A 57,671-nucleotide genomic window follows, 5' to 3' on the forward strand; every position below is an offset into this window, starting at 1 on the left:
TCCTTTTTTTGTTTTATCAATTTTTTAATTAGTCTTTAAATTGCTTGTGGCAATCTTTACAACCTTTCGCCCAAGCACCAAAGGCTTTACCAATAACCGCTTTGTCGCCAGATTGGGCAGCTAGAGCAAGTTTGTCTGCGTTTGCAGCAAACGCATTGGCTTTTTCAACAAATACCGTATTTTCAGACCAAACAGCAGCTAGTGCCGATGTATCGCCTTTGTCTGTTCCTGCGTAAAACGCTTCCCAAGGCATTTTTGAGAGCGCTGCTGCGTTATTTGCACGCATTTTGAATTGTTCTGCATCAAATGGAACTTTGCCCTTAAGCATTGCGCCCATATCGCCAATTTGAACTGATAGCATAGAAAAAGCACTTTGACGGTATTCAATAGCGTCGCTTGGCTCTTTAAACGCAGAGTTTGCAGATACACTTAGCGCGCATGTTGTTAGTAATGCACCCGCTAGAATCTTTTTAAATTTCATATTATTGCCCCTGTTAACTATTTTTTGACTATTGCTTTGTATCTTAGCTATTGGTTTTATTCAAGCTAATACAGAAAAATTAACTAAAAGTTAATCGTTCATATCAATATCAGCAAATATCATCCCTCGTCGCATACTGCGAGTTGCTAAGAAAACTTCACCTAATAACGACATAAACGCACATATTAACAACGCCATAGCGGCCACAAAACAGCTGGCGATAGTAACGCCTAAGTTTATTGATTGAATGTGAGATAAAAATAATAGCATAACCACTGCGCATACAAGCAAAGCGCTCAAAACACTTAAACTAAAGGCTATGTGTATACAACGGGAGCGTTTTAATAGAGCGCGAAGCTCAGTTGCAAGCGATTTATTAAAATCTTCATCGGTGCTTACTTTTAGTTTGCGCTCCAATTGCCTTGCACGGTCTGTAATACGAGCCAAGCGGTTTGATAAAACGCCAAGTGTAGCTGCAATACCGGTTATTAAAAACACTGGTGCAACAGCTGTTTGTATTACTTTAGCCATAGTTAAAATGTTGATCACATCATTATTCATAAAGTACCTAGTTATTATGCAGTTTTTGTTTACAAATATTCACAAAAGTGAAATGTGGTTTTATTTATTTATATCAGTTGCTTGGTGCTTGTTTGATTGTTTTTTTTATGTGCTTAATGCTTATTTGTAACCAAAGTGTTGCTTGGTGGGGGGTGAACGTTTTATATTCGTCCATACATTGTAATTTGCTTTATTAATGTGACTACAATAATACATAAAATATCCTAGGGGAACTCATGAGTAACAATATAATAAAAAAGACAGCGATAGCGACGGCTGTTTCTAGCGCATTTGTGGCAACACTTGCAAGTGCCGCTGAATTACCAAAAGCAAATATTAACTACAAACAAGTAGAACAAGTAGTTGAAGTTGCAGCAGACAAAAAAGAGCCTTCAGCTCATATGATCGTTCTTAAAGCAACAACATCTGTGGATGCAGTATCAGCTGGAACTTATCAGGCTTCAAGTAGCCGTGAAATAACAGCTCAGGTTGAGCAGCTTCAAGACATAATGACTGCAGAGTTGAGTAACTTAGATTTTGATGCAAAAGTAATTGGCAAAACAAAGATTCTTGCTCCAACGTTAATAGTTCAAGCAACACCTGAAGCTTTAAAGCAGATTGCAAAAGATGATCGCGTTGCAAAAGTATTACCAATGTTTGACCGTGAACTTCACGTTGCTGCAAGCTCTGATTATATTAACGCTAAACCATTAATTACTGATGGTATTGTAAGTGGTAAAGGTCAGCGCGTTGCAGTACTAGATACAGGTATTGACTATACTCACGCAGCATTTGGCGGTGCAGGTACTGTTGAAGCATACCTAGCGGCACAAGAAGATCCTACAACAGTTACATGGCCGCAAGGCATTGTACAAGGTGGCTATGACTTTATTCGTGATGATGCAGATCCAATTGAAAATGATGCTGCAAATTCACCGTCAACAGGTGATCCAACAAATCATGGTACATCATCTGCAAACTCTGTAAACGGTATTGCTCCAGAGGTTGAGCTATACGCATATTCTGTATGTGGCGGTGGTTGTCCAAGTGCAGCACAAGCAGCTGCATTAGAGGCTGCAATGGATCCTAACGGTGATGGCGATATTTCAGATCGTGTTGACGTGATGAACATGTCTCTTGGTGGTGAATTTGGTGATACTTACACTGGTGGTGGTACACAATACCTAGTTCAACGTGCTGTTGAATTAGGTGTTAACATGGTAATTTCTGCCGGTAACGATGGTGATAACCCATTCCGTGTTGGTGGCCCAAGTACAACTCCTAATGCCTTATCTGTTGGTGCAATGACACATCCAACAACAGAAGTTGGTATTGCAAGTGGAACAGTTGCAGGCGTTGAAGGCGATATTCAAGCGTCAGGTTTTGGCCCACAAGATGGCTTTACCCTATCAGGTGCTGATATTGATTTAGTATACCCTACAGCAAATCAAAACGGCTGTGACGCTTTTGCAGACGATGTTGACTTTACAGGTAAAGCGGTACTAATAGATCGTGGTGCCTGTGCATTTACACAAAAAGTACTAAACGCACAAGCTAAAGGTGCAGAGTTTGTATTTATTGCAAATAACGTTGACGATGGCACACCAGCCCCAATGGGTGGTTTTGATGCTGACGTAACTATTAAAAACGTTGGGATTAATTTTGCAGCGGGTGCTGCACTAAAAGCACAGCTAGAAGCTGGCGGCCCTGCAACATTTGATATTAGTGTTGAGATTAAAACAACAGCGGGTGCTGTGGCAACATTCTCATCACGCGGCCCTTCAATGGATGGCTTACTTAAACCAGAAATTACAGCGCCAGGTACAAGTATTGACGTAGCAGCAGCAGGAACTCAAACTGGCACTAATCCTGTGTCGGGTACCTCGTTCTCAGGTCCAATTACAGCCGGTGCGGTTGCTATGATCCGTGAAGCTCATCCAAATCGTAATGCGTTTGAAATTAAAGCAACGATTATGAACGCGGCAAACCTTGAAGTAACTAACGAACCTCTTGCTATTAATCCTGATTCAGAGCTTGCGCCTATTAGTATGATAGGTGCTGGTTTAGTTGATGTAACTAAGGCTGTTAACTTACCTGTTGCAGCATGGGTACACAATGCTGAGTTTGATACAAAACAAGCTGCCCTTTCTTATGGTTTAGTGAGCCTTGCAGAAGCCGGTTCTATCACTAAAACGGTCACTGTTAAAAACTTCTCTGCTGAAGCGAAAACATATAACCTTCGTACTGAAGCACGTTACGAAAGCGACGAAAAAACTGAAGCTGTTAGCTGGGATTTCCCAGAATCAGTAACAATTCCAGCTGGGCAAGCAGTAAACTTTGATATCACAATGATGGTTGACCCAAGTAAACTACCTGCATGGGAATTAGAGAATCCATTTAGTGCTGATGACATTGCTGCTCGCAGTGCTGCACTAACATCGATTGAGTTTGATGGTGCGTTAGTATTTGATGATGCGTCAACAGATACAACTCACGATCTACACGTTGTGTATCATGCAATGCCGAAAGCAGCGACAGAGCTAAGTTATACTGCCGAGCTAATTGACAATAAAGTTGCACTAGTACTTGAAAATACAGGTCAGACTGAAATCACTCCTCAAGCCGAAAGCATCATTGCAGTAGGCACAGAGAAAACAATGGAAGAGGCTGAGTATAATATTCTGTCGAGCACATTCTCTGCATTTGGTGCAGACTTCTGTGATTCAGGTATTTACATCACTTCATCAATTCAATTACGTGATCCGCTAACGCACACTTTCCAGGCTGGTTACAGAGTTGAAATTGATACAGATAATGATGGTGTTGCTGATCAGTTCTTACAAAACTTAAATGACCGTGGCCGTACAACGGCTTCACCAGGCCGTAGCCGTACATTAATTGGTACTACTGACGGTGCTGGTAATGATGGTTGGGCATGGGGTACACCACTTCTTCATTCAGCAGGTGAGGATACAATCACATTTACTGGTTGTTCTGAGCTAATGAACATTGATGGGTCGTTACTTGGTCAGCCAATGAACTTTAGAGTATCTGTTGGTTACCCAAGCTACCAGTCAGGTGTTTTCTCTGAGACAGACAGTGTAACTGGCTCTGTGGTATTTGGTGTTCAGCCTGAAGTTCAAATGACTTCGCTTGAAACTGGCGAAGCCGTTGCATCACTTCTACCTGGTGAAAAAGCAATGGTATCTGCAAGTGGTCCATTTGTTTTATCTCAAGGTGCTGGCACTAACATCATTAAAGCAATGACAAGTGAAGAGCTTACATTACCAGCTATTGAGGCGCCTATCTTAGTAGGTGGTGAATTCTCAGTTTCTGAAGATGCGGCTGATGGTACAGTAGTTGGAGCGCTTACAATTGAAGAAGCCGATTTTGACTTAGCGGTTTCTGAGTACTACGTTCAATCAAACACAAATATTGGGTTAGGTGTTGATGAGCAAGGTCAAATTGTGGTTGCTGACACCAACATGCTAGCAGGTGATACTACTGCTGAAATGGAAGTTGTTGCGATTGATATTCGAGGCAATGTTTCTGAGCCTGTAACTGTAACTGTTAATGTAACTGCAGTAGTACCTCCGGCAGTTGTTATTCCAGAGCCAGAGAAGAAAAGTTCGTCAGGTTCATTAGCTTGGTTAACGCTTCTAGTAGCACCGTTCGCATTCATGCGTCGTCGTAAGCAAAAGTAAGCTTAAAAATGATTAAGTACTAAATTAAAGGGAGCTTCGGCTCCCTTTTTACATAGCTTCACAAACTAAATCACAAAAGGTATTAATTTTAGGTATATTTAGGTAACAAAAATAATAAGGACTTTGCCTGATGACACGTACTCCCTTTGCACTTGCTGCACTCTCGCTTGCTATTTTAAGCGGGTGTAATAAAGCCCCCGAAGAAACTCAAAAAAATACGGTTCAAGTTGAGTCAGCTCAAACTGTAACAGCGGTTGCACCAATTGCTAAAAAAGTACCCCATGAAATGACCATTCATGGCGATACACGTATCGATAATTACTACTGGCTCAGAGATGACGAGCGAAAAGCACCTGAGATCATTAACTATTTAGAAGCCGAAAATGCGTATTCTGACGCTATGCTTGCGCATACTAAAAAATTACAAAGTAGTTTATTTGAAGAGCTTAAAGGGCGAATCCAAAAAGATGATGACTCTGTTCCGGTAAAAGACGGCCAGTACTATTACTCGTCGCAAACTCGCGGCGATAATGAGTACGCCACTTACTTACGCAGTAGTGATTTTGCAGGCACCGATCAGGAAGTTATTTTAGACGTAAATGAATTGGCTAAAGGTCATGACTATTTTGCGGTTAGTGGCCTAAATGTCAGCCCAAATGACAACTTAATGGCGTATGGTGAAGATACGGTAAGTCGCCGTGTTTACAACATAAAAATTAAGGATTTAAGCACTGGTAAATTATTAGACGACACGCTTGAAGGCACCAGTGGTTATGTTGTGTGGGCGAACGACAATAAAACAGTCTATTACATCAAAAAAGACGCGCAAACCTTACTCGGGTATCAGGTTTATCGTCATACGCTTGGTACACCACAAAGCGATGACGAGCTTGTTTACGAAGAAACAGACACAAGCTATTACACAGGTATGAGCAAGAGCAAAGACGGCTCAGAAATTTATATTTGGCATAGCAGTACTGATGCATCGGGTTTGTCAGTACTTAATGCAAATGATGTAAACGCTAAGCCTAAGCGCTTAATTGAACGTGAAGCCAACCTTGAATACAGCATTTCCAAATTAGGCAATACTTATTACATTGTTACTAATTTAAATGCCGTTAACTTTCAGCTTATGAAAGTAGATATTGATAAAGCCGGTGATAAAGCAAATTGGCAAAGCGTGATCCCTGCGCGCGAGGGTATTAAACTCGAAGGTGTTGAGTTGTTTGATGACTACTTAGTATACCAACAACGCGAAATGGGCCAATCAACACTGATTGCGCGTAATTTAACATCGGGCAAAGAGTTACCACTAAGCTTTAACGACAGTGCATATACAATTAATGCGTACGGTAATAACGAATTAGACAGCGATACGCTGCGTGTTTACTACACCAGTATGACGACGCCGGGTTCATCTTATGATGTTAATTTGGCCACTGGCGAAAAAACATTATTAAAACAACAAACAGTATTAGGTGACTTTAACGCGGACAACTATGCCTCAGAACGTATTTTTGTAACAGCACGCGATGGCGTAAAAGTACCGGTGAGTTTGGTGTATCGAAAAGAGTTATTTAAAAAAGATGGCACTAACCCATTATTGCAATACGGCTATGGTTCGTATGGCGCAACAATGGATCCGAGCTTTTCGTCTGCACGATTAACGTTGCTTGACCGCGGTTTTGTATTTGCAATTGCCCATGTACGTGGTTCGCAAATGTTAGGTCGCCCGTGGTACGAAGCGGGTAAGCTACTTACCAAAAAGAACACGTTTAACGACTTTGTAGATGTAACTAAGTCATTAGTTGAGCAAAAGTATGGTGCAAAAGACAACATATTTGCACAAGGCGGCAGTGCGGGTGGACTATTAATGGGTGCAGTGGCAAACCAAGCGCCTGAGCTTTATAAAGGCATGGTTGCACAGGTTGCGTTTGTTGATGTGGTTACTACTATGCTAGATGAAACGATTCCGCTTACAACTAACGAGTATGGCGAGTGGGGTAACCCTAACGAGAAAGAATATTACGATTATATGTTGTCTTATTCACCGTACGATCAGGTCAGTAAGCAAGACTACCCTAATATGTTAGTTACTACAGGTTTACACGATTCACAGGTTCAATATTTTGAGCCAGCAAAATGGGTTGCTAAGCTGCGTGACTACAAAACAGATGATAATAAACTATTATTTAAAATAGATATGGAAGCCGGACATGGCGGTGCTTCTGGCCGTTTTAAACGCCTAGAAGATGCCGCGTTAAATTATGCATTTATGCTTGATTTAGCGGGTATAAAAAAATAACAAACCCTAGGGGCTGTTGATTTAATTTGCAAAGGTCAGCGGTCCCACAATTCAACTAAGTAATGAGCTAAGGCGTAACGTTAAGTTACGCCTTTTTTTGTGGCAAATTAAAGCTAAACATAGTGCCTTTGCCTAGTTCACTTTGTACATTTATTTCACTGTCCATGAGTTTTAATAGCCCGCGGCAAATAGCAAGGCCCAAACCACCTTGTTGTCGGCCGGCTTTGTTAGAATTACTAGCTTGGTAATGAGGATCAAAAATGGCATTTAACTCTTCGTGTTTAATACCCACGCCGGTATCAGAAACCTGCACAAATAATTGATTGTCATTACCGCGTTTTACACGCACAGCAATACTGCCGTCACGCGGGGTATGCCTAATGGCGTTATCGATTAAGTTACTTAAAACACGCTCAAGTTTGGCTATGTCGGCAATGACAGGAAAGTCACAAATTTCTGGATCAACCGATAAATTAATGCCTTTTTTCTCTACGGCCAAACTAAACTTAGCAATACAATCGTAAATAAGTTCACCTAGGTTAAATGTTTCTTTGTTGATGCTTATTTCGCCATTTTCGAGGTGTGCGAGTTCAAAAATTTGCTCTATTAGTTGCTTAAGTTGACCACAGTTATTTAGTGATACTTGCAAGTACTCTTGCTGCTCTTGCGCACTTAGTTTGTCACCTGACTGATTTAACACCTCTAAAAAACCTTGTAACGAAGCCAGTGGCGTACGTAAGTCATGAGATAAGTGAGTAAGTAGCTCTTTGCGTTGTTTATCGCCTTGCTCTAGTGCTTTAAATTGCTCATTTATACGTGTGAGCATTGCTTGAATAGTTCGGCTTAAGCTATGGACTTCATTACTTTTTTGAGTTGAATAAATACTCAGTTTTGTGTCGTTTAGGCTGTAGTTTGCAGCCTCAATTTTGCTTACATCTTTTGCAAGGCGTTGAATAGGGTTTGTAAAAAATCGCAGTAAAATAAGCATCGCAATAAATAAAAAAACGAGTGCTGAGCCTAGCCATATGGCAGCCAATAATAACGAGTCGTTACTTTTTATATGATTAAGAGAGGTGTCGTATGCCTCACCACCAATAATCACATATAAATACCCTTGCAATGTGTTGTTATTAAAAACAGGCGCCACAGAAAATATTTTTTGTTGCTCAGGGTTTCTTGGGTTGTCGCCATAAACTGGTGTAGCACTTGGGTTAGCTATAAGGTGCTTTAATGGCGTTAAATTAATATGTGTACGCTTCACTTTTCCGGGTTCTGCGGAGTAAGTTAATATTTTTCCGTTTTCGTCTACAAAGTAAAATTCAAAGGCGGGGCCGAGTAACATTAAGGTATGAAATAGGTTTTCAAGGGCTTCGTAATCGTATACGCCTTCTTTTATCAATGGGTTATCTTGTACTAAATGCTCAGCTAGCGCTAAATGTAAATTTTGTTCTCCATGGTGTTTAGAGTTGAGTTCTAGTTGTTTACTCCAGCTATAAACCAGCGCGCAAATAAAACAAAAAATAACGGCTAACGACACTGCTAATTTTTGGTACAAAGAAAGTCTCATAATAAAAATCTTAATTAAGTTGGCTTGGATTGAGTTTGTATCCCACACCCCAAACGGTTTCTATAATAGGTGTCGATTGGTGCAATTCAAGCTTTGCGCGCAACCGATTAATATGTGAATTAACAGTATGTTCGTAACCGCTATGTTGGTAGCCCCAGACTTTATCAAGTAGTTGCTGGCGACTAAATACATGGTTAGGGTGGCGTGCAAAATACACCAGCAAATCAAACTCGGTGGCAGTTAGGTTAATTGCCTGTTCGGCCAAATACACTTGATGAGAGTCAAACTCAATGTTTAATGAGCCAACTTTAAGGGTTTGTTCACTTGCAACAGAGGGTTCATCGGTATTTTGGCTGGCGAGTAACTGTGCTCTGTGTCGAAGTTGGGTTTTTACTCTAGCTTGAAGTTCACGTGCAAAAAAGGGTTTACAAATATAGTCGTCTGCGCCCATTTCTAGGCCAATAACCCTATCCATGTCGCTACTTAGTGCGGTGAGTAAAATAACGGAGGTCGTTGGATAGTGCTCTTTTATTTTACGACATAAACTTAATCCATCCATTTGCGGTAGGTTTATATCCAGTAAAATAAGCCCGTAGGGGTGCTTGGCAATTTTTCTTAGAGCCAGCTCAGCACTTATAACATGATCCACATGTAAATTTAGCGATGTAAGCTGTGTGGTAATTAATTTACCAATTTCTCTGTCGTCTTCAACTATGAGTAATTTTTCATGACGCATTGTTTATCCTCGTAAAAAAGGGGGCTTCCGTGCGCCCCTACTTCCCCATTACAAGCTGGTATATCAAGGTTAATACTGATAAACGAATTACTGAGTGCGGGTAATAACCACTTTTGCTAATGGGTTATCAAACTTATGTTCAGGGCTAAGTACTGAACTAGATAAGCCATCTTCATTTGTAACTACACCTGGGTGTCTTGCTACAAAATTAACATCATCACGGGCTTCATTAAAACCTTCTCCGCCATCAGCAGGACCGGGTATCGTACCAGCTGCTTCTGTATTTGCTTCAGTACCTGCATCATAAGCAACAGTGGTGCGAATTAAAGAGTCACCCACGGCTAATGAAGATACGTCTAAAGCACTAAGACCGGTAAATCCATCATTTGTGTTCACCATCATAGTGGCAAGTGAAAGCTTGAGTGCTTCAAGTGAGTCTGTTGTTAATGTAATCGTAGTATTTGCGCCAGGTCCAACAGGGCCTTCGCTTGATGCATTTGCAATGGCGTTTTCTAATGCAAGTAGTTGGCTGTTGTCGCCTCCTTCAGCCATTGTTTCTAATGCAACCGATGCAGGACTACCTATTTGCCAAAGTGTGCCTTCTGTATGTGCAATAATGGCAATAGGCGATAGTGGCTGCCCTGCGGTTAAATTACTGACGGTTACATCAAATGTATAGCTTACAGGCTCAGGAGTCGGCGGTGTGACAACTTGAACAGGATCGTTACTGTCGTTGTCGCCACAGGCTGCAAGTGAAGCTGCAAGTGCAACAACCACGATGCTTTTTTTAAAGTTATTTAAAGATGCCATGATTACGCTCCTACTTAACCGTAACGGTTAGTTTAGCTACAGGGTTTAACCATCTGTGAACCGTGTTGCTTAAATCACTATTACCAGCGGTTAAGTCGTCGTCACCTAGTGTACCAGGGTGAATATGCACATTAATGTTGCTATCGGTGCTTGTTAAGCCTGCGCCACCTGTACCCGCATCACCACCTGGTGCTGCAGGAATACCTGGCGTACCAGGTGCTCCAGAACCTTCAACCACTAGCTCATTATTTTGCTCAGTGCCCGCATCGTATGCATTTAAGTAAACTGTGTAGGTACCGGCTTCGGTTGGTATTTTCCAGCTATCAAGGCCAACAAAGCCATCGTTTGTAGGTAGTAACATAGCGGTCACTGATAAGTAATCGTTACCGTCTGTCGTCATTAGTGTTGTCATGGTTGATGACGATGGTGCTAATAGACCTTCTGCTGGGTTTGCAGCCATATCGCTACCTGCTGCAGTGGCTTGTGCCATTAGCTCAGCAATGTTGCCACCTTCAGCCATTGTTTGTAATGCGGTAGAAGCTTCAGTTGCAACTTCAAAAAGCTTATCTTCACTGTTGTGTGCTGTAACTAGTAGCGGAGTGAAGTGAATGCCTTGGGTTAGGTTGGTTATTGTTAAGTCTAACTCTGCAGCCATGGTTGACTGGCTAGCTACCGCTAAAAGAGTTGCAAGTGTAAAAGTTGAAGCTTTCATTTTTTATTTCCTGTAAGTGATGATTCGAGATAAGTATTGAACAATCGTCTCCAGAAACTCTCACAAACTTATCACTTTTTTATCACAGGAATGTAGGTTGTGATTTTTGTAAATAAATACGCCAGAAAACTTATAGACCTGTGTATAATTAAACCGCATTATAAAAATTAAAGGATTGTGTTATGGAAGAAAATCAACAGGTTAAAGTAGTAAATAAAGATGAGCGCACATGGGCAATGTTGTGCCATTTAAGCGCGTTTGCTGGATTTATTGTGCCGTTTGGTTCAATCATAGGACCATTAATTATTTGGTTAATTAAAAAAAGATGAAATGCAAATGGTCAATGAGCACGGTAAAAAAGCGCTTAATTTTCAGATAACCATGGCAATTGCCTATATTATTTGTTTTGTATTGATGTTTGTTGTGATCGGTGTAATTTTATTACCTATTGTGGCTATCTTTTCTTTTATTATGGTGGTTTTAGCGAGTATTAAAGCCAATGAAGGTAAAGAGTTTAATTATCCACTGAGTTTAAATTTGATAAAATAAGCGCTCAATTATTTGTATAAACAGACCTTAGCCTTAGGCTGGGGTTTTACCTTTTCCCGCAAGGTTATTATGCTTTATCTAACGCTGTTTTTAAGCGCATTTATTTCAGCTACGCTATTGCCGAGTTCTTCAGAGGTGATCATGGTGGGAATGATCACACAAAGCCAAGTTAACCTTTGGCTTTTATGGTTGGTAGCAACACTAGGTAATGTATTGGGAAGCTGTGTTAACTATTGGTTAGGCACGCAAGTTTTACGTTTTAAACATAAAAAGTGGTTTCCGGTATCAGAACAAGGGCTTGAAAAGGCACAAAATCAGTTTAATAAATATGGCGTATATAGCCTATTGTTTGCATGGCTGCCTGTTGTTGGCGACCCATTAACAGTTATTGGCGGTATTTTTAAAGTGAGGTTTAGCGTGTTTTTACTTTTAGTAACACTTGGCAAAGGCGCACGCTATTTAGCGGTTATTGCCCTTGCCGTGGGAGTCGAAGCTCTTATTTAAGCTATACGCACACTACTTTGTCCAATCAAGTGTTAACGATACAGAGTCAGCAAAGCGAAGCGCATGCGGTTTATCTACACGGGCTTTGGCATAATTTACACTCGGGTGTGAATGACAAACAGCAAGAATTTCAGCGACTAGCTTTTCTAGTAATAAAAAGTGTCCTTGCTCAACTAAACTAATCACCTCTTTGGTGATCACTTTATAGTTAAGTGCTTGGTCTACTTCATCGGTTTTACATGCGTTGTCGGCAGGGTAGTGAATCTCAAGGTTGATCACTACGTCTTGCTTTTTTTCACGTTCTTCAGGATTAAAACCAATAAATGTACGTAAGCGTAAGTTAGTAACATTAATAATTGCGTTGGCCATAGATTACCCTTTAATAAGCTGCAAAAATTCGTTGCGTGTTTTAGGGTCGCTTCTAAAGTTACCCAGCATTACTGATGTACGCATACTTGAATTTTGCTTTTCTACACCGCGCATCATCATGCACATGTGCTTAGCTTCAACAATAACGCCTACACCTTTTGCGCCAGTCACTTCTTCAACGGCTTTGGCAATTTGATGTGTTAACTGTTCTTGTATTTGAAAACGACGCGAAAACATATCAACAATACGCGCAAATTTAGATAACCCCAGCACCTTGCCGTTTGGAATATAAGCAATATGGCAGCGGCCAATAAATGGTAGCAAGTGGTGCTCACACATAGAGTAAAGTTCTATATTTTGCACAAGTACCATGTCATCTGCATCAGAGGTAAATACGGCATTATTAGTAATTTCATCAAGCGTTTGGCGATACCCTTGTGTCAGGTATTCCATTGCTTTTGCAGCACGTTTTGGTGTGTCTAATAAACCTTCGCGTTCAGCGTCTTCGCCTACGGCGGTTATAATTTTTTGGTAGCTGTCTTTTAATTCGTTATGCATAGGTGTCTCAGTGTTTTTTACTTTAAATGACGTCCGCCATCAACAGGGATAGAGCGCCCTGTTATGTACTGACTTTGTAATAGTAAATCAATGCTGTTTATAATTTCTTGGCACCCAGGTTCGATGCCCATCAATGATTTTTTGAGTGTTTTAGCGCGGTATTGTTCGTCGTCGTGCTCGTTAAAAATAATAAGCGAAGGCGCAACCGCATTTACTTTTATATTTGGTGCGTATTTAGCACTAAACGATTTTGTTAGATTATCAAGTGCGCCCTTGCTTGCCGCATATGCCAAATGCTTAGGGCTTCCTGTTTCAACCACATAGTCAGTAAGGTGCACAATATCAGCCGCAGCACCGCTAGCTTGCTGGTGCGCTAAAAGTAAGTCAGCGCACTGCATATTAATTAAGTAGGGTGTTTTGGCATGAATGCGCATCATGTTATCAAAAAGCTTAGCGTGGTCTGGATTATTTGCTTCACAGTCCCAGCTAGATGCATTGTGTATAACAGCCTTTAAGGATTGGGTATGGGCTTTCAATGTATTAATAAACTCATTAATTCCCGCATCAGTACTGAAATCGGCATGGATACAAGTCACTCCCTGCTGCGCTAGTTTTTCTACGGCATCATGGCGAGTACGATAAGTAATAATCACTTTTTGCCCTTGGGTTAAGTAATGCTGAGCAAGGGCTAGGCCGATTCGTTGGCCTGCGCCAGTAATTAAAATAGGCGATGTCATATAATGCAGTGTTCTCTTTGGCAAGTTTTTAATAAATATTAGTACGTTAAGTGCAATGTGTACGTAATATTTGAGTAGGGCGATCAAAAAAGCAATTAAACTAGATGCTGTTAATTGCTTTTTATATCACTCATATCAATCGTAAATTGTTGGTATTGGCTGGCGTTTATGTTGCGTGCGCAGATATATACCGATTAACTTTTGCTCCACCTCTTCAGAGACAGGTTTGCCCTCTAAAAAATCATCAATTTGATTGTAACTTAAACCGAGCGCTTCTTCGTCGGTGAGGCCCGGTCGGTCGCTTTCTAAATCGGCTGTAGGGGCTTTTTCAACAAGCACTGCTGGCGCACCTAGGGCAGTCGCTAGTGCGCGAACTTGGCGCTTAGATAAACCAAAAAGAGGCGCTAAATCACATGCACCATCGCCAAATTTAGTGTAAAAGCCTGTAATGTTTTCTGCGCTATGATCGGTACCTACAACCAAGCCTTGGCTAAAACCAGCAATTTCGTATTGAGAAACCATACGTTGGCGTGCTTTAACGTTACCTTTAATAAAATCTATTTGAGCTTGCTCTGGTAATGCGTCACCGCTGCTAGTCATTGCGATTAACACTTGCTCATGTAAAGCATCAGCAGCAGGCTGAATATTAACGGTCATACGCTTACTTGGCTGAATAAAATCTACCGCCATTTGTGCTTCGTCTTCATCAGCTTGCACGCCGTAAGGTAGGCGCACAGCAATAAATTGATATTTGTTGGTGCTGTGTTCTTCATTTAATTCGTTAACAGCTAATTGGCATAAACGGCCGCAAGTTGAAGAATCAACCCCGCCACTAATACCAAGCACAAGCGAGCGTGAGTGGGCCGCAACTAAACGTGCTTTTATAAAGTTAACTCGACGAGAGATCTCAGCGTTTACATCAATGGTTGGCTGAACTTTCATTTCAGCCATTATTTCGGCGCGCATTGCCGGCTCCTTGTAAGATTTTAAATGTGATACGCAATAAACTTATTATGTGATTTAGTTTTACTTATTTAAAGCCCTAAATGTGCTTTTATCTGGTCAAGTTCTGCTTTTAACTCTTCTACTTCGCGTAATAAATCGTTTAGCTCTTTATCTTTAATGGCTTCGCTGGGTAAATTAATGGTATCGCTATCAGGCGTAATTGGTTGCTCACCAAATAAATGAATATATCGGCTTTCACGTTTACCTGCTTCGCGCGGTAACTTGGCAACTTGCTCATTTTCAATTAATTTATTTAGCGCATTTTCAACTTCATCTACATTATTAAAATCAGCGAGACGAGCGCTGCGTGTTCTTAATTCACCGGGTGTTTGGGCGCCGCGTAACAGCAATAGGCAAATAATGGCACGTTGTTGTGCTGAAAACTGTAAGCTACTAAATTCGGTATTACAAAAGCGGTGGTCGTATTTATTTACTCGCCCCGAAAGTGCTTCATCAACAGTAACTAGGCGCATGTCACTAAGTTCATCTAGCGCAACTTGCACATCACTTTCGGTTAAATTAAGAACAGGATCGCGATTCGATTTTTGATTACATGCATTGGTTAACCCATTCAGTGACAAAGGATAATGCTCTGGTGTAGTGCTTTGTTTTTCTAGGAGACAACCAATAACACGTTGTTGGTGTGGTGATAACTGCATAAGTACCCTTAAAAATATTAATTGTTAATGCTAATTAGTGGTAAGCCTTATTTAACTGCCAAGCCAGTGCTGCAACTTGGGTTTTAAGGCGGCCATATCAAGCGGCTTAGTTAAGTAATCGTCCATGCCCGCAGCAATACATTTTTCTCTATCGCCTTGCATGGCATTAGCCGTTAAAGCAATAATTGATACAGCATTATATTTTTCACCTGCTCCGCCTTGTCTGATTGCCTGCGTGGCTTGATAACCATCCATTATTGGCATTTGGCAATCCATTAAAATAAGTTTATACGGGTTATTTTGTTTGGCGTTTAGTTTGCTAATTGCTTGCTCACCATTTTCAGCAATATCAAAGATCACCCCGGCCTCTTTTAACAATGCAGAGGCCACAACTTGATTTATCTTATTGTCTTCTACTAACAATAAAACGGGCTCTGATGAATCTTTAATAGGTGCTTTTGTAAGTGTATTAGTGAGTTGCGCCTGATTTAATTGCTGCTCTAAAAATTTTTCATTAGTGAGTGAATCAAACAGATCTGATGGCGTAAGAGGTTTAAAAATCATGCAGTCGACATTCATTTTAAGCATTGATTCTTTTTGTGAATAACTCATTGGCGCCATAATTACTGATTTACATTTAAACTTTTTAATAAAGTTTTGTAAGGCGGTTGTTTGCGTTTTTGCAGCAACAGAAAAAAAGTGATAATCAACTAAAATTGCATCGTATGAACGAGCCATCTCTTCTAAGTGTATCAGCACCTCATTATAGTCATTAATAAACTCCACATGGGCCCCCCAAATTTTCAGCTGTTTAGTGGCTATACTGGTATTTAAGTGGCACTTATCAATAATTAAAATACGTTTGTTGTTTATTAGATGGCTTGGTAAATCTTGCTCTTTACTTAATCTAGGCTGTATTTTTACACTAAATGAAAACGTACTGCCTTCGCCTTCAACACTGTTGACACTGACGCTTCCGTCCATTAATTCACATAGTTGTTTTACTATCGTTAGCCCAAGGCCTGTACCGCCAAATTGGCGCGTAGTTGAAGTGTCGGCCTGTGTAAATGAATTAAATAATGATGTTTGCTGGTTTTTATTAATACCAATACCAGTGTCAATTACTGAGCACTACTAAAAAGGCTTCATCGGTGGAGTCGTCCACTCTGGCTATAATAATAACGTCACCATTTTTAGTAAATTTAACAGCATTACCAATCAAGTTATTAAGAATTTGCCTAAGCCTATTCGGGTCACTAATTATTTCACTTACTGTAATTTGGGTTGCGTCTAAAATTAGTTTTGTATTGTTTTGCTCTACTTTTAGTGCAAATGATTCAACCACTTCACCTAATAATTTTGGGAGATTAAATTGAATACTATCAATATTAAGTTTACCCGCTTCCATTTTAGAGAAGTCTAATATGTCATTAATAATATTAAGCAATGATTCGGCAGATGATTGCGCAAGCTCTATATGATGTGCTTGTTGTTGATCTAACTTTGTTTGCTTAATTATATTTAGCATGCCTAGCACCCCATTCATAGGAGTGCGAATTTCGTGGCTCATAGTTGCCAAAAATTCACTTTTTGCTGCCACCGCTTGCTCGGCTAATTCCTTAGCTTCTACTAATTCTTGTTCTGCTTCTATGCGTTGCTGGCTTGAATGTAAACTGCCTATAAGTGTAGCCACTGTGATTAAAAAACTTTCTTCGTTTTTGTCCACAAGCGTGTGGTTTTGCATTGCTCAGCACATATTATTCCTAATACCCCGTTGCCGGCAGGGATTGTTACGCACAGCATCGATTTTATTCCCAATGGCAATAAGTAATATGGCGACAAAGGAGATAGCGCTGAATTATGAATAACGTCAGGAATATTAAATACAGCTTGGTGATCAAGCATATTAAAAAAGTCAGGAAGGTGTTTTCTAAGCCAGGTTAGTTCAACGCTCTCGGCTTGTGTTAATTTATTATGCAGTGCAAACGGTATTAACTGTGTTTGGTCTTCGTTATAAAAACGAATGCTGGCACGCTCAATTTTTAAAGCATGGCAAATAGCCTCAGTGAGTATGTCTTTTGATTGGCTAAGTTTACCGTTTAAAATGAGCTTATTAACCGTTAATGAGGCTAACGTTTCATTGTGTAGTGCTGTAAAGCTGTTTTCTAATTCAATTTTTTTACGGGTATCAATATTTTGTAGCGAACCAAAAATACGCACACATCGACCATTTTTATGTTCAGCTTCTGCGTTAACAAGTACCCATACCGCTTCCCCTTCACCGTTTATTACCTCTAGTTCAACTTCATAACTATGGCCATATTTAATAGCACGTTCGAGTAGAGGTTTGATCGTTTCTCTGCTTTCGCCCTCTTTAAAATAGCTTAAATCTTCAGGCCATTGTGGCTGGGTATTGAGTGGGTATTTAAACAGTTTTTTAGTCATATCTGACCAATAAACTTGCTTAGTTTCTAAATTAAACGACCACGCACCTATTTGCGCCAAATCGCTCATGGTTTCTAGCATTCTTTCGTTTTTTTGCTGGCGGTCAAGCATTTTTAAAAAGAACAAAAATGCCCATGTAAGTAACGCACAAATAATAATTATTGCTAAACGTAATGGCCAAACTGCTGAGTTGGGTGGGCTCCAGCCCTGCTTGGGTGCAACGTATAACTGCCAGCTTCCGCCTTGAAAGTTTAACGAAAATGCGAGGGGATCTTGATTTAATATTGCGGCGTCACCAAAAAAAAACTCGCCTTTATCGCCCAGCCCATTTCTGCCTTGGAGTGCAACGTTATATTTTTCTTTAAGATCTAAAATTCCGGCGTTTTTATAAATTTTATTAATATCTAGAACAACAGAAAGTAATCCCCAAAAATTTTTATCAGGCGGGGTATAGACTGGCACACGCGCTATGAGTGCCTCACCTCCTTGCACTAGCGTTAACGGGCCAGCCATTATAATTGTGTTGGTGTCTCGCGCTTTAATAGCGTCAGCGCGTTGATTTTTATTCGCCAGCAAGTTGAGGCCCAGAGCCGCTTCATTTCCTTCAAGCGGGTAAGTCATTTTAATAATCATATTGGGTGCACCGCCAATATTTCTAAGCTCTTTTGATGTATTAAAAAGGGGGGCTGCAATTTGTGCAAAGCGTTCTTGATTTAAGTTAGGCTCTGCAGAAACAGCCACGCCTAAGCCGCGTACTAACTGAATGTTAGAAATTAAAATGGCTTCTAGTTGTGCTCTATAGGTGCTTACATCGGAGAGGATTTGAAGGCGATGAGCGTCTTTCACGCGAGTGTAATTAATGCGCTCTAGTACAACACTAATAAGCAGTAGTAGTGTCATCGATAACCAAAAAGTTCGGTTATAGTTGTGCGCACTTGCTTTTTTATTGTTAGTTGGTGGCATTAGCTACTATTGGCTTGAATTTAGGCTATTCCACTATAGCTATTTATTGTACAAATTAAAATGACGCTTATGCATAAGCGCCATTTTATTTTTATAGATAGCATTTTAAAACTATGAGTCGCTTACTTCACGCGCCCAATGATTTTGCTTAGCTACATGTAACTTACGGTAGCCATCAAGTAGCGCTGCATGCTTTTTAAAGCCTTCAAGCGATAAACCTGGGAAGGTTAAACCATTAAATAATGTACGGCCTTCAGCAATTTCAATTGCAAGCGCTACGTTGTCGCTACCAAACATTAAACCCAGTGCATCTTGGTAGTCGGCGTATTCACGCTCGTCATCGTATTTAATTTCAAGAATGGCTTTTAAGCAGCGGAAATGGCGCATTGCCTCTTCGTTTACTTGGCCTGTATGCAGTATCCAATCAACCCAATCAATTGCTTCTTCGCTGCCTGCGGCTAAACATAGGTGCGCTTTAAGCTCACCAATACGTAGCGTATGCCAAGGTGTATCGGCATCGGTTGCAAGGCCAATAAACTCTGCTGCGCGAATAATATCGCTGTGGCCGGCTTCCTCTAAGCTATCGTAAATGTCCATCCATTGCTCGGCATCGTACTTATCAAGCGATAGGAATGCTTCACGGAATTTAGCGCCTTCGTTGTTGTTACGCCAAATTAGTTCATCTACTGGGTAAATGTCTGACATGCCCGGTACTAAAATTCGACATGCATACACGTTTAAGTGCGTGTAATCCATAATGTAAATGTCGTGGTTCATGCTGTGGATTAAGTCAGTACAGAAGTTGTATTCTTGCTCTGTTGTGCCGCTAAAGTCCCAATGAACAAAGTCAAAATCAGGCGTTGCACGGAAAAAGTCATGCGATATTAAACCGCTAGAATCAATAAAGTGCAGTTCAATGTTTTCAGGCGTTGCTACTTCGTCGTTATCAAATGTAGCCGGTTGGAACACATCAAGCTGATCAAGGCGACGACCTTGTAAAAGTTCTGTAACGGTACGCTCAAGGGCTACTTCAAATGAAGGGTGAGCACCAAACGATGCAAATACAGAGCCATCTGTTGGGTTAATCAGCGTTACGCTCATTACTGGGTATTTACCGCCTAGTGATGCATCGGCAATACGTAAATGAAAACCATGGCTACGCAGTTCTTCACACGCTTCGTGAATTTGTGGGTACTGCTTAACAACCTCTTCAGGCACGATTGGTAAACAAATGCCTTCAGCAATAATACGGTTTTTAATAGCGCGTTCAAATACTTCAGACAAGCCCTGAACTCGCGCTTCAAACTTGGTGTTACCTGCGCTCATACCGTTAGATACAAAAATATTACCAATCACGTTTACTGGAATGTACACGTCTTGGTTATCGCGTTGGCGCGTGTATGGCAATGTACAAATGCCGCGCTCGTTATTACCAGAGTTAAAATCAAAAAGGTGTGATGCGTTAAGTTCGCGCTCTGGGTCAAAGTAATCCCACAGGCTTTCATCCATTATGCCCTCAGGCACTTCTTCACCTTCTACTTTAAACCATTTTTCGTTTGGGTAATGAGTAAACTCGCCGTTGGCAAATTCTTCACCTAGGTAAAAGTCAGCAAAAAAGTAGTTACAGCTTAAACGCTCAAAATATTCACCAAGTGCAGAAGCAATAGATGCTTTATCAGTTGCACCTTTACCATTAGTAAACATAACACCGCAGTCGCTATCTTTTATATGAACCGAATAACAGTTAGCTACAGGGTTAAGCCAAAGCGCCTCTTCAACATTAATGTTTAGGGCTTTTAGCTTGTTTTGCATGGTAGAGATTGACGATTCTAAATCGCGGTCTTTACCTTTGATAAACGTTTTTTCAGTCATATTGATCTCAACTAGTTCTGCACGATGTGTGGAAGTGACATTATCGTGGATTTTGATGTTTATTTCATCCTTTGCGAGCAAGATCATGATTATTTAATAAATCTGTGGTTATTATATAAGCAACGCAAAGGGTGAAAGGGCAACTCAATGTATAAACTAATCAAACGCTTGTTGTTATTAATTGTAATTTTAGGGCTGAGTGGCACCGCTGTTGTGTATGGGGTACTTAGCTTAAGTTTACCTGCACTTGATGGCAACGGGCGCAGCATGGCAGTGAATGACCCCGTTAAAATTTCCCGTGATACATTGGGCCAAGCTGTTATCAACGCTAAAAGCCGTAACGATGCCGCTTATGGCTTAGGGTATGCGCACGGACAGGACCGATTTTTTCAAATGGACCTACTTAGGCGTAATGCTGCAGGAGAGCTAAGTGAATTATTTGGTAAAGCCGCTGTTGAGCTTGATAAAAAAATGCGTTTTCATCAACTACGAAAACGTAGCCTCGCTATTTTAAATACCTTACCAGAGCGCGATAAACAGCTGTTAAAAAGTTATGCTCAAGGCGTAAACGAAGGTTTAGCCCAAGTAGGGTATGCAAGCTTTGAATATATACTTACCGGCGCAACTCAAAAACCGTGGCAAAGCGAAGACAGCTTATTAGTGATTTTTAGTATTTACTTAGATTTACAAAGCATGACATTTAATCGCGATCAAACTTTGATTCAATTAGAGCAAATATACAGTAAAAATATGGTTGATTTTTTAACGCAACCTAGCCAGTACCAAGCTGCGCTTGATGGTAGTAAATTAGCCCCATTTGCAGGTGAATTACCCATTCTTACATCGCAAACGACTCATGTTGCAAGCCACATTGAAGCCCCTCAAGAGCTTGGTAGTAATAATTGGGCCGTTACCGGAGAGCTTACAAAAACAGGAGCTGGTATGGTGTCTGACGATATGCACTTATCAATGGCGGTGCCCGTTATTTGGTACAGAGCGCAGCTTAATTACACGCAAAATGGTGAACAATCTCAAATAACAGGCGTATCACTTCCTGGCACTCCTGCCATTGTAGTGGGAACCAATAATAAAATTGCATGGGGTTTCACTAACGGTTATTTAGATACTGCCGATTGGATTGAGCTAAATAGCGATAGCAAAACATGGCTTGTTGATGAGCCTATTTTATTACCAGAAGGAGGCGTTGAGACTTACTCGCTAACAATGAGTAAATACGGCCCAGTAAAATACATTAACGATAAGCCTTATGCGCTTAGTTGGGCAGCGCATCAACCTTATGCGGTTAACATGCAGCTATTAAAGCTTGAGCAAGCAGATACTGTGGACGATGCGCTCGCCCTTGCAAGTAATGTGGGTATACCTGTACAGAATTTAATGGTTGTTGATGACCTAGGTAATGCGGCATGGAAAAATATAGGCGGTATTCCGGCGCGTACAAATGTCAGTGAGTTAAGTGTAAATGCACAGCACTACTCTGCACTCTTTGAGCAAAACGAAATTAATCGCCCATTTGTTAAAAACCCACCCAGCGGGCGATTATGGACAGGAAACTCTCGGGTTGTATCTGCCAGCGACAACGCACGTTTTGGTAATGGCGGCTACGCATTAGGTGCACGTTCAAGCCAAATTCGTGACCGTTTATTTGAAAAACAAACCTTTGCCGAGAGCGACTTTTACGCACTACAGCTTGATAACCAAGCCCGCTTTTTAATGCCATGGCATGAGTTGTTACTCAAGCAGTTAAAAACCAATGAGGTTAAAAATGCGAAGTACATCACAGAGCTTGAAAACTGGCAGCAATGCGCATGTGCTTCTTCGGTAGGCTATACCCTGGTTAAACGCTATCGCGACGAAGTTATTAACCTTGTGTTTAACCATATTGAAGTCACTCTTAATGAGTATGAGGGCACACTTAAGCCTATCAAACGTGGGTTAGAGCCTGCGCTGTGGCAACTTATTAATAATAAGCCTGCATCTTGGATTAACCCTCAATTTAATAGTTGGGACGAACAATTAGCGGGCGCTTTTGATCACACTGTAAATAAATTGAGTGAGCAATTTGGCACTAATATAAAACAGTGGCAGTGGGGTAAAGTAAATGAGCTGGTAATCGAACATCCTTTTGCAAAGCAAATCCCTTTATTGGCAAAGTTACTTAATATGCCAACCGCTGCAGGATTTGGTGACTCCTATATGCCTGCGGTGCAGGGGCGGAGTTTTGGTGCATCACAACGTTTTATTGCTCAGCCAGGGCATTTAGAACATGCTATTTTAAGCGTGCCAGGTGGCCAATCGGGTCACCCGCTATCAGAGTTTTATAGAGCTGGTTTTAGTGACTATATTGAAGGGAAGCAAACTGCGCTATTACCACAAACGCTAATGCATCAAATCGTTATCTCACCAAAGTAGTGTGAGCCAAAATGTAAGTAATCACGTTCTATATAACTCTAACAATGGAGAACTAAAATGAAAAAATTACTACCCGCGTTAATAACAGGTTTACTACTGAGCGCATCGGCTCATGCAGACGATAACCCCGTTACCGCAGAAAAATTAAGTGAAAGTGTATATGTACTATTTGGACAAGGTGGCAACATTGCTGCAAGTGTGGGTGATGACGGCATTTATATTATTGACGATCAGTTTGCCAAACTCTCAGACGATATTAAAAAAACCATCAGCGACTTAAAGCCTGGTAGCGCCGAATTTGTAATTAATACCCATCACCATGGCGACCATACCGGCGGCAATGAAAATTTTGCTAAAGCAGGTGCACATGTCATTGCGCACGACAATGTCCATAAGCGTTTGAAAGAAAAGCATGGTGAGGGTTCTAAATTTTTACCTCGTATTAGTTTTGGTCACGATTTAAAACTTCATTTTAATAACGAACACGCACACGTTGTGCATTACAAACATGCCCATACCGATGGTGACTCAGTTATCTTTTTTAGTAACGACAACATAGTTCACATGGGTGATATTTATTTTAATTTTGGTAGCTTACCGTTTGTTGATGTAGATAGTGGCGGCAGTGTTGATGGAGTATTAGCTGCGGTTGACGATGTTATTAACCAAATTGACGATAATACTCAAGTTATTCCGGGGCATGGTCCAGTAAGTGACCGTTCAGGGCTGATAACGTATCGTAAGCTGGTGCAAAAAGCCAAAGATGTTATGCTTAAGGCAATGCAAAACGATGCAAGTTTGCAGCAAGTACTTGACGCCGACCCATTATCAGAGCTGGGTCTTAAATATGCAAAATGGCTACCAAAAGAGCGAGTAACCACATTGTTTTATCGTAGCTTAAAGTAACTTGCAAAGTGAGTTAGCACGCATAATATAGTTTATTAAGCTGAGCATTTGTTCAGCTTTTTTGTTCCCATGCCCCAAGGAGTTGTGTATGTCGGCAGAAAAAACCCACCTAGAAATTTGTAACTTGACCAAAGAGCAGTACCCACAAATAAAAACGCTAATGGATCAAGCTTACCCAGACTTAGGTGGCGCATGGCCAAGCCATACCATTTTTAGATTAATCGATCAGTTTCCAGAAGGGCAAATAGGCATAGTAGATGACGGCGTGCTGGTGGGTTTAGCACTAAGCGTGCAAGTAGACTACGCCCGCTTTTCAAATCCGCATACCTACGAAGACATTGCTGACGGCCATGACCGTGTATTCAGCGATACCGATGGCGATGCGCTATACGGTTTGGATGTTGCCATTAGCGAAACTCACCGAGGTATGCGTTTAGGGCGTCGCCTTTATGATGCCCGTAAAGAATTGTGCCGCCAATATAACTTACGCGCTATTTTAGCGGGTGGCCGTATTCCGCGTTATTACAATCACAGCAGTGAAATGACGCCAATGGAATACATTGAAAAGGTTGACCAAAAAGAGCTTTATGACCCAATTTTAAGCTTTCAGCTTTCTAACGACTTTCAGGTAAAGCGATTACTAAAAAAGTACCTACCAGAGGATCAAGAGTCTGTAGGTTACGCCACCTTACTTGAGTGGAATAACATAATGTACGAGCCAACCGACACCGTACTCGAATCGACTAAATCGATAGTGCGAGTAGGCGCAGTGCAGTGGCAAATGCGTTGTGTTGAGTCGGTTGAAGAAATGCTCAAGCAGGTAGAGTACTTTGTAGATACGGTATCTGACTACAAAAGTGACTTTATTTTATTTCCTGAATTTTTTAACGCGCCGCTGATGGGGTTAACTGAGCAAAGCAATCAAACTGAAGCAATCCGCTATTTAGCCGAATACACCGAAACGTTTAAAAACGCCATGTCTCGTATGGCAATAGAATATAACGCCAACATTATTACTGGTTCTATGCCACTTGCCGAAGACGACAAAATTTATAACGTAAGTTATTTATGCCACCGTAGCGGTAAAATAGACGAGCAGCGCAAAATACATATAACCCCGCATGAACAAAATGATTGGGTTATTCAAGGCGGCGACAAAATTGCCGTGTTTGATACTGATGCTGGGCGCGTTGGTATTCAAATTTGTTACGATGTAGAGTTCCCAGAGCTTTCACGCATATTAGCTAAGCAAGGGCTTGATATACTGTTTGTGCCGTTTTGGACCGATACTAAAAATAGTTATTTACGGGTTCGCCATTGTGCACAAGCACGGGCAATCGAAAACGAATGTTATGTTGTTATTGCAGGTTCAGTGGGTAACTTACCGCAAGTAGAAAGCCTAGACGTACAGTACTCGCAATCGGCAGTACTGACGCCATCTGACTTTTCGTTCCCGCATGATGCAACATTAAATGAAGCCACACCTAATACTGAAATGTTACTATTTAGCGACCTCGATATGGATAAGCTAAAAATTCTTCATAGCGAAGGGACAGTGCGTAATTTAAAAGATCGCCGCGAAGATTTATACGACGTAATTTTGAAAAAGAGAGATGTTTAATGGCTTGGGTTTATTTAGTCATTGCCGGCTTGCTTGAAATAGGCTGGCCAATTGGTTTAAAAATTTCACAAAATCCCGACACACGCTGGCAGGGAATAGCAATGGCCATTGCATTTTTAACAGCCAGTGGTTTTATGTTGTGGCTTGCACAAAAGCAAATATCAATGGGGACTTCCTATGCCGTATGGACAGGTATAGGTGCTGCGGGTACGTTTTTAGTGGGTATATTACTTTACGGTGATGCAGCCACGTTTGGGCGTATTGCTGGTGTGCTTATGATCATTTGCGGTGTGATAACGCTAAAAATCAGCTCTTAAAAAAAGCGCTTAACATTCGCTTTAAACGTTATATGCAGCCTATAGTAGCGCAGGTAAAAGCCTGCGCTTTTTTATGTTCTCAATTTGGTAACATCACTAAAATAGCGGCAATGGCTATAAGTATTAAGCCTGCTGAGTCTTGCTTTTTAAGCGGTTGTTTTAACCAAAGTACAGCAATTAGCATAGTAAAAAATACTTCAATCTGCCCAAGCGTTTTAACATACGCCACATGCTGTAAACTCATTGCGCTAAACCAGCCAATAGAGCCTACACAGCTAAAAATACTAATTGCGGCAGTAGTGCCTTTATATTGCCAAAGTTTGCCAACAGTGTGTGGCTCTTTTAGTAATAAATAGCCAAGTAATATAAGCGTTTGTAGGCTTATTACAAACAGTAAAACCCATGCAGCCGAGTGCGGAAATAATAACCCTGAGTTTAAGCTCGCTTCACGTACCCACAGCGATGTAAGGGCAAAGCTGGTACCACAGGCAAGGCCCAGTAACGCTGTTTTAGCATCAAAGTGTTTTACGCTGGTTATACCGCTAAGTAAAAGCACCGCAATAGCGCCTAAAAATACACCCAGCCAACCAAGTAGGCTAAGCGCAGAGCCAAAAAACAATACCCCTAAAATAGCCGCTACTAAGGCTTCACTCTTGGCAAGGCCTGCACCTATGGCGTAATTATTCATTTTAAACAGTTTTACCATTAAGCCGGTGGCGAGTATTTGCATAATACTTGCGCCAATAATAAATCCCCAAAAGGCATTATTAAAGGTAGGCATGGCGGTATCTTGATATTGATACAAGCCGTACAAATACAAGGCAGCAATGGGGCCGGCTAAAATAAAGCGCGAAAGCGTTACGCCAGCCACACTTGCATGTGAGCTTAAATTACTTTGCAGGGCATTTCGCCATGCTTGCATAAAAGCGGCTAAAAAAGTGAAAAAGATCCAGGTCATGGTATTCGTCGATAAAAATAAGGTCTTTACGTTAGCAATCTTTGATTATTAAAGCGACGCATTAAAGGTGATAGTGAATATTCATCACCTGCGACATTATGCCGCACTGCTTTATGAGTAAACTTAGCTATAGTAAGTGTGATGTTATTGTTTAGCCGCCAGCGTTTGTCATAAAACGTATTGGCGGCTTTTTTTGTGCGTGTATGGTATATGTATTGCTCAAATTATCAGATTTTATAATAAGAGAATAAACTATGACGACATTAGTAGTATGCGCATTATTGGCTGTATTAATGCCTTATTTTGCAAAAGTGCCGGTTGCGATGGCAATGGCAAAATTAGGTCGATACGATAATAAACATCCTAGGGCGCAACAAGCAAAACTAACTGGCTTTGGTGCTCGGACGCTCGCTGCTCATCAAAATTGTTTTGAATCACTCGCTGTTTTTGCTGTTGCTATTGCAGTGGTATTTGGTACTAACTCGGTAAACGCAATAACCGAAACCTTGGCGGTTACTCATATAGTCTCACGCATTTTGTATTGTATTTTTTATTGGTTGAACTTAGATATTATACGTTCGCTTGTATGGTTTATTGGCTTAGGTACTGCCATTGCCATGATTGTAGTGAGTATTTAATTTTATTGTTAAAACCACAAAGCAAGCGGCCTAAAAGGGCGCTTGCTTTGTGTTCTTGTATCACCCAACAGCACTAATGCGATACTTTAATTCGCTCTATTAAATCGGTATGTGCAACCTCGCTGTTTATGGCAAAATCGAGCTGTACAAGTACGTCATTAAAGCCTGCCCTAGAGGTTTTATACTCCCACTTTGCCAAGGCTTCCTTGGCTGCTTTATCAAAAACGTCTGACGGCTTAGATTGAATGACACTAATGTTTTTTGTTCTGCCATTAGCTGCAATATCGTATTTTAACACCACAGATCCGCTAATGCCTTGCTTAGCGGCTTGGGCTGGGTAGTGAGGCTCAATGCGAATTATTGGTGAAATATGCTCTTCTTTAGCGCCCTCTGTTTGTGGTTGCTTTGCAATAGCGAGCGTGCTTAAAATACTTGCTGCAACTAGCAGTAAGCCACCTTTGGCAAAGCGAGAGCTACTGCCACTGTGCTTTATATTGGTAAGTCGTTGTAACATGGTTTTTTTATCTCCGTAGTGTGAATAAGCCATTAGTCCTGCGGGCGTTGCTGCCGCGCAGTTCACTAAGGCTTTGCTGTATAAAATGTGTTGCTGTGTGTTTTTATTGGCAAGTACCCGTTCATCACAAGTCAGCTCTTGTAGGCGGCGCATGCTTGCGTAACAAAACCAAGCGAGTGGGTTAAACCAAAGTAAAATAGTGGGTAGCAGCATGAATGCGTTTGTTAGGTTGTCTTTGCGTTTAATGTGTACGTTTTCGTGCTCTAAAATAAGCGCCAATGTGGCTTTATCAAACTGGGTATTATAATCACTGGGCAGTACTAGCTTGCTTTGAAAAATACCCACCACCATTGGTGTGGCTACATGTTGGCTGATATAAGTTTTAGCACTTGTGGTAAGTGTATGGTTAAAGTGTGTTAGCTCAGTTAACTGCAGGCTTTTAACAAAACGAGTATGTGTAATAAAACTAGCTATTAATAACCCCGCAGTAATAAGTACATACATAAGTGCCCAGCTAATACCCATTTCATGTGTAAAAGGCTGATTAGGGGTAATTAAGTAATGGCTAATATTGCTATTTTGCAGTGGTTTAATCGCATTGGGTAAATTAGCGATAACTAATGCCGCAGGCATTAACCACGCTAACTTGTATACAAACCGCACGCCAAGGGTTTTTAAACCAAATCGCTCGAGTAAAATAAATCCACAAAACAAAATACTCAATAGTAGTTGTTGCTCAATTAACCAATTAAACCCAGTTTGAATATCCATAGCTAATCCTTACTTTTGGTTTTTTTCCCAGTCATCAATGACTTTTTTAAGCTCATTTATATCTTGCTGCGAAAGCTGCTCTGATTTAGCAAACCCGCTTACCAGCGGCGCTATACGGCCACTAAAAAAGCGCTCAATAAAGTTTTCGCTCTCTTTGAGGGTGTAGTCGGCGCGCTCCATACAGGGAGTATAAATATATTGGCGGCCGTCTTTTTCAAAGGTCAGTGCGCCTTTTTTAACTAATCGACCCAGTAGGGTTTTAATGGTTTTTTCGTGCCATTGCTTATCATCGCTTAAGCGCTCAATAATTTGGCTCGCGGTGGCAGGGTAATTAATCCAAAGCGCATCAAGCACGTCGAACTCTGCTTTTGATAACTCAATCATTTTATTGCCTACAAATGTAATCTTTAATTGAAGACTACACCTGTAATCTATTTTTGCAAGGTTATTTTTTAACTTTTTGCGGTGTAATTAAGCGATTTGGTATTAGATTTTCGAAATATCAGCTTTATTAATTTGTATGGAGTGGTTTTCAGGTAGGTTTAGGTTTGAGAGAGCGAGTTCGCTAAATTGCACTCTAAATAAATCAATTACTTTAAAGCCGCAGTAATGCGCCATTTTACGTATTTGCCTGTTAAGCCCTTGTTTTAAAATAATACTAAATTGATTGTCAGCTATTTTAGTTACTTCACACGGTAAGGTTATTTGTTTATCAACGGGGATACCTGCAGCCATTTTTTCACAAAACGCGTTATTAATCGGTTTATTTACCGTGACTAAATAACGTTTAGGCTGGTGGAAGTCAGGGTGAATAAGTTGATTACAAAAGTCACCGTCGTTGGTCAAAATAAGCAAGCCTCGAGAGTCTTTATCTAATCGGCCAATGGGGTAAACCCGGGTGAGGGTAGGTAAGTGGTGAATAAGGCTGGCGGGGTCATTTTCATTTAATTTGCAGTCAATACCTACAGGCTTGTGGTACGCAAAATAAACTAAATCGGCTGCCCCTTTAACTACTTTGCCATTAACTATTATGTCGTCTTGCTCATCAACGTGATCAATATGATTGGCTGGGCGATTATTTACCGTTACTACCCCTTCATCTATTAAACGCGATGCCTGTTTACGCGAGCACACGCCTGCATGAGCAATGTATTTAGCAAGGCGGATTTTGGTGCTCATAAAGTGTTCTCGTTAGTTGGCAATAAAAAACTGATCGCGATTATAGCAAAGCTGCGTATCGATAGAGCGATATTTAATTAAGGTGAACAAAAATGGGTATGAAATTTTCTGAACTAAAAAATCATGAGCCGCTACAAAAAGTAGTTGTTCACTCACTTGAAATGGCGCTTTATCAGGTTTCTGTGATCATTAATAATGTTGAATATTATGTAACAGAGGAAGACGGCGAATTTGTAAGAGCTGTAAGCCCGCTGCATGTACAAAAGCGGTTTGAAAAAATAGCGTACGCACAAATGATGCTTCGCCACACAAGCGCATACGATGAAATGTGCGGGCAGCCCGAAAAAACTTCTAGCAACTTACTTGAAGTGCCTTTCGGTAAAAATAATCTTTTTTAATTAAGTGTGTTTGCTAATATCGCTTTTTTAGGAGCGGTATATGTATCAATTAAAATCTGATAACAGTGATGCGTTAAACTCAACTTTACGTAATAAAATAGTTGATTTTAATGCCAAGCATTTCGATGCGCAAAGAGTGCCACTCGGCTATAAATTTGTTGATAATAATAACGAACTAATGGCTGGTATTAGTGGTTGCGTATTTGGCAATTGGCTAATTATAAATTGGCTTTGGTGCAGTGAAATCGCTCGTAATGAAGGCCTTGCAGGGCAGTTGCTCACAGAATTAGAGCAAGCTGCAATATTGCTAGGCGCTAAAAAAGCCCAGCTAGACACTCTCGACTTTCAAGCAAAACCTTTTTATGAAAAACGCGGATACAGCGTAAAGTATCAACTTGATAACTACCCACTTTGCGGCACCCGCTATTTTATGGAAAAACCACTTTAATTTATAACATAACTCAAGTTTTTTAATCGGAGCCCAGTTACTTCGCTGTTAAAGGCTCGCCCTCAAACGTAACACCTAAAAATGGTGTCGCCTCTGGCGCTAACATAAACGTGCGAATGTTCATATGATCGTCGCCGTTAGGGTTTTTAAGCACCTCATCGCGGTAAAACTTACCAAAGCAATCAAGAGTGTTTTGCTTGCTAAGCCCATTGAGTTTTGCAAACGCAAAAATTTTACATGAACCGTTATTTTCACTCGCTGAGCTCAGCAACCCGTGGTTATTAAAGGCACAAGCAGTAAAATCGTAATTGGCTTCAATCACCGCCATTGTATCGGTAAATTGAATGTTTTTTGGGTTCTCAGCCAGCTGTTGTAAGAAGTCGAGTAATAACATAAGTATTCCTATTTAAAATTTAGTTATTGTTCATAAGTTCAGCACTAATTAACAGGCCATCATAAGTATGAAAATAACCATTCCATAGTTCAGAAGTAAACTCTGCTTTATCTAAAAACTCATCGTACTCACCTATGCTTGACAATGAATCTGTAAAACCTTCGTATTTAACGCCCGCAAATTGCCAAGCAGAACTTTTTTTAAAGTAATTAGCTAACGCTTTTAGCTTAATGTTTTTAGTTGAAAAAGGTTCGATTAGTTTTATTTTTGAAATGTAGCCAGCATTATCATATAAAAGTTCATTGCAGTTCGTTATGATAATTTTTTCATGATCTGCGTTTAATAGTTCAAGTGTAAAATTGCTTCTGTTTTTCTTTATATAGTCGTCAACTAAACCATTACCTCCGTAGCAATTACTATTACCTTTAATGCTTTTTACGAGAGTACCTTGCGAAATGCCTGCTATTTGCTGCTGTGTTTCAGTCATACTTTTTTTGTACGTAGCAGTATTTATACTTGAGAAGCTCTGTTTAAGTTTGCTAATAAGTTGAGTTGTTAATGCTGTATTTAACTTAATGGGCTCATGCGAATCTAAGTGTATTTCTAATTCTTTATTTGTTAAAGGCAACTCATTGTTTAACATCATAGGAAGTAAATTTATGTGAAATTGGTAGCCTACAAGTTTGCTATCGATAAAGTGAAAAGCGTGATTTCTGCCGTATATGAGTATCTTCTTATTTTCACTGCCTAATTCTAAACTTGCTAACCCTAATGCTGAACGTGTTTGCTCAAGGCTTTGCCCTAGTTGCTGCCCAAAAAACAAAGACGGTGTCACACGCATATCATTAAATTCTTTAAACTTAGGTCCGTTACTCATATTTACCGTAAACTCTATTTTTTTCCTTTAACAATATGAGTTTTCCCTTGTTTGTGTTTCCCCGCGATGAACATATCTTCGGTAATGGCTTTTTGTTTATTACAGTTTTTAGACGGTGTAAATGAGCCCACGTAATCTAGATGCCCAGTGACCTTACTAAATGATGAATTATTTTTGCGGGATGAAATCTCTAATTGAAATTGATCTACAACATGTACGCTTTCAGCATTTATACCTTTGTTATTGTACTTTTCGATTGCTTTGCTTCTAAGTCGTCTTTTTTCAGACGTTTTATCGTTTAGATTTGAAAGCTTTGTGCTTAACTTTACTTCAATAGTTTCAGACGTAGGCTTACAGCTTTTGTCTTTGAAAAAGAAGTCAACCGCATTGGCTTTAGAGTGACAAAGTAAAAGCAGGGCTAATAAGATAAATCGCATATCAATTCCTTTTGTTTGTTTAGCAGTCAACTGTAACGTATATGTTTATTCATTTATAGATAATTTCATTCAACCAAAAGAGATTGTTTAGAGTTTGCCTTTTGATAAAGATGTAAGTACGGTAATTAAAAGGATTAATATAACTATATGCTTAGAATGAAAAATTACTTTTTTTACTATCGTTATTATTGTTTGGTTGCACTCCAAGTGAAACTGATACATTAAATGAAATGTATCAAACAGCCAAAAAGGAAAAAGATTTAATAAAACTTCAAAACTCTCTGCATAACTTAAGTGCTCTCGAATCTGATACTTGGCAAGACGAGTACATCAGTATTACTCAGTCCAACGAAAATATAAAATTAGCAAATGAGGCGCTGAGTCTAGGCCAACTTCACGACGCATTAAATTATGCAATAAAGTCATCGCAGACTTTTTACAGTAAGCAAGCGAGTGAAGTTGTGAGTGAAGTAAATAAAAAAGCAGTGAACCTAAAAAAGTTATACATCGAATTAAATACGCTAGATAAACAAAAAGATTCACTCAATAAGCGCATAGCAATGATTCACGAGCAAGATCCAAAAAATTGGAACATCATTGAATTTAATATGCTGTTGGTCGACTTAATTAATATAAAAAACATTTTCGCCAAGTTAGCGTCAAAGCTTAGCAAAGTAATAAATGAAGGGGGTATTTATGTCGAGGCTAGTGAGCAAACTAATAGACAGCTAGCATTGTTAGACGATTCTATTAATATATTGCTTTCTCAGGTAGTTAAGCCAGTAAGCCATGGGCTTATTAAGTTTAGCGTATCTACATCTGAGCAAACCCTCTTAAACCTTAATCACTTTTCAGATAAAAACGTGCCAAGTATGATGGCTTCCTACTACAAAAAGTTTAATGTTGAGAACAAAAAATATACTGATTTACTTGAAAACGCTCATTTAGTGACTTTCCAAAATAACTACCAAGGCGCTATCAATATTTCAAATTTTTATAGTCTTTACAGTGAGCTCTCTAACCCGCCTGAAACATTCGAAAACTACGAAAAAATAATACAGTCAAAGCAAGTTGACGTACTTGCTATAGCCGACAAAGCTGAGCCTTATACACGTTTAAATTCTAAAATTACAGTATATAAGGCTCATTTTCTTACCGCGTTTTATGAAGATTTACAGCAGTTTATGAATGAATAAAATGCGTTAATGCGTGAATATTGGTGATTTCTACGTCGGCTAGTCCTTTGTAGTTATACTTAGCGTTTTGATCGTTTAACCACACTGATTGGCAACCTGTGTTATTGGCGCCTTGTACGTCGGTATCTAAGCTATCACCAATATGGAGTATGTCGCTTTTGGTGACTTTTAAGTGCGCAGCTGCTTTATCAAATAAGGTGCTATGAGGTTTAGCTTTACCGTGCATGCCCGCTTGTAGCACTAGCTTAAACTTATTGTGTAAATTAAAGCGTTCTATTTCAACATTGCCATTGGTTATGGCGATTAAGGTAAAATGTTGCGCTAAGTTATCAAGTAGCACTAATACGTCGTCGCTGACTACAATGTTACTGCGTGCATCGGCAAATGCGTTATAGGCGTTACTAGCGTGCAGTGCTACTTCTTGTTCAGTAAATCCTAACTTTGATAGTGCTAAACGCAATGTGTGCTTGCGCCACTGCGTTACATTGTCTTTTAGCTCGGGCTGTTGCAGAGCGGCAAGTTGCCGGCATTGTTGCCAGTATTGAGGGCCTTTTTCTTGGTAGCGTGGTAATGCATTTAAGTAATTTTGTTGGGCGCTAACGGCTGCTTTTATAATTGGGTGGTTGTTGTATAGCGTGTCGTCTAAATCAAAGCTCATGACAGAAAAAGGGCGTATTGCACGATTAAATCGGATCATTATAATTTCCTAATCAGTTTGTTTTTTAGCGCGCGGGTGGGTGTTGTCGTACACTTTGGCTAAATGCTGAAAATCTAAATGGGTATACACTTGTGTGGCCGACAAGCTACTGTGGCCAAGCAATTCTTGTACAGCACGTAAATCACCCGACGATTCTAAAATATGTGATGCAAATGAATGGCGTAATTTATGCGGATGCACCTGTGAGCTAATACCTTGCTTTATTCCCCACTCTTGCATACGCAAACGCACTTGGCGAATTGAAATACGATTTTTTTGGCTACTTAAAAATACACCTGGCTCGTCTGGCTTTGCAAACTGAGGGCGCACGGTTAACCATTTTTTTAATGCGTCTAATGCCTTTGTTCCCACGGGAATAAGGCGTTCTTTGTTACCTTTACCGCGAACTAATATTTCGCCACTTTTGGCATTAATATCTTGCATGTTAGCGCCAACTAACTCGCTAATACGTAAACCTGATGAATACATAAGTTCCATCATAGCTTTGTCTCTTATTGCCAAAGGGTCGTCGTCAGGAATTTCGAGCAAGCGAGCCATTTGATCAACGTCGAGGTTTTTAGGTAAAGGCTTGGCAAATTTGGGGCCTTTAATGCCGGTAGCAGGATTGTGATAATGCGATTGCTGCGCAATATTTTTAGCTTTTAAAAACTTATATAAACTTCTGATACAGCTCAATTTTAAGCTAATGGTTCGGCCACTTAGTTGTTTGGCGCGTAAAGCCATACTGTAACGGCGAATATGCTCTGCTTGTACGCCAAACCAGTCATCGCATAATTTATTAAAATAAAGGGCTGCAAAACCAAGTTGGCTAACATACTGATTTACAGTGTGCGCTGAATATTGTTTTTCAAATTTTAGGTAGTCGCTAAATAGCGTAATGGGTGTGCGCCAGTTGTCACTTAATTCGCTTATATTAGGCGCATCATCACTCATGCGAGTTTTTGTAACCTTAACTGCAGGGCACTAATAAAATCCAAAACGAACAGGTTGTCTTGTGCGGGTTCAAAATGGTTCACGTTGTTGCTGCCAAACGCGAGTATGGCAATAGGTTGCTTTTCATCACCAATTAAATAAATAGCCGCAGATTGCGTGTCATCACTAAATAATAGAGTCCGTTCTTGCGCTGTAATACGGCCTAAGTAATGTCCAGAGTTTGTGAGGCGGTGTTCAATAAGCTCATCGTAGTCAGTGCTGTATTTTATTAATTTAAAGTCACTTATGTCGTTATTTGAACACACAATGGCGTGTAAATTTTTAGCGATGGTATCAAAATCGTCATGGCTCCAAAGCTGGCGATGGCATTGGCTGAGGAGACGGTATACGAGCTCATTTTGAACTGCGTGCTGGCTCATTGTCTCGATTTGATTTTTTAAACGCGTATTGTGTTCACGTAATTGGCGCTGTTGAATATGAACTAATGACGTTGCCCCTTGCGCTTGCTGCTGAAGGTCTAGCTGAGCAAGCACGTTTGGGTGTTTAACTAAAAAGTCAGGATTTGCGAGTAAGTAGCTAGTAATTTGCTCTTCATTTAGCTCGCTCATAACGCGACTTGTCCATCGAATACGTGTTCAGCAGGGCCTGTCATTCGTACTGGATGACCTTCTCCACTCCAACGTATTTGAAGTGTCCCACCAGGTAGGTCGACTTGTACCGCGCTTGAAAGCTTGCTTTGCATATGGCCAATGACCATAGCAGCACACGCGCCAGTGCCGCATGCGAGCGTTTCGTTTACGCCGCGCTCCCATACTCTTAGCTTTATATGCTCTTGCGATATAACTTGCATAAAGCCAATGTTAGCGCGTTGTGGAAAACGTTCGTGGTTTTCAAGCAGTGGACCCAATACATCAACCTGCGCTGTCGCAATATCGTCAACTTCAAGTACACAGTGTGGGTTCCCCATAGATACTGCGCCACTAAATACGGTGTGTTCTTCAGCCCTTATAATGTAGGTGAGTTCACGTTTGCTGGCTTTGAGCGGTATTTTGCTTGGCTCGAAATTAGGATGCCCCATGTTAACCGTAACTTGGCCGTCTTTTTCTATATAGAGCGTTAAGTTACCCGATTTGGTTGATACACTAATTTTATGTTTGTTAGTCAGGCCTTTCATACGCACAAAACGTGCAAAGCAACGTGCACCATTACCGCACTGTTCTACTTCGGTACCATCGGCATTAAAAATACGATAATGAAAATCAAGATCGGGAGAGTATGGTGCTTCAACCATGAGTAATTGGTCAAAGCCAATGCCAAAGTGGCGATCAGCCAGTTTTTTTATTTGATCTCGTGATAAAAATACATTTTGTGTAATGTTATCAATAACAACAAAGTCGTTGCCTAAGCCGTGCATTTTGGAAAAATTAACTAACATAGCGCTCTAATTCGTGTTTGCTCTGTGGTAATCATGCCACAGAGCAGCTAGTTGGCAAAAACGTTTATGGTAAAATTTTCTCACCTTGATAAAGACTCTCAATGGTTTCACGTTCGCGAATAAGATGGTGCTGTTCACCGTCTACCATTATTTCAGCTACGCGTGGGCGAGAGTTATAGTTTGAACTCATAGTAAAGCCATATGCCCCAGCACTTCGCTGCGCGAGTAAATCGCCTTGTTTCAGCGCCAGTTCTCGGTCTTTTCCTAAAAAGTCACCGGTTTCGCACACGGGGCCAACAATATCAAAGTTGTGAGTTGGCGTATCGTCATCACGAACCGACACAGGTATAATTTTTTGCCACGCTTGATAAAGAGAAGGGCGAAGCATATCGTTCATGCCAGCATCAACAATGGCAAAAAATTTACTTTGGTTTTGTTTAATAAACTCAACTTGCGTAATTAATACCCCTGCGTTTGCAGCAATGGCACGACCTGGTTCAAAAATAAGTTCTAAATGGCGGTAGTTTTCTAGGCGAGCTGTTACTTGCTCTGCGTATTCACTAGGATGAGGTGGTTGTTCGTTGTCGTAAGGAACACCTAACCCACCACCTATGTCTAAATGGCTTAATTCTATCCCGACATTTTTTAGCTCATCTATTAGCGCAAGGAGTTTGTCGAGCGCTTCTAAAAACGGCTTTACTTCGGTTAACTGCGAACCAATATGGCAATCTACGCCTATTATGTTTAAGCCAGGTAAAGCAGCGGCTTGTTGATAAACACTTACAGCGGTTTGAATATCAATGCCAAATTTGTTTTCTTTAAGGCCAGTAGAAATATAAGGATGCGTTTTTGCATCTATATCGGGGTTAACGCGAATAGAAATTGGCGCTACTAAGTTAAGCTCACACGCAACCTCTGAGATACGCTCTAATTCAGAGGCCGACTCGACGTTAAAACATTTAATCCCTAATTTTAATGCATACGCTATTTCGTCAGCGGTTTTTGCAACGCCTGAAAATACTACTTTACCGGCGTCTCCTCCTGCTTTAATTACACGCGCCAGCTCACCTTTAGATACAATGTCAAAACCCGAACCAAGGCGTGCTAGAATATTTAATACAGCAATATTAGAGTTTGCTTTTACGGCATAACATACCAAGCTTTTATGGTTTTTAGTCGCATTGGCAAACGCAAGATAGTGGCGCTCAAACGTTGCACGAGAATACACATAGCAAGGCGTACCATATTGCTGAGCAATAGCGGCAATACTCACATCTTCAGCAAACAATTGATTGTTTTTATAGTTAAAAAAATCCATTTATTGCTCCTGTTTTACTGGTGTTGTAGATTGCTTGGCCTCTGCGGCAGGCACCATAGTGTTTTCTGGTTGGTTTTGCTCGGCCTGTTGTTCAGGCAAATATAATGGGCCGCTTTGTCCGCAGCCAGCTAATGCGCCAAATAGGGCCGTGCAAATTAATAGTTTTTTTAATTGTAAGGTATGTGTCGCTTTCATTAGATTAATATTGTTGCTGGCTTTATAATCGCAGAGTAACAGAATATCTAAAAAATGCAGCTATTCGCGGATGATTTTATTCCTGTTACACTAGCTGCATATTTTTAACGCAATTACGTACCCAATATTAGGCGGCCCGCCTGCAAAGGAATCAACAATGACTGAACACGAATATCACCAATTAGCCGAAGCTCTTATGTTCACAATTGAAGAGCAAATTGATGATTGTGAAGCCGATTTAGATTACGAATCAGCGCAAGGTATTTTAGAAATTATTTTTCCTGATAAGAGTAAAATTGTCATCAATAAGCAAGCGCCTCTTCATCAAGTGTGGGTAGCAACTAAATTCAATGGTCACCATTTTGAAATGCGTGACGGTCAATGGATTGATAACCGCTCTGGTGCAGAGTTTTGGGAATTCATTAACGAAGCGTCAACTCGCCAAGCTGGCCAAGAAATTAAGTGGCAATCATCATTATGAGTTTAGAGTTTGTTCAATACCCCGCACAGAGCGCGCATAAAGCGACAGTTATTTGGTTACATGGCTTAGGTGATTCGGGTGATGGGTTTGCCCCTGTAGCGCCGCAATTAAATTTACCAGCCGAGCTGGGCGTGCGTTTTGTTTTCCCACATGCGCCTGTGCAACCGGTCACCATAAATGGTGGTATGGAAATGCGTTCTTGGTACGACATTAAGTCAATAGAGCTTGATAAACGTGCCGATGAAGAAGGGGTGAGGGAGTCTGCCGAAAAAGTAGAGGCGTTAATAAATACAGAAATAGCCAACGGAATACCTGCTAACAAAATTATTTTGGCTGGTTTTTCACAAGGTGGTGTTGTGTCGCTTCACTTAGCTCCGCGCTTTGAACAAAAGTTGGCGGGTGTTATGGCACTGTCTACTTATATGTGCGCGCCGCATAAATTTACAGATGAAGCAAAGCATACCGATTTAAATGTATTTATGGCACATGGTAGTCACGATAACGTGGTACCAATGAGTGCAGGTAAAAGTGCATTTGATGTATTAACAGCACATAACATGGATGTAAGCTGGCAGGAATACCCAATGGCACACCAAGTGTGTGCAGAAGAGTTACACGCTATTCGCCAATGGTTAATTGCCCGTTTAAGCTAATTTTGGAGCCGCTGAGGTCAATATGAGTCAAAAAATAGTTATTAAAGCAAATGTAAAACGCGAACCACAAAACAGCCTACCTACGGTAAGCTATGAATGGCATTGGCGTCGAATTGTGAGTTTGGCTATGTTGATAGTAATGACATCTGCGGCTGTGATATATGGTTTAACCAGCTCAGTAAATGCAGATCAGGGCGCACATCCCAATGAACAAACAGAACTTTTAATCACTGATAGCACACAAGGTGATGAAGTAACTGAAAGCGAAACACATAATGCACCCAGCAACCAATCGCATATAGAGACTGAGCATGCTGAAACATTGCCTGCTGAGCAACTACCAACAACTCAAGAGGCAGACATTACCAATGCCTTACTTGAAAACGCTGAGTCAGTAACCGTTGCGCCAATTTCAGATGAGCCGACAATAACCCAATCAACAGTTGACTCAATAACTGAAAAAACGAATACAGTTGATAACAGTAAAAACGATGTGTTGATCACTAATGCAATAAGCGCTGATACAACAAGTGAAACAGTATCTGTACCTGCGTCAGAGCAAACTTCTGAGCTTGGCACAATCGCATTAGAGCCAGAGAGTAATGTTGATTCGCAACCTGTTACAGAGCAATTTGCTGAAGATGCCCATATTGCTAGCGTGGCACTCGGTGCTCAGATTGATACCAGTAAAATAAGCCGCGCAGTGCTTACACGCAGTGTAGTAAAACGCGAACCTACTAATGTGTTTGCAGCCGACGTGCGTTTAAGTCAGTTTGAAGGTTCGTTATCATTTTTTAGTGAGCTTAAAGGGCTGCAAGGCCAGCGCGTAAAACATGTTTGGTCTTTTGAAAGTGAAACAATGGCCGAAATTTCACTTAATGTTACTTCGCCACGCTACAGAACTTATTCAACAAAAAATATTATGAACACGCAAACAGGCCATTGGCGTGTAGCTGTAGTTGATGAGCAAGGTAATTTAATAGCTCAAAAAGAATTTAGAGTGTTAGCTAACTAAATAATGCTAACCGCAGTAATTAATTGGATACCCCTATGACAGAAAAAACAAAATTAGTACGTATAGCAACCCGTAAAAGCGCTTTGGCGCTATGGCAAGCCGAATTTGTAAAAGCGCAGCTAGAGCATTTTCATGATGACGTGCGTGTTGAGTTAGTCCCTATGTCGACACAAGGGGATATTATTTTAGATACACCACTTGCTAAAATTGGCGGTAAAGGCTTATTTGTTAAAGAGCTTGAGCAAGCTATGCTAGATGGTCGAGCTGATATTGCCGTACACTCAATGAAAGATGTGCCGGTGGAGTTTCCAGAAGGATTAGCCCTTCATACCATTTGTGAGCGTGAAGATCCGCGCGATGCGTTTGTATCAAATCACTTTGCTAACTTGAATGAGTTACCAGAAGGAGCGGTAGTAGGTACATCAAGCTTGCGCCGCCAATGCCAAATTAGAGCACTGAGACCTGACTTAGAAATCCGTGATTTACGCGGAAACGTAAATACACGCCTAGCTAAATTAGATGCTGGGCAATACGATGCGATTATTTTAGCAGCGGCAGGGCTTATTCGTTTAGAAATGGGCGAGCGTATTGCTGACTACATTGAACCAGAAGTATCGTTGCCTGCAAACGGCCAAGGTGCTGTAGGTATTGAGTGTCGGATTGAAGATGAAGTGACTAAAGCGTTATTAGCACCGCTTGAGCACACACATACACGTATTCGTGTTAATGCAGAGCGTGCAATGAACCGCCGTTTAGAAGGTGGTTGTCAGGTGCCAATAGGTGCCTATGCGTTAGTTGATGGCGAACAGGTCCATTTACGAGGGCTTGTAGGCGCAGTCGATGGCAGCGAAATTTTACGTGACGAAGTTGCGGGTCATATTAACGATGCCGAAAAACTCGGAATAGAGCTGGCTGAAAAATTACTTGCTCAAGGCGCAGATAAAATTTTAGCTGACGTATACAGAGACGCATAAATGACACATATTCTGATAACTCGGCCCGAAGGAAAAGGCGCAGCCCTTGCAGAGCAACTTGAGCAAGCGGGTTATCAGGCGTCATTGTTTCCTGTTTTAAATATTAACTATTTAACGCCCTCTAGTACTCAACTAAGCCCACTTATTAATGCAGATAAAATTATTTTTATCTCTCAGGACGCTGTTAAAGCACTGGCACAATTAAAGCCCGATATAAACATTAAAGCGCAGTTTTATGCTGTAGGGCAGCAAACTGCCGATACAATATATGAATTATTTGGTGTGCGTGCAGCCACGCCTAAGCAGTTCGATTCAGAAGGAGTATTGGCTCTTAAGTCGTTGGCTCAAGTTGATGGTAGCAATATTGTATTGGTTAAAGGGCAAGGTGGTCGCCCAGACATCGCCAAGGTACTTAAAGAGCGTGGCGCGTTTTTAAATAATTGTGTTGTTTATGAACGTGAGCCAGTGCCAGATTTAACCAGTGACTGGACTGACCACTGGAAAAGCAGCAATGTACACGGTATAGTCATAACAAGTAATGCAGCAGTTGATGCCATGTTTACCCCCGTTGCTGCACAACAATTACAATGGTTACAACAGTGCCACTTTTATGTTGCCAGCGAGCGCATAGCCGCATATTTACAGCAACAACATGTTAGTTTGGCAAATATCCATATTGCAGCAGGGGCTAGCGATAACGCTATGTTTACCTGTATTAATCAGCAAGGTAGCAGCATGAGTGAACAACCTAAGTCAATAACAACAGAAAACACAACATCAACAGCTTCGAGTTCAACATCAGTTAAAAATGAGCCAGCAAGCGTAAAAAACAAACCTGCAAATGACAAACAAAAAGTAAGTAAAGTGGCTTCACTTGCATTGTTAATATCGTTGGTTGTGGCCTCTGGAGTTGGCTACGAGTTTTATCAAAAGCTAAATGCAGGTAAAGCGCAAAACACAATTGTTAACGAGCTTAGCGAGCAAAACAAGCTGCTCCAGCAAGAGCTTGCTGCACTTAAATCTTCTCAAATGAGCTTACAACAAGCGTTATTTAATAGCGAAGAAAAAGTATCTGAGGCATTAACGCAAAGCACTCTTGAAAATCAGCAAGCATTAAAAGCTGCGCTGCAAAAAGCGCAGCAGCAAGGTTCATCTTTAAACCCACAAGAGGTCACCAGCTTACAACGAATGGCTGAGTTTAAACTGTGGGCCGAAAAAGATTACCAAGGCGCAAGCGCTGTACTAAAGCGTTTAGACGGACTGTTAAGTGAGTACCCTGGCACAATTGAAGTTCGCCAAGCCATTATGCAAGACATACAAACGCTTGATAGTTTAAAACCGGTTGCTACCGAGGCCATTTATTTACAGCTAAATAGTGTTATTAACCGAATTGACGAATTGGTGTTTAATGCGGTCAATTTACCAGAGGAAACATTGGTAATTGATGAACATGCACTCAGCGAAGATATTAACGACTGGCAGCAAAATATCAGTAATAGTTGGAATAAAATTGTTGATAGTTTTATTACTATTAGGCGCCATGAAGGGATTGCTATTGAACCTTTACTGACCGACCAAGAGCGCAATTTAATTAATCAACGAATTAAATTAAATATAGCACAGGCGCAGGACGCATTATTAAGTAAGCAAGCGAGTATATATTTTAGTGCGTTAAGCGAAGCTAAGCGCTTAACTGGCGAGTACTTTAAGCAAGACGATGACGCCACAAAATCAGTACTAAATACGCTATCTAAATTAGAAAAAGAGCAGCTCAACTTTAGCCAAGAGGTCACTTTGCAAAGTACACAAACGGTTAAGGAGTGGGTGCAATGATAGGCCTAATAATCTTAATTGTAGCTATTGTTGTTGTACTTGCGGTTACCCCTTTTGTACTGGACGAAAAAGGCTACGTGCTTATCTCGTTTAATAACACAACAATTGAAGGCACCATTGTTTCGTTTTGTATTATGGCTGCAATGACTGCGGCAACTTTATACTTTACGTATAAACTAATACGCTATTTATTATCAATTTATAGAAATACCAAACATGGTTTTTTTGCCCGCAGTGAAGAGCGTAAATTTGCCGCAATTGAACAAGCCCTTTTCAGTGCTATAAACGACGATTACGAACAAGTAGAGCGCTCACTTTCTGGTAACAGTGTGCCAGATAAATTTGATGATATTCGTTTGGCACTATTGGCTAAAGCGGCACTTGCTAACAACGAGGCAGATAAAGCACTAGAACGATTATTTGAAATAAGCCCTGAGCAGCAATTGAAGGTAGCAAAACTATGGTTGGCAAGTGGCGATAGCAGTGCAATTGAATCGCAGTTGCGCGTTAATGCAGAAGCTAAAAAAGCCACTGCACTTGAGCTTAAACTGTACACTGAGGTATTGGTACAACAGCAGCACTTTAGCGTGCTAGAAGAGTTTTTACCCAAGCTACTGCGTAAAAAAGTGTTTTCTAGTGATCAGTGGACGCGTGTATTTACTGCCTATTTTTCGGCTCAATCAGCTGATGAACTAACAAATAAATACAAACAATTACCACGAAAACTTCAAACTTATGCGCATACTGCGTATTTAACTCAAATGGCTGCAACAGGTCAGCTTGCTGTTATTGAGGGCGATTTAGCTAAAATGGTTAAGCAAGCCAGCCAACATGATGAGCTTGCTGCTATTTTAAATAATGCAAACCATGGCGAAGCGCACAAATTACAAGCCAGTATTCAAGATCGCCTTAAAAAAGACGACACTAATACAGCACTGCTGTTGTCGCTTGCGTGCCTTGCTAATGCACAAAGTGATTATGATTTAGCGGCACGTGTGTTTGATAAAGCACTTAATGGTGATAATAAACACCAATTTGCAGACCAGGCAGCTTTGAGTTACAAGAACACGGCACAGGCTGAAAAGGCGCTCGTTTTATATAACAAATAAGTTTACTAGCTGATTAGTTATAAATTTTAGGCACAGGTTATAGGCGTTGTAAAAATGCTTTACCTGTGCTTTTTTATAGGTATTTTTTAAATTTAGCGAAACAATAAAAAGTAAGGCGAGACTATTTTATACATATTATTGTTAAGTGTGTGAATATTTGCACAAAAAGCAGACATATGACCGCTTAATAATATTACAAAGCGTATAGACTTGAAAAATAATTCTATCTGCGTATTATGCGCAAAAATTTAATTAAACTGGGTGCTACTATGATCAATAGAAAACTACCTTTGCTAGATATTCACCGTCATTTAGATGGTAATGTTCGCGCGCAAACCATACTAGAACTTGGTCGTCAGTTTAATATTGATTTACCCGCAGATAACGTTGAACAATTAATCCCTCATGTTCAAGTGATAGATCCAGAGCCAAACCTTGTCGCTTTCTTACAAAAGCTAGACTGGGGTGTTACGGTACTTGGCGATTACGATGCATGCCGCCGTATAGCTATTGAAAATATTGAAGATGCACAAGCGCAAGGTCTTGATTACGTTGAGCTTCGTTTCAGTCCTTACTACATGGCTCAAAGCCAAGGCTTACATCCACAAGGTGTTGTCGAAGCTGTGGTTGATGGTATTAAATCAGCAACAAAGAATGCCAATATTAAAGCTAATTTAATTGGTATTTTGTCGCGTACTTATGGTGTTAAAACGTGCCAACATGAGCTTGATGCATTACTTGCGTTTAAAAATGACTTAGTGGCTGTTGATTTAGCGGGCGATGAAATTGGCTTTCCGGGAGAGTTATTTATTGAGCACTTTAAGCAAGTGCGTGATGCGTATTTAGCGTCAACAATTCATGCCGGTGAAGCACTTGGTGCACCTAGTATTTGGCAAGCGATTAACGAGCTAGGTGCAAGTAGAATTGGCCATGGTGTAAAAGCAATTGAAGACCCAACGTTAATGGATTACTTACGTGACAACCGTATTGGTATTGAGTCATGTTTAACCAGTAATATTCAGACTAGCACAGTCACCGACCTAGCTACGCACCCGCTTAAACAGTTTTTAGATTATGGCATTCTTGCTTGCCTTAATACAGATGATCCGGCTGTTGAAGGTATAGAAATAGAGCATGAATATACTATTGCAGCACCCAAGGCTGGTTTATCTCAGGCTGATATAGAAAAAGCCCAAGCGAATGCGTTGGAAATTGCATTTTTAAGCGACGGCGATAAAAAAGCACTACTAGCACAAGTGAGTGCACGTTAAGCAATACAAATAAATATGCCGCTTTAAAGCCGCATATTTATGGACTGAACTTGAGCGCTAGTTAATAAGAGGTTTACTGTCTAACGCTCAGGTTTAAATTAGTGCTCTTGGCAGCTAAGGTAGTTATCGTAGAGCGCTTTGAGTACATCGGCACGATTTATCATTCCTACCACTTTTACGCCTTCTACCACTGGGTAGTTTTTAGGCTTACCCGGCTGCATTTGTTCAGCCAGTTCAATAATGTTTAAATCGCTACTTACTGTGACTACATTGGTTTGCATAAGCTGCGACACTTTTACAACCCCTTCGCAAAAATAACTGCTCTGCATTAAAGGCTTTAATAACTCTTGCTCTGAAATAAATCCGACAAGGCATTTTTCGTCGTCGAATACAGGCGCACCAAGTAATTTAAATTTTTGTAACTCGGCTATGGCTGTCGTCATTTCGGTGTTTGGTGTTATGTTTGGCAACTTGCGTTGCATAAAATCTTTTACTTTTGTATTTAGCATTTGGGTCTCTCCCGCTGATGTTCTGTACAAAGTATGGTTTATAGATTGGATTTTAGGAAATTGTTTATATTGATGAATGTGATAGGTTTAAACTATTAAAAATTTAAAGTCATAAAAAAAGCACCCGTAGGTGCTTATTATTAAACTATGCGATGAGTTTACTTTATAAATGCAAATGCATCGGCGTACATGTTTTCACGAATAGCACCATGAGCTATAAAGTCGTCACGTACAATCCCTATCATGTCAAAACGACCAGCCATGTAAATGTCGTAAGGTTCAAGTGATACAATATCTTGCATTACAGCTTTGTGCACAAAACCAGTGTGACCTTGCCAATTAGCTGATGGGTTTTCGACAACAGGAATAAATTCAAAATGTTCATGGCTCTCTGCCCATAATTTCATTTCTTCATGTGCGTACAATGCCGACTCCTCTTTAACACCCCAATAAAATAATACAGGGCGGTCGCAGTTTATTTCAGCCAAGTGATCAGCCATTGATTTTACATACGAAAAACCAGTGCCACCGGCAAGTAAAATAATAGGTCGATTACATTGCAAGCGAAGTTGAGACACACCTAACCCGGCCTCTATATCAACCATTGTGTTGTTTGCATGTGCATTGCGTAAGTGTTCAAGCGATTGCATTGCGTATGAGTCTGCACCCGAAGCACCAATGTGTAGTTCTATTTCGTCACATTGAGATGGGCGGCTAGCAATAGAAAAAGCGCGTTTGTCTTTTTCACCTAACACCAGTTGCATGTATTGGCCCGCTTCAAAGGTCACAGGTTGTTGTGGCTTTAAAATTACTTTGTTAACAAATTCTGTAAGTGGGCTGATAGCTACAACTTCAGCTTTTAATGTTTGCATTTTTTACCTTTTAGCAGCGCTTTTGACAGCAGATACGCAATTGAATGAGTCGATTCTAGCATATCTACAGGGTTATTTTATAGCCTGTTTATAGCTTGTCCGAACGGTGGCAAATAAATTATTGGCCACCGCTTGGTTTGTTGAGTTGTTAGAGAATTTTAAGGCTATCCCAAATATCATCAACACGTTCTTTGGTGGCTTTGTCCATCACTATAGGTTCACCCCATTCGCGGTCGGTTTCGCCTGCCCATTTGTTGGTTGCGTCCATCCCCATTTTAGAACCAAGTCCCGATACCGGAGAAGCAAAATCTAGATAATCTATTGGGGTGTTTTCAATTAACGTAGTATCACGCGCTGGGTCCATACGAGTTGTTATGGCCCAAATAACATCTTCCCAGTCGCGTGCATTTATATCGTCGTCGCACACAATTACAAACTTGGTATACATAAATTGGCGTAAAAACGACCATACTCCCATCATTACGCGCTTGGCGTGACCAGGGTATTGTTTTTTCATTGTGACTACTGCCATGCGGTACGAACACCCTTCAGGCGGTAAATAAAAATCGACAATTTCGGGAAACTGTTTTTGTAATATCGGAACAAACACTTCGTTTAGTGCAACACCCAGAATAGCCGGCTCATCAGGCGGACGGCCAGTAAATGTGCTGTGATAAATAGGATCTTTACGGTGTGTAATATGAGTTACGGTCATAACAGGGAAGTCATCTACTTCGTTGTAGTAACCAGTGTGGTCGCCATAGGGGCCTTCAGGCGCCATTTCGCCTGGCATAATATGACCTTCTAGTACTATTTCGGCACTGGCAGGTACTTGCAAGTCATTTGAAATCGACTTTACTACTTCAGTTCGGCTTCCTCGTAATAACCCAGCAAATGCATATTCGCTAAGCGTATCTGGAACAGGAGTTACCGCACCTAAAATGGTCGCTGGATCGGCGCCTAACGCCACCGACACAGGATAAGGCTGGCCAGGGTTTTCTTTACACCACTCTTGAAAGTCGAGCGCGCCGCCACGATGCGACAACCAGCGCATAATTATTTTATTTTTACCTAATAGCTGTTGGCGATAAATACCCAGATTTTGACGTTTTTTGTATGGCCCTTTTGTTACGGTTAAACCCCACGTAATTAAAGGGGCTGCATCGCCCGGCCAGCAGTGTTGAATAGGTAGCTTTGTTAAATCAACGTCATCGCCTTCTAAAACTACTTGCTGGCAAGGTGCTTTTTTAACTTCTTTAGCTGGCATATTCAGCACTTTTTTAAACACAGGAATAGATCCAAGTGCTTCTTTAATACCTTTAGGAGGCTCTGGCTCTTTTAAAAATGCGAGTAGCTTACCTACTTCACGCAGTTCGTTAACGTCTGTTTGACCCATCCCCATAGCAACCCGCTTTGGTGTTCCAAATAAATTGGTAAGCACCGGCATGCTGTGCCCTTTTGGGTTTTCGAATAATAAGGCAGGACCTTTTGCACGCAGTGTGCGGTCGGAAATTTCGGTCATTTCAAGATACGGGTCAATCTCTTGGGTGATACGTTTAAGCTCACCTTTTTTTCAAGTAAATTGATAAAATCGCGCAGATCTTTATATTTCATTATGGGCCGCTATTAAGCAAAAGAGTTGAACTATTATACCCATTTCATGCAAAGCAAGTCATTACAGCTGCACTTAAAACTTAAAGCGCTCTACGGCACTTGTTAAAGAGTGTGCAAGTTGATTTACGTCTTCACTTTCGCTTGCTAGGGTGGTTGCGTTATTGGCATTTAAAGTGGCTTGTTCGGTCACCTTGGCCATTATTTTTTGAATATCATCACTGTTTGTTAACTGTTCATGAGAAGCCGTAGCAATTTGCTCACTCATATGGTTAATTGAAAGTAATGTTCCTTTTATACGCTCAACCGCTTTATTTAGTTCAGCACTGTTTTCAACACACTGTTTAGCTTGTTGTTGGCCATCGTTAATTTCTTTTTGCGTCGTTTTTGTGTGTTGTTGCAGCGTTTGAATCATAGTGTGAATTTCACTTGTGGAGCTTTGTGTGCGTGCCGCTAATGAGCGAACTTCGTCAGCAACCACCGCGAAACCTCGGCCATTTTCTCCGGCTCTTGCCGCTTCTATTGCTGCATTTAATGCAAGTAGATTAGTTTGCTCTGCAATGCTGCTAATAGTGTTTACAATTGCGCCTATTAAATCTGTAAACTCAGCCAGCTCTTCTGTGCTACTTACCGCTTTATCGAGTCGATTCAACAATGCTTCAATACTTAAACTGTTGTCGTTAGCTATTTGGTTGACGTCGTTTGCAAACTGAGAGGCGTTGGTGATCTCGTTAGATGCATTATCGGCCTGCTCATAAACCGCTTGCGAATTATTTAACATGCTATGTGCAAGGTCTGTGGCTTGTGCGCTTCGTTCTAATTGCTGCTGAGCAACAATGGTCATTTGTTGACCTTTTTCACTTGTTTGAATGGCCGATTTATCAAGCTCGTGGGCATCATTACTAATTGCTTTTATAAGGTGTGATAAATCGTCACTGAGCTTATTGATGTTGTTAAGTAAAGTGCCAAACTCATCTTTGCTGCGCGGTTGGCTGCGTTTAGAAAAATCACCCGAGGCAATACGTGCTAAATCGCTATTTACTTTTTTTAGCGGTTTTAGCATAGCATTGGTTGTAAATATTGAAATAACAATAAGTAATCCAATAAGTACAATCGCAATTATAACAACAGAGCTAGAGCCCATATTAATTGCCGACTTGGCACTGTTTTGTAGTGTTTGAAAACGCTCGTCAGCCAGCTTATTAAGCTGTAATAATTGGCTTTCTGTATCTATAAATTCTTGTTGAAAGCGCTCAAAACTTTGCTGTGCCATTTGGGTGTTTTTAAGCGCTTTATTTTGCTGAGCGTAAATACCGTCGGGTCCATTCAATCGTGATCTTAAGTTATTAAATTGCTCGGTGAATTGAGTCGCGTTTAAATTGTCACCAAAGGGAGTGGCTTGCTGTTCTAAATACACAAAGTTTGGCTGGATGTTATCAAGTAAAAATAGGGTATCTTGTTGATGGGCATTTAAGTCGTTAATACTGGTAGTTTGCGTAATACTTTTAATATTGTTGCTTAAATTAAATAGTAAGTCGTCTATGCGTGTTGCAGTACCAAATACAGAGCTGAGTAAAGATTGCTGCTTTGCACTGACCTCTATGAGTTCTATATCGAGTAAGCCATTACTGAGATTGCTGAGCTCAACACCAAACTCTGTAATTAATATAGCGGCAGTCGACTGCGCACTAAAACGTTGTTCTTTGGCATTAAACATGTTTGCGCTTGTTTTGCTTAGTTGCTCAAAGTTTTTTGAAGCGTCAACTAGCAAAGTTTGCATGTTTTGCTGACCCGTTAATTGCGGATTAAGTGCATTGAGCATATTACTGAATTCTTGTTGCTCGCTAAGAGCTTCTTTTTTATTGGTCAGTAATAAATCAGGTTTTGTTTGGCTATAAGCTAGAGCATTGAATTTGGTAATAGAAAGAAGCGATAGCCTTAAGTCTTTACTTACTTGTTGGGCTGGTACGGCAAGGTTTTCTATACGTGAAGTTGTGGTGCTTATTTTATTTAAGGACCAGTAAAAAAATAAGCTACTAATAAGCATTAGTAAGCCAATGGCAGAAAAGGCTAAAATTATTTTATGTTTAATGGCAATAGAACGCATAACTTCATCAACAAAATTAAGACTTTTGTTAGTGTAGCAAGTTTTTTAATATGTTGTTAGTAGGTTGTTATTTTGTGCTGCATAGGTGTTTATTCCCTGAAATTATAAGCATAGCTTCAGTGCCTTTCCCCCAAAAAAGGACTTTGTTACTAATGTATTTATTACCAGAGGCGCTTTTTTCATACTTAAGATGATAGGTTTTATTTTTAAAAGTGAGTTCTGCCTTTTCGTTTGCTAAGACATTAAGCACGGCTTTATTATCATTGCATACATAGTGTGTGGTTGTTGTTTTGTCATTGCACCCTATTAAACACAGTAAATAAACTACTAAAACGATTGTTGCTTTCATTTCCCCTTCCTTTATTTTTCACCGGCTATTCTATTTCAGAATAACAGAGCAAAATTAACCGTTGGTGAAAGACGTGCTTTACGTTATGTTGATTAAATTATTTATAAGATAGGGTCTGTTGATCTTTTCGGCTTGAAATTTGTCCACACTAAGGGCTATTTAATCGCGGCGCGAAGTTTGTAACCTAGTGGACTAAGTAAAAGCCGAGCAACAAAGAGTAAGTAGCCCCTAGGAAGAACCAAACCGGCTGCTGCAAATTAACATTGAAAGAACAACAGACCTTAGGAAGCACAATGGCAGGCACTAACCTTTTAACATTATTAGATGATATAACGGCTTTACTCGATGACATTGCAACCATGAGTAAAATTGCGACAAAAAAAACGGCGGGTGTTTTAGGAGACGACTTAGCACTCAATGCACAGCAAGTAACGGGTGTGTCAGCCGATAGAGAGCTACCTGTTGTATGGGCGGTAGCAAAAGGGTCATTTTTAAACAAAGCCATTCTTGTTCCAGCGGCTTTAATGATCAGCGTTTGGCTGCCATGGCTAATTACACCACTTTTAATTTTAGGTGGTTTGTTTTTATGTTTTGAAGGGGCTGAAAAAGTATTTGCGCGATTTTTACCTCATCACGATGATATTGCCGATGGCGACGAAACGCCTGATTTAGTTGAATATGAAAAGCAAAAAATAAAAGGCGCGATACGAACGGACTTTATTCTATCGGCTGAAATTATTGTTATTACGCTCGGCACTGTTGCAGGTCAAACATTGCTTAATCAATCTTTAGTGCTTTGTGTAATAGCCATTGTTATGACTATAGGTGTTTACGGACTTGTGGCTGCCATTGTAAAACTTGATGATGCTGGCTTGTATTTGGTGAATCAATCTAAAGTCTCTGGCAGTACGGTTAAAGAGTTTATAGGTAAAGGCTTACTTGCAGCAGCACCGCGACTTATGCAATTTTTAGCGTTTGCAGGTACTGTTGCTATGTTTTTGGTGGGAGGGGGTATTTTATCTCATGGTATTGAGTTACTGCACCACACACAACTTAATATGATTGGCTATGCGCAATCAATACTAGGCAATATAGGTGAGGTATTAGCTCCGCTTATTTTTGATGGGTTGTTAGGCGTTGTTGCCGGGCTGGTTATTGTTTTGTTTGATTTATTGTGCAGGAGAGTAGCCAACATTAAATAATTTCATTTCAATATTAAACTATTGTTATTTATGTGTATTTTTTGTAAAGTTATGTTCTAACTAATTTTTAAAAAAGGATTTTTATGAGTAAACTCCTATCTGTTTTTTTGTTATTTGCTGTCTTAATAACTAGCGCACAAGCTAAAACTAATCATTTGTCTATTGAAAGCTTTAGTAAGGCAACTGAGTTTGATGGCGTTAAGTTATCGCCAGATGGTAAGTATCTTGCTGTTATTACTCGTCCAGAGGGTAAAAAAGTTCTCATGATTTTAGATGTTGCTACTTTTAAACCAATGCATGCAGTTCAGTTCCCAGGCAATGGGCAAGTAGGTAATTACAACTGGGTAAATAATGAACGAATCGTTCTTGCTAAAGAGTATTTAAGAGGCTGGAAGGAGCAGCCTGAGTATCACGGTGAATTATTTGGTGTAAATGCAGATGGTAGCCAGGGTAAATATTTAGTTGGTTATCAAGGTGAAATGCAAACAGGGAGTAATATAAAAAAAGCAACTTCAGTCAGAGGGACTTCTTTTGTTCTTGACCCTTTACTAAGTAATCGCCGTAAAATGCTTGTATATACAATACCTTGGACAGCTTCAAACGAGCCAAACACTATAGTATATGAAGTAGATGTTTATAAAGGACACTGAAAGAGAGTTGTGCGTTCGCCTGCTAAGATGGCTGGTTTCTTAACTGATAATGATGGCAATGTTCGTGTGGCTGTTTCAAACGAAAATTATATTGACCAAAGTATCTATACGCGTGGTAAATCAGGTGGTAAATGGACAAAACTTGACTTAGGTGGTCTTCCATATGGTGATGTTAATCTTAGAGCTTTTGATGATTCAGGTGACTCAGTTTATGTCACTGCATCTCAGGCCGGCGAGGCAGAAGGACTTTATAAACTTAATTTAAATACAAAAAAATTCGAACTATTACATAAAGATAAGTTCGTATCCCCTAAGAGAGTTTGGGTGGATGAAGTATCGAAAGAGCTTTTTTGCGATTGAACATGAGTTAGGCTATCCCACCTACTCTTTTGTTGGTGGTAGTTCACAAAAAAGTACTTACTTAAAGGCATTGCTACAATCATTGAAGGGTAATCAAGTACAACTTGTAAGCAGTACATTAGATGGTAGCGTCAGTGTAATTTATGCTTCAAGTGATACTAACCCAGGTGATTATTACTTATTCGACTCGACTCAAAACAATTTACGCTTTTTGTTTTCTTCTCGTAGCTGGATTAAACCGCATGAAATGGCAATTACCAAGCCTATAAACTATACAGCACGTGATGGGTTAACTATACATGGTTATTTAACTGTTCCTAATAATATGGAAGAAGAAAATATGCCACTGGTTGTTATGCCACATGGTGGTCCTCATGGAATAAGGGACTGGTGGGGTTATGATCCTGATGCACAGCTGTTAGCTAATAGAGGTATCGCAGTCTTAAAGATTAACTTTAGAGGCTCAGGTGGTTTTGGTCGTAATTTTGAGCATACAGGTCATTTAAAATGGGGTAGCGAAATACAATTTGACATTATTGATGGTGTAAAAGATCTAATCAACAAGGGTACTGTTGATAAAGATAACATTTGTATAATGGGGGCTAGTTTTGGGGGGTACTCAGCTTTACAAAGCGCCATTATAGAGCCTGATATGTTCAAATGCGCCATTGGAGTTGTTGGAGTGTATGATTTACCACTTATGTTTGATGAGGGCGATATTGCAGAACAAGAAAGAGGTCAACGCTATCTTGAACGTGCGATTGGAACGAATCAAGAGAAACTCAAACAGTTTTCCCCTAGCTATAATATTGACAAGTTAAAAGCGCCGGTTCTCATTGTTCATGGTGGTGAAGATCGTCGAGCACCTATAGAGCAGGCTGAGTCGCTAGTTACGGCTCTGAAAAAATATAAGCATCCTTATATATACGAGCTTTTAGAAGATGAGGGACATGGTTTTTATAAAGAAGAACATCGGTCTCGTTATTACAAACAAGTGCTTAGTTTTTTAGAGCAACACATGAGTTTTTAGTCTATTGCAGATATCCTTATTACAAAAAGCCAATTTACAACTGGCTTTTTAATTAGCACGTTATAAATTTACACAACTGCTCAAGCTCGTAGGCTGCTTTACTATTACCTTGAGCAATTGCTTTTTTATACCAGTAAATAGCTTGTTGTGTGTTTTTGCCTGCACCTTGCCCGTCTCGGTACATTTGTGCAAGGTTAAGCTGACCCCATTGAGAGCCTGACTCTGCAGCAAGTTTAAAGCTCTCTAAGGCTTCTTCAAATTGCCCATCTTTAAAGTACATAATGCCTTGCTGGTTATTTTTATCTAGCTTTAAACCTTTGTATAAAGGCTTAGGTTTAGGCGGAAACATCACAAACCCGCCATACAAGCTATTAGCGTGTGGGCGTAGTACATCGTAAATCACGTCACTGTCATATAAGCGCTTTACCTCATCACGCGGTAAGGTAATTGTGCTTGTTGAAAAATAATCGCGTTGCACTAATAAGCTGGTGCGCATCGCCGTGGTTATGCCTCGGTTGCGTTTATAGCTATAGTTGCTTACTTGAAAAGTAATAAATTGCTCGTCAAAGCTTAGCACTTGGGCCACTTTTAAATTTGTTAGCGTCCATGGTTCGTGAGTAAATTTATCAGCGTGAACTAAGTATGTATCAAATGCCTGTGGGTTATTTAAGTAGTTGTATTTGAGTGCTTGGTTGTCGGTGTATTGTTGAAAAAAATATACCATTACCCACAATAATAAAATTAAGCCAATCCCGTATTTTGGCAGGCTTAGTTTTTCAATTAAGGGGAGCTTTTTTAAATTAATGGCTTCGTTATGCCCACATTGGTAGCATTCGCGGTTGTAGTTTAGCTTTAAAGGTACGATAGGAATAATCGTAAAACGTAAGTAACGGCTATGGTTTACTAAGTGATAGCTATCGCTTTGGCAGTTTGGGCAGCACTGCGTTTGTGAAAAGTGAGGAAAGGACTGACTGGTGTTGAAAAGCAGCATGCAATAATGCCCCGAGTTTTAATTTCTACTAAAGTAAATCAAGGGGCATATTTTTTAAAGCAGCAAACTGTAAGTAAGTATGTCTGCTACTCTTTTGTTGTTACTTTTGGTTTAATTGTTGCTTTTGCATCTGCTGCCATAAGTGCAAATACCGCATAGGTTGCTGTATTTTGACGAAGCTTTGCTGGCGTCACTTTATCAAGCGTGTCGTCAGCAGTGTGGTGATAATCAAAGTAGTCTGTACCATCTTGGGCTAGTTCAAAAATAGGTGCCGAGACTGCATTTTTAAATGGAATTAGATCGGGTCCGCCGTTAGCTTGGTTTTTACCAATGTACTCAACATTTAAAGGAGCAAGTTCTTTCGCGATAGCACGCACTACAGGCAGTGACGTTGCATCTACATTTGATTCAAAACCGTAAACTACATCAGCGCCAAAATCAGACTCTGCGGCAGCAACAATATTGTGTAAATCGTTTTTATGTTTCGCAAAGTAAGCTTTTGCACCCCATAAACCAAGCTCTTCTGCGGCAAAAAGAACAACGCGAATACTGCGTTTAGGGCGTTTTACATCGCTAATATGTTTAGCAGCCGCCATAGTTAATGCAACGCCGGCGCCGTCATCAAGTGCGCCTGTGCCTAAATCCCATGAGTCTAAATGTCCGCCAATTAATACATATTGTTCAGGGGTTTCAGTCCCGTTAAATTGGCCTATAACATTGTAACTAGTGCCTTCGCCAAGGTTTTCGGTTTGTACATTTATATTTACTGATACATCTTTACCTAAAGCGACTAAACGGGCAATTTGATCGGCATCGGGGTTGGCAATGGTTACATTAGGTATTTTTTTAACACCTTCTTTGTAATAACTACCGCCAGTGTGGGCAAAACGGTGATGACCTGTACTTACTGAGCGCATCATGTAGGCCACAGCCCCTTTTTTAGATGCTTCAATTGCTCCAGTGGCACGTGCTTTAACAGCGGGTCCATAACCATTACCGTCTATATCGCGATTCATTCGGTAATTAATGTAAGCAATTTTACCCTTTAAGCTATTAGCCGGTGCAGCTTTTAGCTCATCAAGTGTTTCGAATAATTCAATGGGTGCGCTAATACCTTCTTTGGGTGTGCTTATGCTATTACCTAGCGCGGTTAAATGAAGGGGTTGTTCGCTAGGCGTTAATATTTTTCCACTTTCGCTGTAGCGGCGCCACTCTGGGAACGTCGCCTCTTCAAGCCATACCTTGTCAAAACCGAGTTCTTTAAATTTAGCTTGCGCCCATGCAACGGCTTTTTTGTCGTTTTCGGTGCCTGGTAAGCGCGGGCCAACTTCTGTTGTTAGTGACTCTAATAGCTCATAGCTTAGGTGGCTATTAAGTGCAGTGGTACGCACTTCATCTACTTGTTGTAATTGCTTTGGTGTAAATTCGTTGCTGCTGGCAGTGGCTGCCATGCTAATGGTAAGCAGTAGCGCGGTGATGAGGTTTTTCATGGTAATTAGCCTTGTTTGAAATTGCGGCTATTAAAACATGTAATAAAGACGTAAAAAAATAGAATGAGATGAATGAGCGGCTTTAAAGCGCAAAAAGCCCGCGTATTTTAAGCGCGGGCTGGTAATTAAAGCGCTTAATTAAAAGCTAAACTGGGCAGCCAGTCTTACGTTAGTACCTTCACCTATTGTTACGTTATTTGTTCCGCCACCGGCTAGATAATCTTCATCAAATAAGTTTTCTATGTTTAGGCGTAAGTTAACATCGGTTTTGCTTACTTTAAGTTTGTAAGTTGCACCTACATCTACGCGTGTGTAGGCATCTTTAGTAATCGTGTTGGCACTATCTGCAAAGCGCTCACCTTCGTAAAATGCACCCGCATTAAATGCAATCGCGTCGTTTAATTCGTAACGTGTCCAAAGAGATGCAGACCATTTAGGCGCATCAGTAGGGCGCTTGCCTTCTAAATCTTCGTCACGCTCGTAATTTGCATCTAAATACATAGTCGATGCCATTACGAATAAACGGTCAGTTGCCGCACCTTGCGCTGTTAGTTCAACGCCTTTGTGGCGCTGTTCACCAATTTGGTTTGTTTCAGAGATTAAATCACCCACTGGTATATCAAGTGTTTCTGTAACTAGTGTGCCATTTTTACTTATATCGAAAAGTGCACCACTTAGCATTAAGCGATCATCAAACAATTGCCACTTAACGCCAATTTCTTTTTGCTCAGAGGTAACGGCGTCAAGCTTCATACCATTATTTATATCGTCTTCGTTTACAAGAGTATCGCTTCCTTGAGGCTCAAAGCCTTCAGAGTAACTCGCGTATATGGTAGCTGATGCATTAGGGTGATAAAGAACACCTACTTTTGGCACAAACGATTCATTATTTGCATCTTCACGTGTTTGCTTATCGTAGCGACCACCAAGCGATAGCTGCCATT

General features: G+C 40.5%; 51 protein-coding genes and 4 pseudogenes (1 of these 55 running past the window's edge). 21 read left to right on the plus strand and 34 right to left on the minus strand.

From position 1 onward, the window contains the following. Positions 1 to 28 precede the first annotated feature (28 nt). Positions 29 to 481, minus strand: a complete 453-nt coding sequence (locus tag P20480_RS09775; RefSeq protein WP_008129412.1) for a c-type cytochrome — start codon at positions 479 to 481, stop codon at positions 29 to 31. A gap of 90 nt (positions 482 to 571) precedes the next feature. Beyond that, positions 572 to 1,042 (minus strand): DUF2721 domain-containing protein, encoded by a 471-nt coding sequence (locus P20480_RS09770; RefSeq protein WP_006792500.1) that lies wholly within the window; start codon positions 1,040 to 1,042, stop codon positions 572 to 574. Positions 1,043 to 1,278: 236 nt separating this feature from the next. On the opposite strand from P20480_RS09770, the gene P20480_RS09765 reads away from it, so the two are divergent. Both P20480_RS09765 and P20480_RS09760 read left to right on the plus strand, forming a co-directional pair. Next, the gene (locus P20480_RS09765) at positions 1,279 to 4,746 is read left to right on the plus strand and encodes a S8 family serine peptidase (protein WP_008129416.1); all 3,468 of its coding nucleotides are present in this window, start codon (positions 1,279 to 1,281) and stop codon (positions 4,744 to 4,746) included. Positions 4,747 to 4,876: 130 nt separating this feature from the next. After that, on the plus strand, positions 4,877 to 7,051 hold the full coding sequence (locus P20480_RS09760) for a S9 family peptidase (protein WP_008129417.1): 2,175 nt from the start codon (positions 4,877 to 4,879) through the stop codon (positions 7,049 to 7,051). 85 nt (positions 7,052 to 7,136) lie between these two features. Here the strand turns inward: P20480_RS09760 and P20480_RS09755 are convergent, their stop codons facing one another. From P20480_RS09755 to P20480_RS09740, 4 genes are all read right to left on the minus strand, one after another. Further along, a complete protein-coding gene (locus P20480_RS09755; RefSeq protein ID WP_008129418.1) occupies positions 7,137 to 8,618 on the minus strand; it encodes a sensor histidine kinase in 1,482 nt (493 codons plus the stop codon). A 10-nt stretch (positions 8,619 to 8,628) separates the two neighbouring features. Then, positions 8,629 to 9,354, minus strand: coding sequence for a response regulator transcription factor (locus P20480_RS09750; RefSeq protein WP_008129419.1), 726 nt, complete (start codon positions 9,352 to 9,354; stop codon positions 8,629 to 8,631). A gap of 87 nt (positions 9,355 to 9,441) precedes the next feature. After that, positions 9,442 to 10,164, minus strand: a complete 723-nt coding sequence (locus P20480_RS09745) for a spondin domain-containing protein (RefSeq protein ID WP_008129420.1) — start codon at positions 10,162 to 10,164, stop codon at positions 9,442 to 9,444. A gap of 10 nt (positions 10,165 to 10,174) precedes the next feature. After that, positions 10,175 to 10,876: a spondin domain-containing protein gene (locus P20480_RS09740; RefSeq protein ID WP_006792493.1), complete on the minus strand. Its 702-nt coding sequence runs from the start codon at positions 10,874 to 10,876 to the stop codon at positions 10,175 to 10,177. Between the two features lie 182 nt (positions 10,877 to 11,058). Here P20480_RS09740 and P20480_RS20090 point away from each other — a divergent pair. After that, a pseudogene (locus P20480_RS20090) lies at positions 11,059 to 11,425 on the plus strand (DUF4870 domain-containing protein). A 69-nt stretch (positions 11,426 to 11,494) separates the two neighbouring features. Continuing rightward, positions 11,495 to 11,929, plus strand: coding sequence for a YqaA family protein (locus tag P20480_RS09735; protein WP_006792491.1), 435 nt, complete (start codon positions 11,495 to 11,497; stop codon positions 11,927 to 11,929). A gap of 12 nt (positions 11,930 to 11,941) precedes the next feature. Here the strand turns inward: P20480_RS09735 and folX are convergent, their stop codons facing one another. The 7 genes and pseudogenes from folX to ycaO all read right to left on the minus strand — a co-directional run bounded on the left by folX (position 11,942) and on the right by ycaO (position 20,537). Further along, a complete protein-coding gene (folX, locus tag P20480_RS09730; protein WP_008129424.1) occupies positions 11,942 to 12,298 on the minus strand; it encodes a dihydroneopterin triphosphate 2'-epimerase in 357 nt (118 codons plus the stop codon). Between the two features lie 3 nt (positions 12,299 to 12,301). Further along, positions 12,302 to 12,856 (minus strand): GTP cyclohydrolase I FolE, encoded by a 555-nt coding sequence (gene folE / locus P20480_RS09725; protein ID WP_006792489.1) that lies wholly within the window; start codon positions 12,854 to 12,856, stop codon positions 12,302 to 12,304. A 17-nt stretch (positions 12,857 to 12,873) separates the two neighbouring features. Then, on the minus strand, positions 12,874 to 13,593 hold the full coding sequence (gene folM, locus P20480_RS09720) for a dihydromonapterin reductase (protein WP_008129425.1): 720 nt from the start codon (positions 13,591 to 13,593) through the stop codon (positions 12,874 to 12,876). A 135-nt stretch (positions 13,594 to 13,728) separates the two neighbouring features. Then, a complete protein-coding gene (gene nadE / locus P20480_RS09715; protein ID WP_006792487.1) occupies positions 13,729 to 14,559 on the minus strand; it encodes an ammonia-dependent NAD(+) synthetase in 831 nt (276 codons plus the stop codon). A gap of 68 nt (positions 14,560 to 14,627) precedes the next feature. Beyond that, on the minus strand, positions 14,628 to 15,257 hold the full coding sequence (locus tag P20480_RS09710) for a YceH family protein (RefSeq protein WP_008129426.1): 630 nt from the start codon (positions 15,255 to 15,257) through the stop codon (positions 14,628 to 14,630). Between the two features lie 51 nt (positions 15,258 to 15,308). Further along, positions 15,309 to 18,665, minus strand: a pseudogene (locus P20480_RS18065) (ATP-binding protein). 111 nt (positions 18,666 to 18,776) lie between these two features. Further along, on the minus strand, positions 18,777 to 20,537 hold the full coding sequence (gene ycaO / locus P20480_RS09705) for a 30S ribosomal protein S12 methylthiotransferase accessory factor YcaO (RefSeq protein WP_008129431.1): 1,761 nt from the start codon (positions 20,535 to 20,537) through the stop codon (positions 18,777 to 18,779). A 147-nt stretch (positions 20,538 to 20,684) separates the two neighbouring features. On the opposite strand from ycaO, the gene P20480_RS09700 reads away from it, so the two are divergent. From P20480_RS09700 to P20480_RS09685, 4 genes are all read left to right on the plus strand, one after another. Beyond that, a complete protein-coding gene (locus P20480_RS09700; RefSeq protein WP_008129433.1) occupies positions 20,685 to 22,967 on the plus strand; it encodes a penicillin acylase family protein in 2,283 nt (760 codons plus the stop codon). 57 nt (positions 22,968 to 23,024) lie between these two features. Next, positions 23,025 to 23,873 carry an MBL fold metallo-hydrolase gene (locus P20480_RS09695; RefSeq protein ID WP_006792482.1) on the plus strand — a complete coding sequence of 283 codons (849 nt, stop codon included), beginning with the start codon at positions 23,025 to 23,027 and terminating at the stop codon, positions 23,871 to 23,873. Positions 23,874 to 23,961: 88 nt separating this feature from the next. Further along, entirely contained in the window at positions 23,962 to 25,494 is a 1,533-nt protein-coding gene (locus P20480_RS09690; RefSeq protein WP_008129436.1) for a bifunctional GNAT family N-acetyltransferase/carbon-nitrogen hydrolase family protein, read from the plus strand. After that, positions 25,494 to 25,811 (plus strand): DMT family transporter, encoded by a 318-nt coding sequence (locus P20480_RS09685; RefSeq protein ID WP_006792480.1) that lies wholly within the window; start codon positions 25,494 to 25,496, stop codon positions 25,809 to 25,811. The genes P20480_RS09690 and P20480_RS09685 overlap by 1 nt, the downstream gene beginning before the upstream one ends. Before the next feature lie 79 nt (positions 25,812 to 25,890). On the opposite strand, the gene P20480_RS09680 is transcribed toward P20480_RS09685, so the two are convergent. Continuing rightward, positions 25,891 to 26,769, minus strand: coding sequence for a DMT family transporter (locus tag P20480_RS09680; protein ID WP_193371872.1), 879 nt, complete (start codon positions 26,767 to 26,769; stop codon positions 25,891 to 25,893). A 254-nt stretch (positions 26,770 to 27,023) separates the two neighbouring features. On the opposite strand from P20480_RS09680, the gene P20480_RS09675 reads away from it, so the two are divergent. Next, entirely contained in the window at positions 27,024 to 27,407 is a 384-nt protein-coding gene (locus tag P20480_RS09675) for an MAPEG family protein (RefSeq protein WP_008129441.1), read from the plus strand. Between the two features lie 73 nt (positions 27,408 to 27,480). Here P20480_RS09675 and P20480_RS09670 read toward each other — a convergent pair whose 3' ends face one another. The 3 genes from P20480_RS09670 to P20480_RS09660 all read right to left on the minus strand — a co-directional run bounded on the left by P20480_RS09670 (position 27,481) and on the right by P20480_RS09660 (position 29,871). Further along, positions 27,481 to 28,692, minus strand: a complete 1,212-nt coding sequence (locus tag P20480_RS09670) for a M56 family metallopeptidase (protein ID WP_008129443.1) — start codon at positions 28,690 to 28,692, stop codon at positions 27,481 to 27,483. Between the two features lie 9 nt (positions 28,693 to 28,701). Then, positions 28,702 to 29,076 carry a BlaI/MecI/CopY family transcriptional regulator gene (locus tag P20480_RS09665; RefSeq protein ID WP_008129445.1) on the minus strand — a complete coding sequence of 125 codons (375 nt, stop codon included), beginning with the start codon at positions 29,074 to 29,076 and terminating at the stop codon, positions 28,702 to 28,704. 102 nt (positions 29,077 to 29,178) lie between these two features. Next, positions 29,179 to 29,871, minus strand: coding sequence for a pseudouridine synthase (locus tag P20480_RS09660; protein WP_008129448.1), 693 nt, complete (start codon positions 29,869 to 29,871; stop codon positions 29,179 to 29,181). A gap of 92 nt (positions 29,872 to 29,963) precedes the next feature. Here P20480_RS09660 and P20480_RS09655 point away from each other — a divergent pair, with 92 nt between their 5' ends. Next, on the plus strand, positions 29,964 to 30,269 hold the full coding sequence (locus P20480_RS09655; RefSeq protein ID WP_006792473.1) for a DUF6482 family protein: 306 nt from the start codon (positions 29,964 to 29,966) through the stop codon (positions 30,267 to 30,269). A gap of 40 nt (positions 30,270 to 30,309) precedes the next feature. Further along, positions 30,310 to 30,717 (plus strand): GNAT family N-acetyltransferase, encoded by a 408-nt coding sequence (locus P20480_RS09650; RefSeq protein WP_008129452.1) that lies wholly within the window; start codon positions 30,310 to 30,312, stop codon positions 30,715 to 30,717. Positions 30,718 to 30,754: 37 nt separating this feature from the next. Here the strand turns inward: P20480_RS09650 and P20480_RS09645 are convergent, their stop codons facing one another. Genes P20480_RS09645 through P20480_RS09635 form a run of 3 tightly spaced genes read right to left on the minus strand, consistent with a single transcriptional unit; the run spans position 30,755 to position 32,425 of the window. Beyond that, positions 30,755 to 31,111: a HopJ type III effector protein gene (locus tag P20480_RS09645; RefSeq protein ID WP_008129454.1), complete on the minus strand. Its 357-nt coding sequence runs from the start codon at positions 31,109 to 31,111 to the stop codon at positions 30,755 to 30,757. Positions 31,112 to 31,130: 19 nt separating this feature from the next. Beyond that, positions 31,131 to 31,988: a hypothetical protein gene (locus P20480_RS09640; RefSeq protein WP_008129455.1), complete on the minus strand. Its 858-nt coding sequence runs from the start codon at positions 31,986 to 31,988 to the stop codon at positions 31,131 to 31,133. Positions 31,989 to 32,002: 14 nt separating this feature from the next. Further along, positions 32,003 to 32,425, minus strand: a complete 423-nt coding sequence (locus P20480_RS09635; RefSeq protein ID WP_008129456.1) for a hypothetical protein — start codon at positions 32,423 to 32,425, stop codon at positions 32,003 to 32,005. 230 nt (positions 32,426 to 32,655) lie between these two features. Between P20480_RS09635 and P20480_RS09630 the strand changes: the two genes are divergently transcribed. Continuing rightward, on the plus strand, positions 32,656 to 33,621 hold the full coding sequence (locus P20480_RS09630) for a hypothetical protein (protein WP_008129457.1): 966 nt from the start codon (positions 32,656 to 32,658) through the stop codon (positions 33,619 to 33,621). Here the strand turns inward: P20480_RS09630 and P20480_RS09625 are convergent. The 6 genes from P20480_RS09625 to lptM form a co-directional block, all read right to left on the minus strand. After that, entirely contained in the window at positions 33,608 to 34,318 is a 711-nt protein-coding gene (locus P20480_RS09625; protein ID WP_008129458.1) for an HAD-IA family hydrolase, read from the minus strand. The two genes, P20480_RS09630 and P20480_RS09625, sit on opposite strands and share 14 nt — an antisense overlap. A 9-nt stretch (positions 34,319 to 34,327) precedes the next feature. Beyond that, positions 34,328 to 35,272: a tyrosine recombinase XerC gene (locus P20480_RS09620; RefSeq protein WP_008129459.1), complete on the minus strand. Its 945-nt coding sequence runs from the start codon at positions 35,270 to 35,272 to the stop codon at positions 34,328 to 34,330. After that, a complete protein-coding gene (locus tag P20480_RS09615) occupies positions 35,269 to 35,880 on the minus strand; it encodes a DUF484 family protein (RefSeq protein ID WP_008129460.1) in 612 nt (203 codons plus the stop codon). The genes P20480_RS09620 and P20480_RS09615 overlap by 4 nt, the downstream gene beginning before the upstream one ends. Continuing rightward, positions 35,877 to 36,707: a diaminopimelate epimerase gene (gene dapF, locus P20480_RS09610; RefSeq protein ID WP_033025419.1), complete on the minus strand. Its 831-nt coding sequence runs from the start codon at positions 36,705 to 36,707 to the stop codon at positions 35,877 to 35,879. Before dapF ends, P20480_RS09615 begins: the two co-directional genes overlap by 4 nt. A 64-nt stretch (positions 36,708 to 36,771) precedes the next feature. Beyond that, complete coding sequence (gene lysA, locus P20480_RS09605) at positions 36,772 to 38,025, minus strand: diaminopimelate decarboxylase (RefSeq protein ID WP_008129462.1); 1,254 nt, start codon at positions 38,023 to 38,025, stop codon at positions 36,772 to 36,774. Next, entirely contained in the window at positions 38,026 to 38,220 is a 195-nt protein-coding gene (lptM, locus tag P20480_RS09600; RefSeq protein ID WP_008129463.1) for an LPS translocon maturation chaperone LptM, read from the minus strand. A gap of 157 nt (positions 38,221 to 38,377) precedes the next feature. On the opposite strand from lptM, the gene cyaY reads away from it, so the two are divergent. The 7 genes from cyaY (at position 38,378) to add (ending at position 45,556) form a co-directional block, all read left to right on the plus strand. Then, positions 38,378 to 38,701 carry an iron donor protein CyaY gene (cyaY, locus tag P20480_RS09595; RefSeq protein ID WP_006792464.1) on the plus strand — a complete coding sequence of 108 codons (324 nt, stop codon included), beginning with the start codon at positions 38,378 to 38,380 and terminating at the stop codon, positions 38,699 to 38,701. Then, on the plus strand, positions 38,698 to 39,354 hold the full coding sequence (locus tag P20480_RS09590) for an alpha/beta hydrolase (protein ID WP_006792463.1): 657 nt from the start codon (positions 38,698 to 38,700) through the stop codon (positions 39,352 to 39,354). Before cyaY ends, P20480_RS09590 begins: the two co-directional genes overlap by 4 nt. A gap of 22 nt (positions 39,355 to 39,376) precedes the next feature. Further along, positions 39,377 to 40,369, plus strand: coding sequence for a DUF2914 domain-containing protein (locus P20480_RS09585; RefSeq protein ID WP_008129466.1), 993 nt, complete (start codon positions 39,377 to 39,379; stop codon positions 40,367 to 40,369). A 35-nt stretch (positions 40,370 to 40,404) separates the two neighbouring features. Further along, the gene (gene hemC / locus P20480_RS09580) at positions 40,405 to 41,343 is read left to right on the plus strand and encodes a hydroxymethylbilane synthase (protein ID WP_008129468.1); all 939 of its coding nucleotides are present in this window, start codon (positions 40,405 to 40,407) and stop codon (positions 41,341 to 41,343) included. Beyond that, entirely contained in the window at positions 41,344 to 43,176 is a 1,833-nt protein-coding gene (locus P20480_RS09575) for a uroporphyrinogen-III synthase (protein ID WP_008129470.1), read from the plus strand. Beyond that, positions 43,173 to 44,285 (plus strand): heme biosynthesis HemY N-terminal domain-containing protein, encoded by a 1,113-nt coding sequence (locus tag P20480_RS09570; RefSeq protein ID WP_008129473.1) that lies wholly within the window; start codon positions 43,173 to 43,175, stop codon positions 44,283 to 44,285. The genes P20480_RS09575 and P20480_RS09570 overlap by 4 nt, the downstream gene beginning before the upstream one ends. 269 nt (positions 44,286 to 44,554) lie before the next feature. Beyond that, a complete protein-coding gene (add, locus tag P20480_RS09565; RefSeq protein WP_033025422.1) occupies positions 44,555 to 45,556 on the plus strand; it encodes an adenosine deaminase in 1,002 nt (333 codons plus the stop codon). A gap of 98 nt (positions 45,557 to 45,654) precedes the next feature. Here the strand turns inward: add and P20480_RS09560 are convergent, their stop codons facing one another. The 5 genes and pseudogenes from P20480_RS09560 to P20480_RS09540 all read right to left on the minus strand — a co-directional run bounded on the left by P20480_RS09560 (position 45,655) and on the right by P20480_RS09540 (position 51,004). Continuing rightward, complete coding sequence (locus tag P20480_RS09560) at positions 45,655 to 46,065, minus strand: CBS domain-containing protein (RefSeq protein ID WP_008129477.1); 411 nt, start codon at positions 46,063 to 46,065, stop codon at positions 45,655 to 45,657. Between the two features lie 158 nt (positions 46,066 to 46,223). Further along, the gene (fre, locus tag P20480_RS09555) at positions 46,224 to 46,937 is read right to left on the minus strand and encodes an NAD(P)H-flavin reductase (protein ID WP_008129479.1); all 714 of its coding nucleotides are present in this window, start codon (positions 46,935 to 46,937) and stop codon (positions 46,224 to 46,226) included. A gap of 148 nt (positions 46,938 to 47,085) precedes the next feature. Then, positions 47,086 to 48,551 (minus strand): annotated as a pseudogene (ubiD, locus tag P20480_RS09550) (4-hydroxy-3-polyprenylbenzoate decarboxylase). Positions 48,552 to 48,624: 73 nt separating this feature from the next. Then, positions 48,625 to 50,655 carry a methyl-accepting chemotaxis protein gene (locus P20480_RS09545; RefSeq protein ID WP_008129482.1) on the minus strand — a complete coding sequence of 677 codons (2,031 nt, stop codon included), beginning with the start codon at positions 50,653 to 50,655 and terminating at the stop codon, positions 48,625 to 48,627. Positions 50,656 to 50,722: 67 nt separating this feature from the next. Next, positions 50,723 to 51,004, minus strand: a complete 282-nt coding sequence (locus P20480_RS09540) for an MliC family protein (protein WP_008129485.1) — start codon at positions 51,002 to 51,004, stop codon at positions 50,723 to 50,725. 293 nt (positions 51,005 to 51,297) lie between these two features. On the opposite strand from P20480_RS09540, the gene P20480_RS09535 reads away from it, so the two are divergent. After that, complete coding sequence (locus P20480_RS09535) at positions 51,298 to 52,206, plus strand: DUF808 domain-containing protein (RefSeq protein ID WP_008129486.1); 909 nt, start codon at positions 51,298 to 51,300, stop codon at positions 52,204 to 52,206. Between the two features lie 83 nt (positions 52,207 to 52,289). Then, a pseudogene (locus P20480_RS18070) lies at positions 52,290 to 54,246 on the plus strand (alpha/beta hydrolase family protein). 52 nt (positions 54,247 to 54,298) lie between these two features. Here P20480_RS18070 and P20480_RS09530 read toward each other — a convergent pair. From P20480_RS09530 to P20480_RS09520, 3 genes are all read right to left on the minus strand, one after another. After that, positions 54,299 to 55,237: a tetratricopeptide repeat protein gene (locus P20480_RS09530; protein WP_008129493.1), complete on the minus strand. Its 939-nt coding sequence runs from the start codon at positions 55,235 to 55,237 to the stop codon at positions 54,299 to 54,301. A gap of 86 nt (positions 55,238 to 55,323) precedes the next feature. Next, on the minus strand, positions 55,324 to 56,727 hold the full coding sequence (locus P20480_RS09525; protein WP_008129495.1) for a M20/M25/M40 family metallo-hydrolase: 1,404 nt from the start codon (positions 56,725 to 56,727) through the stop codon (positions 55,324 to 55,326). A gap of 138 nt (positions 56,728 to 56,865) precedes the next feature. Then, on the minus strand, positions 56,866 to 57,671 hold the end of the coding sequence (locus P20480_RS09520) for a TonB-dependent siderophore receptor (protein WP_008129497.1). Its footprint extends 1,273 nt past the window's final position; the window shows 806 of its 2,079 coding nt (coding positions 1,274-2,079); its start codon lies beyond the right edge, outside the window — the gene reads right to left on this strand; its stop codon occupies positions 56,866 to 56,868.

It is taken from the genome of Pseudoalteromonas sp. BSi20480 (genome assembly GCF_000241365.1).
Taxonomy (GTDB): domain Bacteria; phylum Pseudomonadota; class Gammaproteobacteria; order Enterobacterales; family Alteromonadaceae; genus Pseudoalteromonas; species Pseudoalteromonas marina.

Coding starts and splice junctions, on each gene's coding strand:
- P20480_RS09775 (WP_008129412.1), bottom strand. CDS start 481: ATGAAATTTAAAAAGATTCTAGCGGGTGCATTACTAACAACATGCGCG.
- P20480_RS09770 (WP_006792500.1), bottom strand. CDS start 1,042: ATGAATAATGATGTGATCAACATTTTAACTATGGCTAAAGTAATACAA.
- P20480_RS09765 (WP_008129416.1), top strand. CDS start 1,279: ATGAGTAACAATATAATAAAAAAGACAGCGATAGCGACGGCTGTTTCT.
- P20480_RS09760 (WP_008129417.1), top strand. CDS start 4,877: ATGACACGTACTCCCTTTGCACTTGCTGCACTCTCGCTTGCTATTTTA.
- P20480_RS09755 (WP_008129418.1), bottom strand. CDS start 8,618: ATGAGACTTTCTTTGTACCAAAAATTAGCAGTGTCGTTAGCCGTTATT.
- P20480_RS09750 (WP_008129419.1), bottom strand. CDS start 9,354: ATGCGTCATGAAAAATTACTCATAGTTGAAGACGACAGAGAAATTGGT.
- P20480_RS09745 (WP_008129420.1), bottom strand. CDS start 10,164: ATGGCATCTTTAAATAACTTTAAAAAAAGCATCGTGGTTGTTGCACTT.
- P20480_RS09740 (WP_006792493.1), bottom strand. CDS start 10,876: ATGAAAGCTTCAACTTTTACACTTGCAACTCTTTTAGCGGTAGCTAGC.
- P20480_RS09735 (WP_006792491.1), top strand. CDS start 11,495: ATGCTTTATCTAACGCTGTTTTTAAGCGCATTTATTTCAGCTACGCTA.
- folX (WP_008129424.1), bottom strand. CDS start 12,298: ATGGCCAACGCAATTATTAATGTTACTAACTTACGCTTACGTACATTT.
- folE (WP_006792489.1), bottom strand. CDS start 12,856: ATGCATAACGAATTAAAAGACAGCTACCAAAAAATTATAACCGCCGTA.
- folM (WP_008129425.1), bottom strand. CDS start 13,593: ATGACATCGCCTATTTTAATTACTGGCGCAGGCCAACGAATCGGCCTA.
- nadE (WP_006792487.1), bottom strand. CDS start 14,559: ATGCGCGCCGAAATAATGGCTGAAATGAAAGTTCAGCCAACCATTGAT.
- P20480_RS09710 (WP_008129426.1), bottom strand. CDS start 15,257: ATGCAGTTATCACCACACCAACAACGTGTTATTGGTTGTCTCCTAGAA.
- ycaO (WP_008129431.1), bottom strand. CDS start 20,537: ATGACTGAAAAAACGTTTATCAAAGGTAAAGACCGCGATTTAGAATCG.
- P20480_RS09700 (WP_008129433.1), top strand. CDS start 20,685: ATGTATAAACTAATCAAACGCTTGTTGTTATTAATTGTAATTTTAGGG.
- P20480_RS09695 (WP_006792482.1), top strand. CDS start 23,025: ATGAAAAAATTACTACCCGCGTTAATAACAGGTTTACTACTGAGCGCA.
- P20480_RS09690 (WP_008129436.1), top strand. CDS start 23,962: ATGTCGGCAGAAAAAACCCACCTAGAAATTTGTAACTTGACCAAAGAG.
- P20480_RS09685 (WP_006792480.1), top strand. CDS start 25,494: ATGGCTTGGGTTTATTTAGTCATTGCCGGCTTGCTTGAAATAGGCTGG.
- P20480_RS09680 (WP_193371872.1), bottom strand. CDS start 26,769: ATGACCTGGATCTTTTTCACTTTTTTAGCCGCTTTTATGCAAGCATGG.
- P20480_RS09675 (WP_008129441.1), top strand. CDS start 27,024: ATGACGACATTAGTAGTATGCGCATTATTGGCTGTATTAATGCCTTAT.
- P20480_RS09670 (WP_008129443.1), bottom strand. CDS start 28,692: ATGGATATTCAAACTGGGTTTAATTGGTTAATTGAGCAACAACTACTA.
- P20480_RS09665 (WP_008129445.1), bottom strand. CDS start 29,076: ATGATTGAGTTATCAAAAGCAGAGTTCGACGTGCTTGATGCGCTTTGG.
- P20480_RS09660 (WP_008129448.1), bottom strand. CDS start 29,871: ATGAGCACCAAAATCCGCCTTGCTAAATACATTGCTCATGCAGGCGTG.
- P20480_RS09655 (WP_006792473.1), top strand. CDS start 29,964: ATGGGTATGAAATTTTCTGAACTAAAAAATCATGAGCCGCTACAAAAA.
- P20480_RS09650 (WP_008129452.1), top strand. CDS start 30,310: ATGTATCAATTAAAATCTGATAACAGTGATGCGTTAAACTCAACTTTA.
- P20480_RS09645 (WP_008129454.1), bottom strand. CDS start 31,111: ATGTTATTACTCGACTTCTTACAACAGCTGGCTGAGAACCCAAAAAAC.
- P20480_RS09640 (WP_008129455.1), bottom strand. CDS start 31,988: ATGAGTAACGGACCTAAGTTTAAAGAATTTAATGATATGCGTGTGACA.
- P20480_RS09635 (WP_008129456.1), bottom strand. CDS start 32,425: ATGCGATTTATCTTATTAGCCCTGCTTTTACTTTGTCACTCTAAAGCC.
- P20480_RS09630 (WP_008129457.1), top strand. CDS start 32,656: ATGTATCAAACAGCCAAAAAGGAAAAAGATTTAATAAAACTTCAAAAC.
- P20480_RS09625 (WP_008129458.1), bottom strand. CDS start 34,318: ATGATCCGATTTAATCGTGCAATACGCCCTTTTTCTGTCATGAGCTTT.
- P20480_RS09620 (WP_008129459.1), bottom strand. CDS start 35,272: ATGAGTGATGATGCGCCTAATATAAGCGAATTAAGTGACAACTGGCGC.
- P20480_RS09615 (WP_008129460.1), bottom strand. CDS start 35,880: ATGAGCGAGCTAAATGAAGAGCAAATTACTAGCTACTTACTCGCAAAT.
- dapF (WP_033025419.1), bottom strand. CDS start 36,707: ATGTTAGTTAATTTTTCCAAAATGCACGGCTTAGGCAACGACTTTGTT.
- lysA (WP_008129462.1), bottom strand. CDS start 38,025: ATGGATTTTTTTAACTATAAAAACAATCAATTGTTTGCTGAAGATGTG.
- lptM (WP_008129463.1), bottom strand. CDS start 38,220: ATGAAAGCGACACATACCTTACAATTAAAAAAACTATTAATTTGCACG.
- cyaY (WP_006792464.1), top strand. CDS start 38,378: ATGACTGAACACGAATATCACCAATTAGCCGAAGCTCTTATGTTCACA.
- P20480_RS09590 (WP_006792463.1), top strand. CDS start 38,698: ATGAGTTTAGAGTTTGTTCAATACCCCGCACAGAGCGCGCATAAAGCG.
- P20480_RS09585 (WP_008129466.1), top strand. CDS start 39,377: ATGAGTCAAAAAATAGTTATTAAAGCAAATGTAAAACGCGAACCACAA.
- hemC (WP_008129468.1), top strand. CDS start 40,405: ATGACAGAAAAAACAAAATTAGTACGTATAGCAACCCGTAAAAGCGCT.
- P20480_RS09575 (WP_008129470.1), top strand. CDS start 41,344: ATGACACATATTCTGATAACTCGGCCCGAAGGAAAAGGCGCAGCCCTT.
- P20480_RS09570 (WP_008129473.1), top strand. CDS start 43,173: ATGATAGGCCTAATAATCTTAATTGTAGCTATTGTTGTTGTACTTGCG.
- add (WP_033025422.1), top strand. CDS start 44,555: ATGATCAATAGAAAACTACCTTTGCTAGATATTCACCGTCATTTAGAT.
- P20480_RS09560 (WP_008129477.1), bottom strand. CDS start 46,065: ATGCTAAATACAAAAGTAAAAGATTTTATGCAACGCAAGTTGCCAAAC.
- fre (WP_008129479.1), bottom strand. CDS start 46,937: ATGCAAACATTAAAAGCTGAAGTTGTAGCTATCAGCCCACTTACAGAA.
- P20480_RS09545 (WP_008129482.1), bottom strand. CDS start 50,655: ATGCGTTCTATTGCCATTAAACATAAAATAATTTTAGCCTTTTCTGCC.
- P20480_RS09540 (WP_008129485.1), bottom strand. CDS start 51,004: ATGAAAGCAACAATCGTTTTAGTAGTTTATTTACTGTGTTTAATAGGG.
- P20480_RS09535 (WP_008129486.1), top strand. CDS start 51,298: ATGGCAGGCACTAACCTTTTAACATTATTAGATGATATAACGGCTTTA.
- P20480_RS09530 (WP_008129493.1), bottom strand. CDS start 55,237: ATGCTGCTTTTCAACACCAGTCAGTCCTTTCCTCACTTTTCACAAACG.
- P20480_RS09525 (WP_008129495.1), bottom strand. CDS start 56,727: ATGAAAAACCTCATCACCGCGCTACTGCTTACCATTAGCATGGCAGCC.